Origin of the sequence: uncultured Kluyvera sp. (assembly GCF_902485085.1) — a bacterium.
Taxonomy (GTDB): domain Bacteria; phylum Pseudomonadota; class Gammaproteobacteria; order Enterobacterales; family Enterobacteriaceae; genus Kluyvera; species Kluyvera ascorbata.
Window position 1 is genome coordinate 1 of the sequence record NZ_CABTJS010000050.1, and the last position, 57,671, is coordinate 57,671.

Consider the following 57,671-nt stretch of genomic DNA (forward strand, 5'->3'; position numbering starts at 1 on the left):
CGAAGCGGCGATTTTGCCGCCAGAGCCCGGGGGTGCAGGGGGCGGCGGCGATTGGCCGCCCCTTGCGCGCTCCCTGCACCCGCGCAATTTATGCGGCTGGAACTTGAAGGGAGCGCAACAGAGTGCTCAACCCGAATGCATCTCCACTTATTGGATAACTGTCACCACGAGATTGCGTGTAAAGCAGCCCTGAAAAGGGGAGGGGGAAAGCCACACTAATCCCTATCAATCGCAAACGGCTGCCACGCCTGACGCACCGGCATCACCTCCACGCGGTTAATATTCATATGGTCCGGCAAGGTCGCGATATAGAACATCTGCTCGGCGATATCCAGCGCTGACAGCGGCGTGGTGCCACGGTATAGCGCGTCGGATGCCGCCTGGTCGCCCTTGGTGCGCACCAGCGTAAACTCGGTCTCGGCAATGCCCGGCGCAAGGTCGGTGACGCGCACGCCGGTGCCTAACAGATCGCAGCGCAGGTTATAGCTGAACTGCTTCACAAACGCCTTGCTGGCACCGTAAACGTGGCTGCCGGGATAGGGCCACTGCCCTGCAATCGACCCAATATTAATAATGCTCGCGCCTGCGCCGTGGCGAATCAGCGTTGGCAGCAGGGCGTGCGTCACGTTGACCAACCCGGTCACGTTGGTATCAATCATGGTATGCCAATCGGCCAGATCGACCTTTTGCGCCGGCTGTGGTGCCAGCGCCAGCCCGGCATTGTTGATAAGCGCGGTAACATCGGCAAAGTCTGGCGGCAGCGCGGCGACGGCTGTACTCACCGCCGCGCTGTCCCGTACGTCCAGCTCAATCACATGCACCGGCACCTGCGATGCCAGCTCGGCCTGTAGCGCCTGAAGACGCGCCAGCCGACGCCCGCTCAGTACCAACGCCCAGCCCGCGCGCGCAAACACATGCGCCGCCGCTTCCCCAAAGCCGGAGGTCGCCCCGGTAATAAACACCACGTTACGCTTTTGCATTGTGCTCTCCTGTGCAGGTTGTTCCGGTCACTATAAAAACCGCGGCGCGGCCTGCCGAGAGCCAGTCGGCGTATGACGATGTGACACCGTTGTCACAGCGCCGATACTACACTGGCTCTATCACTTTTTTTTCCGCCGACGACATGATGAATCACAGCCAACGGTATGCGAGGAACGACGAATGACAGAGTTGAACAACAAAGCGGTTCGCCAGCTGGACAGAGAGTATGTTTTTCATTCCTGGTCGATGCAGGGCAATCTGAGCCCGCTGGTGATTGCCGGCGCGAAAGGGTGTGAGCTATGGGATTACGACGGTAAAACCTATCTTGATTTCAGCAGCCAACTGGTGAACGTTAACCTCGGCTACCAGCACCCTCGCGTGCTGGCGGCGATGAAAGATCAGCTCGAGTCGCTGGTGACGATTGCCCCGGCCACCGCCAACCTGGCGCGCGGCGAAGCGGCAAAACGCATTATTGGGCTGGCGCCGGAAGGCTTTAGCAAGGTGTTCTTCACCAACGCCGGGGCCGATGCCAACGAAAACGCCATCCGCATGGCGCGTCTTTACACCGGGCGCGATAAAGTGCTGTCGGCGTACCGCTCCTACCACGGCAATACCGGCAGCGCCATTGCCGCCACCGGCGACTGGCGTCGTGTGCCGAACGAATATTCGCGCGGCCACGTGCACTTCTTTAACCCATACCTCTACCGCACGGAGTTTAACGCCACCTCTGAACAGGAAGAGTGCAGCCGTGCGCTGGCTCACCTGCGGCGGATGATCGAGTGCGAAGGTCCGTCTTCTATTGCCGCTATCCTGCTAGAGTCGATTCCTGGCACGGCGGGGATTCTGGTGCCGCCGGAAGGTTATATGAAGGGCGTACGTGCGCTGGCGGACGAATTCGGGATTATCCTGATCCTCGATGAAGTGATGGCCGGGTTTGGCCGTACCGGTAGCTGGTTTGCCTTCGAGCAGGATGGGATCGTGCCGGATCTGATCACCTTTGCCAAAGGGGTGAATGCGGGCTATGTTCCGGCCGGTGGGGTGATCATCAGCGACAAGATCGCCCACTATTTTGACGATCACTTCTTTGCCGGTGGGCTGACTTATTCCGGACATCCGCTGGCGATGGCGGCGATTATTGCCACTCTTGATGCGATGAAGGACGAAGGGATCGTGGAGAACGCGGCGCACATCGGCAACGGCGTGCTGCGTCAGGGGCTGGAGGCGCTGGCCGCGTCGTCACCGCTGATAGGTGAAGTGCGCGGGCGTGGCGTGTTCCAGGCGCTGGAGCTGGTGAGCGACCGGGCGAAGAAAACGCCGCTGGCGGCTGGGGATATGGCGGAGATTAAAGGCGCGTTAACCGAAGCGGGGCTGCTGAGCTTCGTGGTGGAAAACCGCATTCACGTGGTGCCGCCGTGCACCATCAGCGCCGAGCAGGTGCAGAAAGGGGTAGGGATTTTGCACAACGTGTTAGGCAATTTTGCCCATTTAGCCGTGTAGTTTTGTGCCGGGCTACCAACGTCGTAGCCCGGCCAAGCGAAGCGCCGCCGGGAATGGCACCGAACAGACCGTTAACTCGGGCTCCAGGTATACGGCGCCGCGATACCCAACGGCATACCCACACCCCACCACACCAGCAACAGAATGCTCCAGGCGATGAAGAAGGCAATAGAGTATGGCATCATCATCGAGACCAGCGTGCCCACACCCGCACCCTTCACGTAGCGCTGGCAGTAGATAACGATCAGCGGGAAGAAGACCATCAGCGGGGTGATGATGTTGGTGCAGGAGTCACCGATACGGAACGCCGCTTGCGTCAGTTCCGGGGAAATCCCCACCGCCATCAGCATGGGTACCATAATCGGTGACAGCAGCGCCCATTTCGCCGACGCGGAGCCAATCAGCAGGTTCACCACCGCCGTCAGCACAATCATACCGATAATCGTTGCCTGCCCCGGCAGTTCTAGCGCTTTCAGACCGTCGGCACCCATCAGCGCGAACAGCGTACCAATGTTGGAGTCGCTGAATGCTTTGATAAACATGGCGCAGAAGAAAGCCATCACCATGTACGAACCCATTTTGCTCATGGAATCGTTCATCGCGCCAATCACGTCTTTACCCGACTTAAAGGTGCCGGACACAAAGCCGTAGACGATACCCGGCAGAATAAAGATCAGGAAAATCAGCGGCACGATGGACTTCATAATCGGCGCGCTATACGAGGTGAGTGAACCGTCGGTGCCGCGCAGCATCGAACCTTCCGGCCAGGCCGCAGCGGCCAGCGCCGACAGACCTAACAGCATCACCAGCGACGCGCGGCGGAAAGCGCGGCTCTCCTGCGGCGTGACGTTAGACATATCTTCATCGTGTTTAAAATCGCCGTCGATGGCCATTTTGCTGACGCGCGGCTCAACGATACGCTCGGTGACCCACCAGCCGACCAGCGTAATCACGATAGAAGAGACAATACCGAAGAACAGGTTGCACAGGGTGTTAACGGTGTAGGTGCTGTCCAGCAGTTGGGCGGCGGCCTGAGTAAAGCCTTGCAGCAGCGCATCGTTACCGGTCGGAACCATGTTGGCGGCAAAACCACCGGAGACGCCGGAGAACGCGGCGGCAATCCCTACCAGCGGGTGACGGCCAGCGGACATAAAGATAATTGCCCCCAGCGGAATGACCAGCACGTAGCCCGCATCTGCCGCCACGTGGCTGAACATCGCCACAAAAATCAGCATTGGCGTCAGCAGTTTTTTCGGCGTTACGCGCAGCATCTTTTTCAGCGCCACGTTGATAAAGCCGGAGCTTTCTGCAACGCCCACGCCGAGCATCGCCACCAGCACGATCCCCAGCGGCGCAAAGCCGGTAAAGGTGGTGACCATATTGGTGAGCGTATTGGTCAGCGCTTCAGGAGAGAGCAGGTTATTCACCTTCACCGCTTCCTGCGTCATCGGGTTGATAACGTCGAAGGTCATCATCGACAGCACCGCCGACAGGCCCATCACAATCAATAAAAAGTAGAAAAAGATCATCGCCGGTTCAGGTAACCGGTTCCCTGCTTTTTCAATCGCGTTAAGAAAGCCCGTCATCAGGCGGCTTTCACCCACTTCATTCCGTGTCCGTGTTTGGGTATTCATTCGGTTCCTTAATTCAGACAATTGTTTCATTGTTTGTATGAATGTTTCAGTGGAATGATAGGGGGAATTGCCGTGAGGAACACTATTTTTATGGTGGATAAATCTGACTAAAGACGCAGTTTTTGATTTTTTATTTTATCAATAAGGTTATGGCTGGTAGTTGATTCGGTATTTTCGATGTCTGATCATATTTATGGCTGTTGATACAGCGTGACGATGCGTTGGTGGTCAACGGTGTACCACACAATGATGGCGGTGAGGTTAATGGTAGGGATGTGCAGCGTGATATTTTGGGCATCAATATGGGTCACCACGGCATCATGGAAATGGAGCAACTGGGGGTAGCGAGCTGAAAGCGCTTTGTACAGGCTCTCTTTTGCCGAAAAAGCCAGCGTCAGCGCCAGTGGGAAGGGGATAGGGGCCGCACGCAGGTTTGTTAGCTCAGCGCCACTCGCTACCTGCTCTGCGAGGGATTCGGCAAGCGAAACGTTCATCACTTCTTCAATATCGATCCCTACCGGACGATGCGAGACGATAGCAATCGCTGTTTGCCCGCAGTGGCTGATGCTGCCATATAGCCCTATTGGCCAAAGCGGCGCGCGATTTTCCCCTATGCCTGGTACAGATTTCTCGCCAACGGTACGCAGCGCATAAACGGCGGCAATGCGCCCCGCCAGATGTTCTGTTTGGCGTTTTTTACCGGAGCGTTCTAGCAAGGCGTGGTGTGGCAGCCACAGTAAGTCCTGTGGTGTGAAGGTCTCAGGCTGGAAGTCGATACGGTGAATAGCGTTGAAGGTGGTGTGGTTGGTAAACATAAAGCTCCTGAAAAACCCTCCCCCGGTAGGGAGAGGGTAGGCACAGATTATCAGAAGTGCGTATTGATGCTCATGTACCAGGTACGACCCGGTTCGTTGTAGGTGTAGGCACCCGCACCGGCCATATAGGCACCGGTTTTGGTGTCGCTCACGGTCTGGGCGTTACCTTCACGCCACAGGCGTTTGTCGAAGACGTTGTCCACGCCGCCGGTCAGGCTGACGTTTTTGTTGACGTCCCAGGTTGCGCTCAGGCCGACGATGCTGTACGGGCTGATTTCAGCGGCGGAGGTGCCGCTAACCGGTTTGCCCTGGTAGTCATATTTCTTCGGCTGCTGTTTTCCGTACCAGGTAAAGGTAGACTGCAGCGACACATCCTGACGAACCTGCCAGCTCAGGGTAGAATTCAGCGTGTACTCAGGAATAATAGACAGGCGCTCGCCGGTCTCTTTGTTTTTACTTTGTAGCATGTAGGTGATGTTGTTGGTCCAGCTCACCGTCTCACTTACTGGAACGTTCAGTGTCCCTTCCAGCCCTTCAACCACCGCTTTTGGGATGTTTTCCCATTGGTAGATGTCGGTGTAAGTAGTGGTCTTGCCGCTGGTAATGGAGGTGCGGCTCAACGGAGTGGTACCCGCTTCAATCTTGTTGCGATAATCGTTACGGAACCAGGTCACGCCCGCCAGCCAGCCGTCACGTTTGAACTCCAGACCAATTTCTTTGTTGATGCTGGTCTCGGCCTTCAGGTCATCGTTACCCATCATGTAACAGCCGATACCGGTAGCTGCGCCAGTGGCGTAACATCCCTGACCTTTGCTGTACAGGATGTAGTTCGGGTTGAGCTGGTACAGGCTTGGTGCTTTATAGGCGCGGGCAATACCCATTTTCAGCGTGAAGTCATCGCCTAAGCCCTGCGACAGGTTTAGTGATGGGCTCCAGTTATCGCCCACAACGCTGTGATGATCGAAGCGCAGCGCCGGTGTGAGCATGGTGCTGTCAGTTACTTCCATGTTGTTCTCAGCGAACAGCGAGAAGATCTCAGCCTGAGAATACGGGCTACGGTTGGTGCTGCTGTAACCTGGAATATTACCGCCCATAAAGGTCTGAGTATTGGAACTGGAGTCCTTCATCTTCTGCTGGTTCCATTCGGTACCCAGCGTCAGGTTCTGATTCACCACAAAATCGAACGGAATGCTGATTTCGCTGTGCAGCGTCACGTCGTTCAGATCGGTATCGTTAAACAGGTTGCTGTTGAACAATCCTTCCAGCCCACCGGCCAAGCCTTCGCCCAAACGAGAGTTACGGGTGTGTTCGTACTGTGCCCAGTTGCTGGTGGTGATGCCGTTATCCCAGCCGCCGTTCCAGGTCAGCGCATAGTTCTGGCGATACATACGGTTGGTCTCTTTACCGTAGTATTTTTTCACCAGGCCGTTGCTGGCGTTGTCGTTGTTGGTGTTCTGGGTGTCGCCTGCGTACAGGTTACCCTGGCGGCTGTAGCCCGCTTCAAACTCAAGCGACTGCATTGGGGCAAAGTCCCAACGGAGCTGGCCGTTGATATCTTTGTTTTCAACCCCTTCACGACCGGCTGGCATGGTATCCGCGTAAGCACCGGTACGCGTTGACTGGTGGCCATCGTTGATGTCCCAGGCATCGGCCTGGGTTTTATCCAGGTTGCCGAAGAGGCGGAAGCTGAACGCATCGCCCAACGGGCCGGTCAGGCTGAAGTTGGTACGCTTGGTGGAGCCTTCTTCTTTGTGCTCTGGGGCGTTGAAATAGGTGTTCCAGGAGCCGTGCCACTCGTTGCTGCTTTTCTTGGTGATGATGTTCACCACGCCGCCCGCCGCGCCGTTACCGTAACGGGCAGCCGCTGGGCCACGCAGGACTTCAATACGTTCAATCATTTCTGGCGGCACCCAGCCGGTATCACCGCGGGTATCACGTTCGCCACGCCAGCCCTGACGTACAGAGTTACGGCTGGTGACCGGCTTGCCGTCGATTAGAATCAGGGTGTTTTCCGGGCCCATACCGCGAATATCGATCTGGCGGTTGTTACCGCGCTGGCCGCTGGTGGAGTTACCGGTGAGGTTAACGCCCGGCATGGTACGGATGATTTCAGAAACGTCGCGAGCCGGTGGGCGCTTGCGAATTTCATCGGCGGTGATGGTGGAGACGCCCGGTGCCTGCAGGTTCTGCTCGGCAGCGGTAACGACCATGGTTTCACCGTCCACGTCTTTATTGCTGGTCGTCTCGGCGGCAAAAGCCGGAGATGCAACGCCATAAATACCCAGGTTGACCAGGAAGGCCAGGGATTTGATTTTATTATTCATTGTGTGTCCTGCTTTTCGTCGCCAACGTCCCGTCGTGATCCGTTCCCAAAAGGGGAGACGCGGCAAGGTTGTATGCCAGAAGCATGTGAAAGTGCGCGGCAATACGCTATTGCAAATGCAAATAGTTATCAATAATATTATCAATAAATTTTCATATGTAACAATAAATTCCACAATAAACATAGGGTTAACGTGGTGGGAATGTTAACAACAGGAAGTGACGCGTGGTGGGATGCGATAAAAGGTCCACAATATGAACGTGTTGGTGAAGATTATCGTGTCACATTTTGGTGGCGTGACCCCGCAGGCAGCGAGGATTCATCGCCCATTCGCCGGGTATGGATTTACATCACCGGCGTCACCGATCACCACCACAACTCTGCCCCGCAGACTCTTGAACGTATTCCCGATACCGACGTCTGGCACTGGACGACCACGTTGCCGCCTACCTGGCGCGGGAGCTACTGCTTCGCTCCCAGCGAGCGCGACGATGATTTCTCCCCTGACATTTTTACCGCCGCCGAGCCGGACCGGCAGAAGCTGCGCGAAGGCTGGCGCAAGCTGCTGCCGCGGGCCATTGCTGATCCGCTGAATCCACAAAGCTGGAAGGGCGGGCGCGGTCATGCGGTTTCGGCGCTCGAGATGCCGCAGGCTCCGGAACAGCCGGGGTGGTCAACGCCAGCGTCCACCTGGCGAGAACCGCAGTGCATTACCTGGCGCAGCGAACGATTGGGCAATCAGCGCCGGGTGTGGATCTTCACCACCGGAGCGGTGAACGAAACCGATCGACCTTTAGCGGTGCTGCTCGACGGCCAGTTCTGGGCCGAAAGCATGCCGGTGTGGCCAGCGCTGACTTCGCTCACCGAAGCGAAAAAGCTGCCTGCCGCGGTCTATCTGCTGATTGACGTGATTGATAACGCGCACCGCAGCGTTGAGCTGCCCTGCAACCCGGACTTCTGGCTGGCGGTACAGCAGGAATTGCTGCCGCAGGTGCAGACGCTTGCGCCGTTCAGCGAGCGCGCTGAACGGACGGTGGTGGCCGGGCAGAGCTTCGGCGGCCTCTCTGCGCTTTACGCCGGATTGCACTGGCCGGAACGCTTTGGCTGCATACTCAGTCAGTCGGGGTCGTACTGGTGGCCGCATCGCGGTGGTCGCCAGCGTGGCGAAATACAAGAGCAGCTCGAACGTGGGGAACTTAAACCGCAAGGGCTGCGCATCGTGCTGGAAGCGGGTATCCGCGAGCCGATTATTTTTCGCGCCAATCAGGCACTTTTGGCGCAACTGCAACACACACAGCAGCCGATTTTCTGGCGTCAGGTTGACGGCGGACATGATGCGCTTTGCTGGCGCGGCGGGCTGACCGCCGGGCTGATGACGCTCTGGAACCCCCAGGCGGCAACGCGCGATTAACGACAGGAGTTTGGTATGCAAGTCAGTAACCCCTTCGACGTGGCGCAAGGGCAGTTTTACCTTCTGCAAAATCCTCAACAGCAGTTCAGCCTCTGGCCCCAGCAGTGTTCACTGCCTGCGGGCTGGACGGTGGTGTGCGAGCCGCAGCCGCTTGAGGCGTGCAACGCCTGGCTCACCCATAACTGGACGACGCTTTATCCTGACCATTTCTCCATCACCGGAGGCCGCTCATGAGCCCGCGTTTACCGCTCATTGCCGCTCAGCCGGGGATCTGGATGGCGGAAGCCCTGTCGACGTTGCCTAACGCCTGGAGCGTGGCGCACTACGTTGAGCTGAACGGGAAGATTGACGGCGACCAGCTGGCGCGCGCTATCGTGATGGGCCTGAGTCAGGCCGACACGCTGCGTATGCGCTTTAGCGAAGACAACGGTGAAGTCTGGCAGTGGCTGGATGAGAGTATGGCGATTGCCGAACCGGCGTGCCACGACCTGCGCGGAGAGTCTGACCCGCAGCAGGCGGCGCTGGCCATGATGCAGCGCGACCTCGCGCAAAATAGCCGCGTCGACAGCGGCAATCCGCTCTATTGCCACCAGCTTTTCCGCGTTGGCGATAATCAGTGGTTCTGGTATCAGCGTTACCATCATCTGCTGGTGGACGGCTTCAGCTTCCCGGCGATTACCCGCCAGATAAGCCTGATTTACCAGGCGCTGGTCACAGGCGATACGCTGCCGGAACCGGCGTTCACGCCGTTTGCCGATGTGGTGGAAGAGTATCAGCGCTATCGGGACTGCGAGGCGTTCCAGCGGGATAAAGCCTTCTGGGCCGAACAGCGTAAAGCCTTGCCGTCTCCGGCCTCGCTCTCCTCTGCGCCGCTGCCGGGCCGCGCGCAAAGCACCGCTATCTGGCGGCTGAAGCTCACCGCCGACCGCCGAGCATTTACTCGCCTGGCCGCTTCCGCTCCACAGTGCCAGCCTGCCGATCTGGCGCTGGCGCTGGTCGCACTCTGGCTGGGCCGTCTATGCGGGCGCAGCGATTACGCTGCCGGGTTTATCTTTATGCGCCGCATGGGCTCGGTCGCGCTGACCGCCACCGGCCCGGTGCTTAACGTACTGCCGCTTGGCGTGACGCTGAACGGCCAGGAAACGTTGCCGGAGCTGGCAACTCGCCTTTCCGGGCAGTTGAAAAAGATGCGCCGCCATCAACGCTATGATGCGGAGCAGATTGTGCGCGATGCCGGAAAAGCCGCGGGCGATGAAGCACTATTTGGTCCGGTATTTAACGTCAAAATGTTTGATTATCGCCTCGGTTTCGCCGACGTTAGCGCAATAACCCATACGCTGGCGACCGGTCCGGTTAATGACCTTGAGCTGGCGCTGTTTCCGGACGAAGACGGTGGACTGTCGCTGGAAATACTGGCCAACCAGCAGCGCTATGATGAAGCGACGTTGCAGCAGCATATCGCCCGTTTAACGGCGCTTTTGCAGCAGTTTGCCGATAATCCAGCGCTAATGTGTGCCGATGCGGAATTGCTGTCGGAGGATGAATATCAGCGTCTGGCACAGATCAACGCCACCGAAAAATCCCTGCCGCGTGCTACGCTCAGTTCACTGGTAGCCGAGCAAGCTGCGAAAACGCCGGATGCCGTGGCGCTGGTGGATGCCAACTATCGCTTTACCTACCGCGAGATGCGCCAGCAGGCGATCGCACTGGCAAACGTCCTGCGCGAGCGCGGCGTCAAACCTGGCGATAGCGTCGCCGTGGCGCTACCTCGCTCGGTATTCCTGACGCTGGCGCTGCACGCTATTGTTGAGGCGGGGGCGGCATGGCTACCGCTGGATACCGGCTACCCGGACGACCGTCTGCAAATGATGCTGGAAGACGCGCGTCCAACCTTGCTGATAACCGCCCCAGACCAGCTGCACCGTTTCCCGAATATCGACAGTCTGTGCCTGAACGCACCGCTGGCGGCAGGAGACGATCGGCCGCTCGCGCTCGCGACGCCGGAACAGACGGCCTATATCATCTTTACCTCGGGGTCGACCGGCCGTCCGAAAGGGGTGATGGTCGGCCATGAAGCTATCGTTAACCGCCTGCTGTGGATGCAAGACCACTATCCGCTGACCGCCGATGATGTGGTGGCGCAAAAAACACCATGCAGTTTTGATGTGTCGGTGTGGGAATTCTGGTGGCCGTTTATCACCGGCGCGAGACTGGTGATGGCCGAGCCGGAAGCGCACCGCGACCCGCTGGCGATGCAGCGATTCTTCGCCGACTACGGCGTGACCACGACCCACTTCGTGCCGTCGATGCTGGCGGCATTTGTGGCCTCGCTGACGCCGGAAACGGTGGACAGCTGCTGCTCGCTACAGCGGGTGTTCTGCAGCGGTGAAGCGCTGCCGACTGCACTATGCCGCGAGTGGGAAGTTCTGACCCACGTACCGCTGCACAACCTCTATGGGCCAACGGAAGCGGCGGTGGACGTGAGCTGGTACCCGGCCTACGGTGAAGCGCTGGCGGCGGTGTCGGGCAACAGCGTGCCGATTGGTTTCCCGGTATGGAATACCGGCTTGCGTATCCTCGACGCCATGATGCGCCCGGTGCCGTTTGGCGTGGCGGGCGATCTCTACCTTACGGGTATTCAACTGGCGCAGGGGTATCTGGGAAGGCCGGATCTGACCGCCAGCCGCTTTATTGCCGACCCGTTTGCCCCCGGTGAACGGATGTACCGTACCGGCGACGTAGCGCGCTGGCTGAATAACGGCGCGGTGGAATACCTCGGTCGCAGCGACGATCAGCTCAAAATTCGCGGTCAGCGCATCGAGCTGGGTGAAATCGACCGGGTGATGCAGAGCCTGCCGGACGTGGAACAGGCTGTGACGCATGCTTGTGTTATCAATCAGGCGGCTGCCACCGGCGGCGATGCGCGCCAATTGGTAGGTTATGTGGTGTCGGTTTCCGGCCTGCCGCTCGATACCGAAGCCCTGCTGGCGCAGCTTCGCCAACAGCTACCGCCGCATATGGTGCCGGTGGTGCTGTTACAGCTGAGCGCGCTGCCGCTGAGCGCCAACGGCAAGCTGGATCGTAAAGCGCTGCCGTTACCGTCGCTGACGCAGAAAACCAGCGGCCGCGCGCCGCAAACGGCAACCGAGGTGCAGGTTGCCGCGGCGTTCAGCCAGTTGCTCGGCTGCGACATTCAGGACATCGACGCTGACTTCTTCGCGCTTGGCGGCCACTCGCTGCTCGCCATGCGCCTTGCTGCAACGCTGAGTCAGCAAACCGGGCGCAAGGTGACGCCGGGGCAGGTGATGGTGTCATCAACGGTTGGCCAATTGAGCGCGCTGCTGTACAACAGCGACGACGAACAGGCGCAGCGTCTGGGCTATGAGCCGTTGCTGCCGCTGCGCACCGGCGATGGACCGACGCTGTTCTGCTTCCATCCGGCATCCGGTTTTGCCTGGCAGTTCAGCGTGCTGTCGCGCTATCTGTCGCCGCGATGGTCAATTACCGGCATTCAGTCGCCGCGCCCGGAAGGGCCGATGCAAACCGCTGCGACGCTGGACGAGGTGTGCGAGCATCATCTGGCAACCTTGCTCGCCCAGCAGCCGCACGGGCCGTATTACCTGCTTGGCTACTCGCTTGGCGGTACGCTGGCGCAGGGCATTGCCGCCCGTTTACGTCAGCGCGGCGAAACGGTGGCGTTCCTTGGGCTACTCGATACCTGGCCGCCGGAAACGCAAAATTGGGCAGAAAAAGAGGCTAACGGTCTTGATCCTGCGGTATTGGCGGAGATTGACCGCGAACGTGAAGCGTTTCTCGCCGCCCAGCAGGGGCAAGGCTCGAGCGAATTGTTCAGTGCAATTGAAGGCAACTACGCCGACGCCGTGCGCCTGCTGACCACCGCGCACAGCGCGACGTTTGACGGTAAAGCGACGCTGTTCGTTGCCGAGAAAACCCGTCAGGCGGATCCGCAGACGGCCTGGGGGCCGTGGGTGGGTGAGCTGGAGGTTTATAGTCAGGATTGTGCGCACGTCGACATCATTACGCCTGCGGCGTTTGAGGCGATTGGGCCGGTGATTCGGGAGATATTGGGGTAGGTTCAGTGCTTCCCGGGGTCACTGACGTTCGCCCGGGCTACAATGCTTATGTAGCCGGGCGAGCGTCAGCGACCCCGGGGTAACTTACCTCCGTCCGAGCGGCACCACCAGCGGCGTATTCGCCACAGGGTCGTCAATAATCACGCAGCGCAGGCCGTAAATCGCCTCAATCAGCGCCGGTGTGACAATCTCTTTCGGCGCGCCTTCCGCCACAATCTTCCCATCTCGGAGCGCAATCAGGTGCGTCGCGTAACGGCACGCCTGGTTTAAATCGTGCAGCACCGCCGCCAGCGTATAGCCGCGCTCGTGGTTCAGCTCGCTTAATAGCTCCAGCAGGTCAATCTGATGGCTGATATCAAGCCAGGTCGTTGGCTCGTCGAGCAGCATAATCGACGTGTCCTGCGCCAGCACCATGGCTATCCACGCGCGCTGACGTTGGCCGCCGGAGAGCGTATCGACACTCTGGCTCGCCAGATTCATGATACCGGTGGCCTGCATCGCCCGCTGTACCGCGTCCTCATCTTCTTGCCGCCAGCGGGTAAACAGCGGCTGGTGCGGGTAGCGCCCACGGGCAACCAGCTCCTGCACCGAAATATCACCCGGCGTCGTGGCGTTTTGCGCCAGCAGGCCGATGCGACGCGCTACCTCTTTGCTGGCGTAGCGCTGAATCTCTTCGCCATCGAGATACACGTGGCCGTGAACCGGCGTCATCAGGCGGCTGAGCGTGCGCAGCAGGGTTGATTTCCCGCAGCCATTGGGGCCGATAATGGCGGTGAAATGACCGTCAGGGATGGTGACGTTCAGCGACTCGGCGATGGTTTTTTTACCGTAGGCGAGGGTTAACGCTTCGCCGCGCAGGCGAGCGACGGTGTCGGTCATTTTTTACGAGACTCCTGAATAAGCAGCACGATGAGGTAGATACCGCCAAGGCTAACGGTGACCACGCCCACCTGAAGCTGGTAAGGCAAGAACAGCTGCTGGGCGCAGTAATCGGCGGCAGCCAGCAGCAGCGCGCCGCAGAGCGCTGCCTGAGTTAACCCCCAGCGCGCGGTGCCGCTCAAGCGGCGGGCGATATGGGGGGCGACCAGTGCAATAAAGGAAATGGGCCCAGCGAGCGCGGTCGCGGCGGCGGTTAGCACCACGGCGACCAGCATCAGCAGCAGGCGGGAGTACTCAACGCGAACCCCCAGCGCACAGGCGCTGTCGTCGCCCATTTCTAACAGACGCAGGCGGCGCACTAAGAGCGCCGAACAGGCGAGGGCAACCACCATCATCGGTGCGGCGGGCCAGATTTTGGCCCACGTCATGCCGTTGAGTGAACCGGCAAACCACAGCCCGGCGGAGACGGCGGTTTCAAGCGACGCGCGCAGCAGCAGCCAGGTATTGAAGGCCATCAGCATCGCGCGGATGCCGATGCCGATAATAATCAGCCGGAAGGTTTCGATACCGTCGCGCCACGCCAGCGCCCAGACGATAAGCGAGGTAGCGATACCGCCCGCCATGGCGGCGAGGGTGATGGTGGTGAGGTTCTGGCCGAAGAAGACCAGCGCCACCAGAACGCCGCTCCATGCCCCGGTGTTAAAGCCCATTACGTCCGGGCTGCCCAGCGGGTTGCGCATCAGCGACTGGAAAATGGCACCGCTGACGCCGAGCGCCGCGCCAATCAATAACGCCATCAGCACGCGGGGAAGACGCCACTCGGTGACAACCAGCGTGATGGCGCGCGGCGCATCACCGAACAGCGCGGCGAAGATTTGTGAAAATTCCAGCGTGACCGCGCCGCTGCGCAGGCTCAGCAGCGTGAGCAGCATGCACGCGGCAACCAGCAGCAGACAGCTTGCCACCAGACGACGAGAAGGGGCGTTCATCGGCCACCTCCGTTCGATTTACGACGAACGAGGAAAATCAGCACCGGCGCGCCGATAAAGGCGCTGACCACCGATACGCGCAGTTCGCCGGGCACCAGCAGGCGGCCAATAATATCGGCAAACAGCAGCAACGAAGGGGTGGCAAGTAGGGTAACCGGGAGCGACCAGCGGTGATCCGAACCGACCAGCCAGCGGGAAATATGCGGCATCATCAGGCCAATAAAGGCGATTGGGCCCACCACCGAAGTCGCGCTGGCGCACAGGATGGTGATCACCAGCAGACCCATGATTTGCGTACGCGCGACTTTACTGCCGAGCGCGGTCGCGGTGTCGGCTCCGAGGCTCAGACTATTGAGCGAGCGGCTCATCATTAGCGCGACGGCACCGGCAACCAGCACCGGGGTCAGCACCGTTTTTAGCGTTTGCAGGGTGCGAATATCCAGTGAGCCGGCCTGCCAGAAGCGCAGCTGATCGTAGACATCCTGGTTGAGCAAGGCGATACCGCTGGAGAAACCTTCCAGTACGGCGGCGAGCGCCACGCCCGCCAGCGTCAGGCGCACCGGGCTTAGCTGGCCGCCGCCCTGGCTGCCGGTAAAGGCGACAATTAATGAGGCGACCAGCGCGCCGCAAAAGGCCATCGCTAGCTGTTCCTGCGGTGAGGTAATGCCGAGCAGCGCCGCACCCAACACGATAGCAAAGCTGGCTCCGGCGTTGACGCCCAGAATACCGGGGTCGGCGAGCGGGTTTCGGGTGAGGGTTTGCATCAGCGCGCCGGCAAGCCCCAGGGCACCACCGGCGAGCAGACCGGCCAGCGTTCGCGGCAGTCGGGCATCAAGCACGATGATGCAGTCGGCGCTCTGGCAGGTGCCGCTGAGCGCGTCGACGACGACGTGAACCGGGAGCGGTTTAGCACCAATCAATAAACTGAGCGTGGCGGCGAGAAACAGCAGTATCAACAATCCAGGCAGCGCAAGGGCGCGCAGCACCGGGGTGGAAAACGACATGGCGACATCCCTGATTTGATAATGATATTAATTATCGTTATCTATCTTATTCGCTTATGTTAGCATGAGCGCCCTCGGAAAGGGTAAGAAAAAACGTTCAAGGTTTTGTAATGAATCGACAATCCTGGCTGCTGAATCTGAGCCTGCTAAAAACGCATCCGGCCTTTCGCGCCGTCTTTATCGCTCGCTTTATCTCTATCCTCTCGCTTGGCCTGCTCGGCGTTGCGGTACCCGTTCAAATCCAGATGATGACCCACTCCACCTGGCTGGTGGGACTTTCGGTCACGCTGACCGGCGGGGCGATGTTCGTCGGGCTGATGGTCGGCGGCGTGCTGGCCGACCGCTACGAGCGCCGCAAGCTGATTCTGCTGGCGCGCGGTACCTGCGGCGTAGGGTTTATCGGCCTGTGGCTGAACGCGATGCTGCCGGAGCCGTCGCTGGTGGCGATTTATCTGCTGGGGTTATGGGATGGTTTCTTTGCTTCGCTCGGCGTGACGGCGCTGCTGGCGGCAACGCCTGCGCTGGTAGGGCGTGAAAACCTGATGCAGGCGGGAGCGATCACCATGCTGACGGTGCGCCTGGGCTCGGTGATTTCGCCGATGGTCGGCGGCCTGCTGCTGGCCTCAGGCGGGGTCTCCTGGAACTACCTGCTGGCGGCGTTGGGCACCTTTATTACCACGTTAACGCTACTGCGTTTACCGCAACTGCCACCGCCGCCGCAGCCGCGCGAACATCCGTTCACTTCATTGGTGGCCGGTTTTCACTTTCTGCTCGGCAGCCCGCTGATTGGCGGCATTGCGCTACTGGGTGGGCTGGTGACGATGGCCAGCGCCGTTCGCGTACTTTACCCCGCGCTGGCGCAGGGCTGGCAGATGTCGGCGGCATCGATTGGCCTGCTGTATGCGGCAATTCCGCTTGGGGCTGCCTTCGGTGCGCTCACCAGCGGACGATTGGCGCAGAGCGAGCGTCCGGGCTGGGTCATGCTGCTGGCGACGGTCGGCGCGTTTGTGGCGATTGGGCTGTTTGCCATGATGCCGCACTGGGCGCTGGGGATGGTGTGTCTGGCGCTGTTTGGCTGGCTGAGCGCCATCAGTTCGCTGCTGCAATACACGTTGATTCAGACCCAGACGCCGGAAGCGATGCTCGGGCGTATTAACGGGCTGTGGACGGCGCAGAACGTGACCGGCGATGCCATCGGCGCGGCGCTGCTCGGCGGGCTGGGGGCGATGCTGACGCCGGTAGCCTCGGCAAGCGTGAGCGGCTGGGGGCTGGCGATTGTTGGCGGGATTTTGCTGTTGGTGTTGGGCGAGCTGCGGCGGTTCCGGCGCGAGATCCCGGAGTCGGCGTAACCGCCTCGTCCGGGCTACACGTTTCAGTAGCCCGGCCAGGCGAAGCGTCGCCGGGACCGGGCTCGGTGCTTAACCAAACAACGCCGACAGCCGCGCTAACACCCGCGTCGCGCTGTAATAATCGAGGCGGAACGTCTCGGTGCCCAACGCATAAACGCGTTTCTCTTTCACCGCTGGCAGGTGCGCCAGCAGTGGGTTGGCGTAAATCGCGTCCACGTCTTTCTGGTCACCGGCGAACAGGAACAGGCTGTTGCCGTTCAGACCGGTTGCCAGATTTTCACCGCCAAGCTGGATGATGTCATGACGTTTCCCCTGGCTTTGGCTGGCGTGCAGGCCTTCCGGCAGGGTGGCGAGCGTAAAGCCGAGCTGGGAGAGGAATTGCCCCTGGGCTGACTCGCTGGTCCATAGGTTGGCGCTATGCGCGGCGACGGTATAAACCAGCGCGCTTACCGGCTGCGGCGGTAATTTCATCTGCTGTTTCACCGTTGCCAACTGCTTATCAAACTCGGCAATACGCGCGGCGGCCTGTTTTTCCTGCCCGGTCATGGTGCCGAGCTCGGTCAGTAACGCCTGCCAGCTTTTATCGTCGTAGTTGACGATAAGCGTCGGGGCGATGGTGGAGAGCTGATCGTAGAGCGCCAGCGCGGAGTCGCCGCCGGTGGCGCTGATAAGAATCAGGTCTGGCATCTGCGCGGCCACGGCTTCGGCGCTCGGTTCACCGATATAGAGACGGGAGACCTTGCGCGCTTTCGCCACATCGCCCCATTGACGCAGGAAGCCCTGGTCATCCGCTACGCGGTTATTCGGCGTGGTGGCGCCGCTGGCAATCACCGGCGCGTCAATCGCCAGCAGGGAACCGGTCAGGGTCACGCTGGTGGAAACAATGCGCGTCGGCTTCTGTTCCAGCGTATGCACGCCGCGGCTATCGGTAATCTGACGCGGCCACTCGGCGGCCTGAGTTGAGGATATTCCTAAAACACTGAAACCGGCGATGAGCGCCACGGTGCGCCATAAAGCGGAGAAGTTCACGGGTAAACGTCCTGATGGTTGTTGGTTAATGCTTCTCATTTTCAACTATTGTCGACGATAGATGCAAGTCCTCTTGCCGTTACCGGGAAGGGCAATATCAGGGGTACGAGGTGAGTATTAAGCACAAGATGCTGCTTCACGCTGTTGACATACGGGGCGTTAACTTTTAGGTTACTCAACCAAAATATAAATGATAATTATTCGTAATATCTTTATCGTTTTGGAGGATGATATGGAAACGTCACTTGCTGCGGATGAACAAGAACAACACCATCAGGCTGCTGTCTCGGCTGATAACTTTTTCTTTATGTCGCCGTACCGCAGTTTTACCACCTCAGGCTGCTTCCAGCGCTTTACCTGCCCGGCTGAAGGCGGCGATGCGCCAGATAGCGCGTTCCAGCAGGGTTTAGCCTCGGCATTTGCTGGGGCAAAAGCCGCCGGGATTGCCAATCCGGTGATGGTGGGTGCCATCCCGTTCGATACCACGCAGCCTTCCGCACTGTTTATTCCTGAACGCTGCGAGGCGTTTGTACGCACCGCAAAACAACACTCCTCTCGCTATCATGCTTCGCGTGAACCGCTGAGCGTAGTGGCGCGCCAGGAGATCCCTGAAAGCCCGGTGTTCCTCGATATGGTGGCGCGTGCGGCACAACTGACCGCCACGCCTCAGGTCAACAAAGTGGTGCTTTCCCGCCTGATTGATATTGAAGCCGAGCAGGCCCTCGACAGCGGCGCGCTGCTGGAGCGTCTGGTGGCGCAAAACCCGGCGAGCTTTAACTTCCACGTCCCGCTACCGGACGGCGGCGTACTGCTTGGCGCGAGCCCGGAACTGCTGCTGCGTAAAGAGGGGGCGATGTTCCATTCGCTGCCGCTGGCGGGCTCCGCGCGCCGTCAGCCGGACGATATGCTGGATCGTGAAGCGGGCAACCGCCTGCTGGCCTCGGAAAAAGATCGTCATGAGCACGAGCTGGTGACCCAGTCGATGAAAAAGACGCTGGCGCCACGTAGCCTACAGCTCACGCTGCCGAGCACGCCGCAGCTGATCACCACGCCAACCCTGTGGCATCTCGCCACACCAATTGAAGGCCAGGCCAAAGCGGAAGAAAACGCGCTGACGCTCGCCTGCCTGCTGCACCCAACGCCTGCGCTGAGCGGTTTCCCGCACGAAGCGGCGAAGCAGCTGATTGCTGAACTGGAGCCGTTCGAGCGCGATCTGTTCGGCGGTATTGTCGGCTGGTGTGACGCCGAAGGTAACGGCGAGTGGGTGGTGACTATCCGCTGCGCGCGCGTCAAAGCCAATAGCGTGCGCCTGTTTGCCGGAGCGGGCATTGTGCCTGCGTCATCGCCGGAGTCCGAGTGGCGTGAAACCGGCGTCAAACTTTCGACCATGCTGAATGTTTTCGGCCTGCATTAAGGAACCAGAATGACCGTGGAATTTACCCGCTGGCCGGACGCGCTGGCGGCGCGCTACCGCGAAAAAGGCTACTGGCAGGATCTGCCGCTGACCGAAATACTGACCCGCCACGCGGACAGCGACGCGATTGCGGTGATTGATGGCGACCATCAGATTAGCTATCGCCAGTTGAATCACTATGTTGATAACCTGGCGGCCTCGTTGCAGCACAAAGGCCTTAAGCGTGGCGAAACCGCGCTGGTGCAGTTGGGCAACATCGCCGAGTTTTACATTACGCTGTTTGCGCTGCTGAAAATCGGCGTTGCGCCGGTGAACGCGCTGTTCAGCCATCAGCGCAGCGAGCTGAACGCCTACGCTGAGCAGATAGCCCCGGCGGCGCTGATTGCCGACCGTTCCCATACGCTGTTTGGTGATGATAGTTTCCTCAACGCTTTTTGCGAACAGCATCGCTCACTGCGCATGGTGCTGCTGCGTAAAGGTGAAGGAGAACACGCGTTGGAGGCGGCGATTGCGCGCCCGGCGGCCGACTTTACCCCAACGCCGACCGCCGCTGACGAAGTGGCCTTTTTTCAGCTTTCCGGCGGCAGTACCGGCACGCCGAAGCTTATCCCCCGCACCCACAACGACTATTACTACAGCATTCGCCGCAGTAATGAGATTTGCCGCTTTGATGCGCAGACGCGCTATCTGTGCGCGATCCCGTCGGCGCATAACTACGCCATGAGTTCGCCTGGCGCGCTGGGCGTTTTCCTGGCGCAAGGTACGGTGGTGCTGGCGGCGGACCCGAGCGCGACGCTTTGCTTCCCGCTGATTGAAAAGCATCAGGTCAACGTGGCGGCGCTGGTGCCGCCTGCCGTCAGCCTGTGGTTGCAGGCGATTAACGAGTGGGGCAGCAACGCCCAGCTACGTTCGCTGAAGCTGTTACAGGTGGGCGGTGCGCGCCTTTCTGCGACGCTGGCGGCGCGTATTCCGGCGGAGATTGGCTGCCAGTTGCAGCAGGTCTTCGGCATGGCGGAAGGGCTGGTGAACTATACCCGTCTGGACGATTCAGAGGAGAAGATCCTCAATACCCAGGGCTACCCGATGTGCCCGGACGACGAAGTGTGGGTGGCGGATGCCGACGGTAACCCTCTGCCGCGCGGTGAGGTTGGTCGCCTGATGACACGTGGTCCGTATACCTTCCGCGGCTATTACAAAAGCCCGCAGCATAACGCCAGCGCCTTTGATGCCGACGGTTTTTACTGCTCGGGCGATCTTATCTCCATCGACGAGGACGGTTACATCACCGTCGAAGGGCGCGAGAAAGATCAGATTAACCGCGGCGGCGAGAAGATTGCCGCTGAAGAGATTGAGAACCTGCTGCTGCGTCATGACGCGGTGGTCTACGCGGCGCTGGTCAGCATGGAAGACAGCCTGCTCGGCGAGAAAAGCTGCGCGTATCTGGTGGTGAAATCGCCGTTGCGCGCCGTTGCCGTCCGCCGTTTCCTGCGCGAGCAGGGGGTGGCCGAATTTAAACTGCCTGACCGCGTCGAGTGCGTAGATGAACTGCCGCTGACCCACGTCGGTAAAGTCGATAAAAAACAATTACGTCAGTGGCTGGCGAGCCGCTCGCAGGGCTGAAGGAGAGAACAACATGGCGATTCCAAAATTACAGGGCTACGCGCTGCCAACCGCGCTGGATCTTCCCGAAAACAAGGTTAACTGGGCGTTTGAACCGTCGCGCGCCGCGCTGCTTATCCACGATATGCAGGAGTATTTCCTCAACTTCTGGGGCGACGATAGCGAAATGATGGAGACCGTGGTGGCGAATATTGCTGCGCTGCGCGACTTCTGCAAGAAAAATGGCATTCCGGTGTACTACACCGCGCAGCCGAAAGAGCAGAGCGATGAAGACCGCGCGCTGCTGAACGATATGTGGGGGCCGGGGCTGACCCGCTCGCCGGAGCAGCAGCGAGTGATTGCCGCGCTGGCACCTGATACTCAGGATACCGTGCTGGTGAAGTGGCGCTACAGCGCATTCCACCGTTCGCCGCTGGAGCAGATGCTGAAAGAGACCGGCCGTAATCAGCTGATTATCACCGGCGTGTATGCGCACATTGGCTGCATGACCACCGCCACCGATGCGTTTATGCGCGACATTAAACCGTTCTTTGTGGCGGACGCGCTGGCGGACTTTAGCCGCGATGAGCACCTGATGTCGCTGAAATACGTTGCCGGCCGTAGCGGCCGCGTGGTGATGACCGATGAGCTGCTGCCGTCTGTCCCAACCAGCAAAGAGGCACTGCGTGCGCTGGTGCTGCCGTTGCTGGATGAGTCCGACGAGCCGCTCGACGATGATAATCTGATTGATTACGGTCTCGATTCTGTGCGCATGATGGCGCTGGCCGCCCGCTGGCGTAAAGTGCACGGCGATATCGACTTCGTGATGCTGGCAAAAAATCCAAGCATCGACGCCTGGTGGGCGCTGCTCTCCCGCGAGGTGAAATAATGGCCGGGTTCGATTTTAACGGTCAGACCGTGTGGGTGACCGGGGCCGGGAAAGGTATCGGCCACGCTACCGCGCTGGCGTTTGTGGACGCGGGCGCGAAGGTGACGGGTTTCGACCTGGCGTTCAACGGCGAGCATTATCCGTTCGCCACCGAAGTGCTGAACGTGGCAGATGCTCAGCAGGTGGCGCAGGTGTGCGAGCGCCTGCTCGCCACCACCGAACGGCTGGATGTGCTGGTCAACGCAGCCGGGATTTTGCGCATGGGCGCCACGGACGCATTAAGCCTGGACGACTGGCAGCAGACCTTTGCGGTCAACGTCGGCGGCGCATTTAACCTTTTCCAGCAGACGATGGCACAGTTCCGTCGTCAGCAGGGCGGGGCGATAGTCACCGTGGCGTCAGATGCGGCGCATTCGCCGCGTATCGGCATGAGCGCGTATGGTGCGTCGAAGGCGGCGCTGAAAAGCCTGGCGCTGACCGTTGGGCTGGAGCTTTCCAGCGCGGGCGTGCGTTGTAATATCGTTTCGCCGGGCTCGACCGATACCGATATGCAGCGGGTGCTGTGGGTCAGCGACGATGCCGAACAGCAGCGTATTCGTGGTTTTGGCGAGCAGTTCAAGCTTGGCATTCCGCTTGGCAAAATCGCGCGTCCGCAGGAAATTGCCAATACCATCCTGTTCCTCGCCTCGAGCAGCGCCAGCCACATCACGTTGCAGGATATCGTGGTGGACGGCGGCTCAACGCTGGGAGCGTAGGATGATCTGGAAACGTCATTTAACCCTCGATGAACTGAACGCCACCAGTGATAACACCATGGTGGCGCATCTGGGGATTGTTTATACCCATATCGGCGACGACAGCCTGGAAGCGGTAATGCCGGTGGATAGCCGCACCCATCAGCCTTTTGGCCTGTTGCACGGTGGCGCGTCGGCGGCGCTGGCGGAGACGCTGGGCTCAATGGCGGGTTTTTTGATGACCCGTGAGGGACAGTGCGTGGTGGGTACCGAGCTTAACGCGTCGCACCATCGTCCGGTTTCTCAGGGACAGGTGCGAGCGGTGTGTCAGCCGTTGCATCTGGGGCGTCAGAGCCAGAGCTGGGAAATTGTCGTTTTTGACGAGCAGGGGCGGCGCTGCTGTACCTGCCGGTTAGGGACGGCGGTGCTCGGTTAGGGTTTCGGTAGCCGAATAAGGCGTAGGCCGGATAAGCGAAGCGCCATCCGGCATGGTGCGGTACATTGCCGGATGGCGCTTCGCTTATCCGGCCTACATACCTGCGTTCATCCCACTTTCACTTCCCACCTCTCATCCGTTTTTCTGACTTAAGTGATCCCGTTAACAATGTGATGTAAATGTCGGGTGCTGTTCCTGTTCATATTCGTTTCAAGGTTGTTAAATCAAGTGTGCTTGCATGGACACAAAATGTAACATCCTCTGCTACTGATACGGACAATAACTATGAACAATTCAGGGAAATACCTTATATGGGCGTTACTCTCCATTGTCGGAGCGTTTGCCCTGGGCTACATCGCCCTTAACCGTGGTGAACAGATCAACGCGCTGTGGATAGTCGTGGCGTCGGTCTGCGTTTATCTCATCGCCTATCGTTTTTACGGCCTCTATATTGCGAAAAAGGTGTTGCAGGTTGACCCGACGCGCATGACGCCTGCCGTGCGTCATAACGACGGCCTCGACTACGTGCCAACGGACAAAAAGGTGCTGTTTGGTCACCACTTTGCGGCAATTGCCGGGGCGGGCCCGCTGGTGGGGCCGGTGCTGGCGGCGCAAATGGGCTATCTGCCTGGTATGCTCTGGCTGTTAGCCGGGGTGGTGCTGGCCGGTGCGGTACAGGACTTTATGGTGCTGTTCGTCTCTACCCGTCGTGATGGCCGCTCGCTGGGCGAGTTGGTGAAAGAGGAGATGGGGCCGGTTGCTGGCGTAATTGCGCTGGTGGCGACCTTTATGATCATGGTGATCATTCTGGCCGTACTGGCGATGATCGTGGTGAAAGCGCTGACCCACAGCCCGTGGGGAACCTATACCGTTGCCTTTACCATTCCGCTGGCGCTGTTTATGGGGATTTACATTCGCTATCTGCGTCCGGGACGCATTGGCGAAGTGTCGGTTATTGGCCTGGTGCTGCTGGTGTTTGCCATTATTTCCGGCGGTTGGGTGGCGGCAAGCGAAACCTGGGCGCCGTGGTTTGACTATACCGGCGTACAGCTGACCTGGATGCTGGTGGGCTACGGCTTTGTGGCTTCTGTTCTGCCAGTATGGCTGCTGTTGGCACCGCGCGACTATCTTTCTACCTTCCTGAAAATCGGGACTATCGTCGGGCTGGCGATTGGTATTCTGATTATGCGCCCGACGCTGACCATGCCAGCGCTGACCAAATTTATTGATGGCACTGGCCCGGTCTGGACCGGCGACCTGTTCCCATTCCTGTTTATTACCATCGCCTGCGGCGCGGTTTCTGGCTTCCACGCGCTGATTGCCTCCGGCACTACGCCGAAGATGCTGGCGAACGAAAACCAGGCCTGCTTTATCGGCTACGGCGGTATGCTGATGGAATCCTTCGTCGCCATTATGGCGCTGGTTTCCGCCTGTATTATCGACCCGGGCGTGTACTTTGCGATGAATAGCCCAATGGCGATGCTGGCACCGGCCGGTACCGTCGACGTGGTAGCTTCTGCGGCGCAGGTGGTCAGTAGTTGGGGCTTCGCGGTGACGCCGGACCTGCTGCATCAGATTGCCAACGAAGTGGGTGAACAGTCGATTATCTCGCGAGCGGGCGGTGCGCCGACGCTGGCGGTGGGGATGGCCTATATCCTTCACGGGGCGCTGGGCGGCCTGATGGACGTGTCGTTCTGGTACCACTTCGCCATTCTGTTTGAGGCGCTGTTTATTCTGACGGCGGTGGATGCCGGTACCCGTGCGGCGCGCTTTATGCTGCAGGACTTGCTGGGTGTTATCAATCCAGGGCTTAAACGTACCGATTCTCTGCCGGCTAACCTGCTGGCGACGGCGCTTTGCGTGCTGGCCTGGGGCTACTTCCTGCATCAAGGGGTAGTTGACCCGCTGGGCGGCATCAACACGCTGTGGCCGCTGTTCGGGATTGCTAACCAGATGCTGGCAGGTATGGCGCTGATGCTCTGTGCGGAGGTACTGTTCAAAATGAAACGTCAGCGCTATGCGTGGGTTGCGCTGGTGCCAACGTCCTGGCTGCTGGTGTGTACGCTGGTGGCGGGCTGGCAGAAATCGTTCAGCGAAGATACCCGCGTGGGCTTCCTGGCGATTGCCAACAAGTTCCAGGCGATGATCGACAGCGGCAATATTCCGCCGCAGTACACCGAGTCGCAGCTGGCGCAGCTGGTGTTTAACAACCGTCTTGATGCCGGTCTGACCATTTTCTTTATGGTGGTGGTTGTGGTGCTGGCGCTGTTCTCACTCAAAACCGCGCTGGCGGCGCTGAAAGAGGACAAACCGACGGCCAAAGAGACCCCGTACGAGCCGATGCCGGCGGATGCGGAGAATCTGGTGGCGCAGGCGAGACGCGCGCATTAATGTCTTTACGTGCTAATTGATGATGTTGTAGCCCGGCCGAGCGCAGCGACGCCGGGTTTACCCAAAGGACAAAACGATGTTTGATACACTCTCGAAAGCCGGAAAATACCTCGGTCAGGCGGCCAAAATGATGATAGGCGTGCCGGACTACGATAACTACGTCGAACATATGCGCATCACGCATCCTGACCAGACGCCAATGACCTATGAGGAGTTTTTCCGCGACCGCCAGGACGCACGATACGGCGGAAAGGGCGGCGCGAAGTGCTGTTAATGTTTTATTTAGACATCTAAACGTCTCGATTGCCAAACGCGTTCGCCGTGTTATATTGATGTTAATTTTGGCATCACGAGCGGCAGGCGCAGAATGACGAATAAGCAACTCATCCCACAAAGCAAGTTACCTAACCTCGGTACCACCATTTTCACCCAGATGAGCGCGCTGGCGCAGCAGCACCAGGCGATTAACCTCTCACAGGGATTTCCCGATTTTGATGGCCCATCTTATCTTCAGGCGCGTCTGGCGCACCATGTTGCCGCAGGCGCGAACCAGTATGCGCCGATGACCGGCGCGCTGGCGCTGCGTGAAGCGATTGCCGAGAAAACGCTCGCGCTATACGGTCACTCGCCGGATGTGAATAGCGACATTACGGTCACCGCCGGGGCGACCGAAGCGCTGTACGCCGCGATTACGGCGCTGGTGCGTAACGGTGATGAGGTTATTTGTTTCGACCCAAGCTATGACAGCTATGCCCCCGCGGTCGAACTTTCCGGCGGCATCGTCAAGCGTATCGCGCTACAGCCTCCGCACTTCCGCGTCGACTGGCAGGAATTTGCCGACACGCTTAGCGATAACACCCGTCTGGTTATCCTTAACACCCCGCATAACCCTTCGGCAACCGTCTGGCAGGCGGCAGATTTCGAGGCGCTCTGGCAGGCGATTGCCGAGCGGGAAATCTACGTGCTCAGCGATGAAGTGTATGAACATATTTGCTTTAGCGAAGCCGGACACGCCAGCGTGCTGGCGCATCCGCAGCTTCGCGAGCGGGCGGTGGCGGTTTCATCGTTTGGTAAAACCTATCATATGACCGGCTGGAAGGTAGGGTACTGCGTCGCACCCGCGCCGATAAGTGCCGAGCTGCGTAAGGTGCATCAATATCTGACCTTTGCCGTTAATACCCCAGCACAGCTGGCGCTGGCGGATATGCTGCGCGCTGAACCTGAGCACTACCGGCAGTTGCCCGATTTTTATCGGGCGCGCCGTGACTTGTTTATTGATGCACTCAGCCAGAGCCGACTGAAGCTGCTGCCGTGCGAAGGAACCTATTTCCTGCTGGCCGATTACAGCGCGATTTCTGACCTTGATGATGTCAGTTTTTGCCAGTGGCTGACCACCGAAGTGGGCGTCGCGGCGATTCCGCTGTCGGTCTTCTGCGTGGCGCCGTTCCCGCATAAGCTGATTCGTCTGTGTTTTGCCAAACAGGAAGCGACGCTGCTGGCCGCCGCCGAGCGTCTGTGCAAGCTGTAGCTATTTAACCGTCCAGGCCTGTGAGTACTGGCGATTGCCAAACAGTTCACACAGGCCGTTAATCTGCTTCAGACGCAGAATTTCATCGGCATCCATGCCCAGTTCCTGACCGATTTTCTCATCTTCCCAGCCGAGCTGGCTCAGCTCGCGCACGATGTCGGACATCGCGCCTATCTGATGGCGACCGCGTGCACGGTTGTGGCGAATGGTAGCCGCCATCCGGGATGGCTGCGAGCGATCGCTCTTCTCTAGCTGTGTAACCGGTAGATAACCGTGAAAGCGTTTTTTCAGCGATGCTTTTGACTGCGAGAGTAGATGGCGGTGGAAACCATCAACAATTTCATAGGTGTGGTTATTTTTCTCAATTACCACAATAGGTTGAGTAAAACCGTCGGCTTCCAGTGATTTGGTCAGCAACCGTTTTTCCGGCGGTGCCATATTGTTGGGGTTGTAGTTATTCGGTGAAACCTGCTCTTCTTTCACCCACAATACGCAGTCAATTGGCTGGTCGCGAAATGGGCTCTCCTCATGCAATGCTTGTCGAAACTGGTTAATTGCTTCGATTTTTTCATCATCCGTTAAGGTCTTTAGATAGCCTTGCAGTTGGGCAATCAGTCTTTGTTGCATAGTAACCCCCATTGTTGACGCTTCTGTCCCATACGCGCGCGATATCGTTGATAGTGGCTGGCTTTTGTTGGGCTGAAAGAGAGCATCCGGCACCAGTAATCATTGTTTAATAAGACTTTGCAGATTCGTCGCCATGATGGAATGTCTTTAGCGCCGAGGTCCTTCTCCTGGCTATCCGGGATATCTTCCCATCCCTGTTTTTGATACCAGTGAAGATAGACGGCTATTTTGTTGCGATAGTGCTCGGCGGTGGCTTCCGGCATGCTGTACAGCAGGAAATGAGCGTAGCTACGCCAGCTGTAATTCTCCGGTTTTTCGATTTTGCGATGGCCGTAGAACTGATTATCCTGACCGGCATAAATACCACCGCTGTGCGCGCCGCTCACCCGCTGGCACATTGCGGCCCAGCGTTCAGGCTCCAGGACGTGATAGAGCCACAATCCCTGGCGCTGCTCCGGCCCAAAAGGCTCGCAGATACGCATGTAGCGCAGCGGCACACCCGCCTGATACATCAGGTCATAGAGCGGGTTGTAGGGCTGCTTACTTTTGGCAAACCAGGTCCAGATATCCGCCGTTTTCCAGTCATAGATCGGGTAGATGTACCAGGCATGATTGCCCGGCGCGACGGTAGTCCAGGGCTTATCATCGGCAAAACGGCGTTTGCGCTGCGAGGCGATGGTCAAAAAGCGGTTGTAAGATTCGTCGGCACGAATCCCTACCATCACGGCGGCCGGGCGCTGCTGTGAAAACCAATCGGCAAACTTCTGCACAAACAGTTCGAAAGACATGCCCTGTTCATAAAAAGGGAAAAAGTCGGGGTCGGTGATCGCATCTTCTGGCGGCTGGCGCACCCATTTGGCGCCTGGCTCCCAGCACTGCCACTCGGGATTAAATTGGGTCAGTGAGTTTTGGGTTGTCAGCGGTAGAGCGACCCAATAAAAGGTCTCAATGACGTCACTATAGCGCGCGCGTAATTTCTGACAGTGGGTGATGGTATAGGAAAATTGAGCTTCCCAATCTATAAACAGCACGCTGAATTTCTTGCCATTCTGGCGGGCCTGTTCTGCCGCTAAATGTAGCATTACCGTTGAATCTTTTCCGCCGGAAAAAGAAATACAAACGCGGGGTAAGTTATTCAACGTCCAGTTTATTCGTTCCCGACTAGCCTCCAATACGGAGAGAGGTAAGGGGAGTTTTGTGATTGACATAAATCAGCAATCCTTTATGGCGATGATGTCTAAAAAGATGCTGGTTATAGTACGCTATTATGAGGAGTAATAAATAAGATAATATATTTTCTATAAATATGTGTTGCATTTTAAATATCGGTTTCATGAATGAATTTGTGATGCTTAACTTTTTTCATAATGTCTGAAAAAACAGGTGAACTCAGCGATGCACGGCTATAAACCATGTATATGGTAAACGTAGGAAGTGGTGAAAGGCCTGATATTTCTTTTAGATTAAGCGTGTCTTTCAATAATTCGTACATAAGTTTTGGGACAAAACCTACCAAATCACTCTGACGGATTATACTGAAAATCGTCATCAGGGAGGATGAGGTAAAGGCGATATCTTTTTCAGCTAAGCCTGCGACATTGTGGGTCGTTCGAAATTCTTTGACCTGCTGTGCATGGGTTTGAAATAGTGCAAACCGTTCCTTTACAAGATCTTCTGGCGTTGCGGTATTATTCAAACGAGGGTGATCTTTACGGCATACCAGTACGACCGGACATTCCCAAAACGGTACGCTTACGAGCGCCCGATTGTGGCAAGCCTCCATGGTGAAGACCACGTCAGCTTTGCGATAGTTCATCATCTCTTCAATATTATCCGTTCCCGCTGCAGTATCATGGTAAACCACCTCAAGATTGGGCTCTTCAAGCAGGATGTTCATAAAGCGGATCAACTTTGGCGAGGCATGAAGCTGTGGACCGTAAACGACAAAACGTTTTTTGAGATTGCTTTTTTCCGTAATGTTAATCGTTTGTTCAATACTGTTCAGGTTTTCTACCAGATGGAGATGTAAATTTTCTGCCACGGTGGTGGGAGAAATACCTTTTCCTGAACGAACAAATAAGGGGTCATCTAACTGAATGCGTAGCCGCTGTAGCGACTGACTGACCGCAGATGGCGTGATAAATAATGTTTGCGCTGCTTTGCTGATGCTCAGATTTTGATAGATACATTCAAAAATAACGAGCAGATTGAGATCGAATCTCTTGAGATTATAGAGGTTGGCCATTGTTATTCCTTATGTTGAATGAAGCTCTCTTTTGCTCCATCCGTCACAATCCATGTGTTCGAAAAACTACAATGTGGTTAAACTATTTCTAAATATATATCATAAAACTCCGTTTATCCACTGCTAATGAAAGTAAGCTTATTATTCTGAATTTAAATATAATTAATGTAACAAATACTTTGTTTCAACATAATATGGTTTTTGTTATATTCAGTCCTCTATATAACGATATGCAAAATATTATTGTCCTCTATGTAAAATGTCTGGGTATTAAGTTGACGATTCGACAACCTACCCATTTCACCCACTTCGCCGCGACCTGTTCGAGGACACCTTTATCGCGCTAAAACGATGGTGGTAAAGAAGACTTTTTCATGGAAAAGCAATGTAAAATCAGTGGGTAATCTGCAATAAACGGCGTAGCCTATCACAGCCATAGAGAAGATCGACGGCAGGTTGATTGCCCTTTGTGGACCCGGGTGATGTAATCAAGACGCTGTTAACACCTTTGTTTAGGGTGATAGAGAGCGCAACAACATGCCAGCGCTGCTGGCGCTGAATTCACCTGCTGGGAATTCAGGTAACAGGGCCGCCGTGTTGCGGCCTTTTTACGTTTGAGGATGAGCGAATCGTGCGCACTCTCAACATGGGTTCACAAAGCTGTCTTGTTCCGGTTGTTAGATAACGCTTATTGATTTGATAATGTAAACGCATTGGTCGAATCAGGAAAAAGTCGTTAACTTAGACCTCAACGAAAACACGGAGGAAGTACTCGATGTCTTTAATTAATACTAAAATCAAGCCTTTCAAAAACCAGGCGTTCAAAAACGGTGAATTCGTAGAAGTTACTGAGAAAGATACCGAAGGTCGCTGGAGCGTCTTCTTCTTCTACCCGGCTGACTTCACCTTCGTATGCCCAACCGAACTGGGCGACGTAGCAGACCATTACGAAGAACTGCAGAAACTGGGCGTGGACGTGTACTCCGTATCTACCGATACCCACTTCACCCACAAAGCATGGCACAGCAGCTCTGACACCATCGCGAAAATCAAATACGCGATGATCGGTGACCCGACTGGCGCCCTGACCCGTAACTTCGACAACATGCGTGAAGATGAAGGCCTGGCTGACCGTGCCACCTTCGTTGTTGACCCACAGGGTATCATCCAGGCTATCGAAGTTACCGCTGAAGGTATCGGCCGTGACGCATCTGACCTGCTGCGTAAAATCAAAGCGGCTCAGTATGTTGCTTCCCACCCAGGCGAAGTTTGCCCGGCTAAATGGAAAGAAGGCGAAGCTACTCTGGCTCCATCTCTGGACCTGGTCGGCAAAATCTAAGTTGTCTGCTCGATGGCACGGCACTGGCCTACAGTATGTAGGCCGGATAAACGCAGTGCCATCCGGTATCCCACAGGCGCACTTCTGCGCCTGTTTTATTCCAGCATCATGATGCAAGTTGCTTACACGCAGCTCGTATCTGGCCGCTTGCATGATGATGTTTTAAGCCCAGGAGATAAAAATGCTCGACACCAACATGAAAACCCAGCTCAAGGCTTATCTTGAGAAGCTGACCAAACCTGTTGAGCTGATTGCCACGCTGGATGACAGCGCAAAATCGGCAGAGATCAAGGAACTGTTGGCTGAAATCGCTGAACTGTCAGACAAAGTCACCTTTAAAGAAGACAACACGCTCGCGGTACGTAAGCCATCGTTCCTGATTACTAATCCAGGTTCCCACCAGGGTCCACGCTTTGCAGGTTCCCCGCTGGGCCACGAGTTCACCTCGCTGGTGCTGGCGCTGCTGTGGACCGGCGGCCATCCGTCGAAAGAAGCGCAGTCTCTGCTGGAACAGATCCGCGATATCGACGGCGATTTTGAGTTTGAAACGTACTACTCGCTCTCTTGCCACAACTGCCCTGACGTGGTGCAGGCGCTGAACCTGATGGCGGTACTGAATCCGCGCATCAAGCATACGGCGATTGACGGCGGGACTTACCAGAACGAAATTACCGATCGTAACGTCATGGGCGTTCCGGCGGTGTTTATGAACGGTCAGGAATTTGGTCAGGGTCGCATGACGCTGGCGGAAATTGTTGCCAAAGTGGATACCGGCGCGGAAAAACGTGCAGCGGAAGAGCTGAACAAACGTGACGCTTATGATGTGCTGATCGTCGGCTCCGGCCCGTCCGGCGCTGCGGCAGCGGTTTACTCTGCGCGTAAAGGTATCCGTACCGGTCTGATGGGCGAGCGTTTTGGCGGCCAGGTGCTGGATACCGTCGATATTGAAAACTATATCTCGGTGCCAAAGACCGAAGGTCAGAAGCTGGCAGGCGCATTGAAGGCGCACGTGAGCGAGTACGACGTGGACGTGATTGACTCCCAGAGTGCGTCTAAACTGATTCCTGCCGCGGTTGAAGGCGGCCTGCATCAGATTGAAACTGCCTCTGGCGCGGTGCTGAAAGCACGCAGCATTATCATTGCGACCGGTGCCAAATGGCGTAACATGAACGTTCCGGGTGAAGATCAGTATCGCACCAAAGGTGTGACCTACTGCCCACACTGTGACGGCCCGCTGTTTAAAGGCAAACGCGTGGCGGTGATCGGCGGCGGTAACTCCGGCGTGGAAGCGGCTATCGATCTGGCCGGTGTTGTTGAACACGTGACTCTGCTTGAGTTTGCGCCAGAAATGAAGGCTGACCAGGTGCTGCAGGATAAAGTGCGCAGCCTGAAAAACGTCGACATTATTCTGAACGCGCAGACCACTGAAGTGAAAGGCGACGGCAGCAAGGTGACCGGACTGCAATATCGTGACCGTGTGACCGGCGATGAGCATCACGTTGCGCTGGCGGGTATTTTTGTCCAGATTGGTCTGCTGCCAAACACCAACTGGCTCGAAGGCACCATTGAGCGCAATCGCATGGGCGAAATCATTATTGATGCGAAATGCGAAACTAACCTGAAGGGCGTATTCGCCGCGGGCGACTGCACCACCGTGCCGTACAAACAGATTATTATCGCCACTGGCGAAGGTGCGAAGGCGTCACTGAGTTCATTTGACTACCTGATTCGTACCAAAACTGCATAAAAAAGAAGACAATGCCTGCAATGTCAAAGGCCACCGAAAGGTGGCCTTTTTTTATACGTTAGCTATTTCCCGGCGGTATTTCGCCTGGCCGGGCTACATTATCTGACGACTAAAACGGGGATGTGCGCGTGGCGGATAACGCTTGAGGCGTTAGAGCCAAGAAGGTGCGTGCTGATGGACGGGTTACGTGAACCAATGACGACCATATCGGCATTCAGCTCTTCCGCCAGCTCATTGACCGCATCGCGAACGCTACCGAGACGAACGTGAAGCTTAATGCGGGAAGGATCAATAGAGAAATGGCTCACCATCGTGGTCAAGCGGCTTTCGGCTTCTTTCTGCAAATGCTCTTCAAAGCGTCGTAGATCGGCGGCAAAACGGCTCATGGTGTAGCTTGCCGATGCGGGCAACACGTGCAGCAGATGGATAATCCCCTCCTGCTGAGCTAAAAATTCAGCGTGACGAACGGCTTTGTCACTTAACTCCATCTCAAAAACATCAACTGGCATAATGATTGTTTTGTACATATGGCTCCTCCTTGTCTTTGTGGAACTATCAGAACACATAATACGTTCTGAATATGTCATTTAGTTCGCAAAATAGTTTATCGAGGACAGGGGAGTTGTAAAGTTTCGTTAGGCGGGGCAAAACAGAAAGAGGATGCATAACATCCTCTTAATTGATTAACGCGGAAGGTTAGCGATGAAATTCGCCCGCCGCTTCCGGCTGATACAGTAGTTCAAGAACTTCCAGGTGGGTTGAAGTACCGCCCGGTAACTCCCAGTGAATCGCACTGCCTGCACGCAGGCCAAGCAGCGCTGCGCCAACGGGCGCCATCACCGAAAGCTGGGTGCTGCTGTCGGTCATCTGTGCCGGGAAGACCAGCGTGCGGACACGCTCTTCACCGGTCGTGAGATCGCGGAATCTGACCTGGCTATTCATACTCACTACATCATGCGGCATGTCCTCAGGGGCACACATCTGGGCACGATCCAGTTCGTCGTTTAGCGCGTTCGCCACCGGGGAATTTGCGTAAGCAGGTTGCTCAAGCAGGCGGTCGATACGCTCGGCATCGAACTCATTAATAATGATGGCAGGTCTGGTCATTATTTACTCCATGTCTATCGATTATCCAAAAGAAAACCCTCACCGCCAGCGGCAAGGGTTCATCTCATCCCATCATACTGATCCTGGCGTCAGGTTTGAAGTGATACAGCGCACATTCGAAGATGGCAATAATCTTCGTTGTGTGAATTTTATGCGAAATACCTCGCAATCTATAAATCTGGATTATTCTTTTTAGGCTGCACCTGGCAGCGTCCTTCCTGTACAGGAGATCGTATGAGTGGTTTCGATAAACTGACCCTGAAAGATGGTAGTTATCTCTGGTTTAAAGATTGGGGGAGTGGACAGCCAATTGTATTCAGCCACGGCTGGCCGCTGACGTCTGATGCGTTTGAGGATCAGATGCTGTATCTGGGGTCAAAGGGATATCGGGTTATCGCCCACGACAGACGAGGCCACGGACGCTCGGCGCAACCCTGGGATGGGCACAATATGGATCAGTATGCGGACGATCTGGCAGAGCTGACGGTTCACCTTAATCTGAAAGACGCGGTGCACGTTGGGCACTCGACCGGTGGCGGTGAAGTTGCGCGCTATATTGGTCGACACGGTACGCAGCGAGTGGCGAAGGCAGTGCTGATTGGCGCCGTAACGCCCATCATGGTTAAGACGGACTTTAACCCGAACGGCGTGCCGCTTGAGGTGTTCGATGGTATTCGTGACGGCGTGATTAACGATCGTGGCGCATTCTTCTACGAGCTGACGGCGGCGTTTTACGGCTATAACCGTCCTGGCGCGAAGGAGTCGAAAGCGGTGCGTGAAGGCTTTGTTGAGCAAGGACTTCAGGGCTCGATTAAGGCGCTATATGACTGTATCAAGGCCTTCTCGGAAACCGACTTGCGTGAGGACCTGCGCAGAATGACCATCCCGACGCTGGTGATTCACGGCGATGATGACCAGATTGTGCCGTTTGAAACCTGCGGCAAGGTGGCGGCTGAAATGTTGCCAAACGCGGAGCTGAAGGTGTATCGCGGCGGATCGCACGGGATCTGCACCACGCACAAACATCAGATCAATGAAGATCTGCTGTCGTTTATCGAGCAATAGTATGAATTGCCCCCGAGAACCGGGGGCATTACCGCATGTTTAGTAACCGATTTTATCCAGAACGAACTGTTTGCCACAGTTGCCGGGATGCGGCTGCGGGAGCAGCGAATCTGCCGTCAATGGGTTGTTGATGCTGGCAGATTTAATCGCAATCTGCATTTCGGTCAGATAAGCCGGATTGCCGTTGCACGTTAGTTTCACTGCCTTGACACTCTCTTTGCCGAAGGCGCGGGCGACCGCATCGTCAAAGCTTGCACGGGTGACGGTTTTGCCATAGTTGGCGGCAAGGAACTGGCCGAGCGCGCTTTGTTTCACTTCGCCGTTCAGGCGCACCATTGTGCCGAAATAGGCATCCGGATCAAAACCAAAGCAGACGCCGTGTTTTGCATACTCGTAGCGCTCAAGACAGGTGTTCCCACCGCTACCCGGCATCACCTGATTGAGCTTATTGGCGACTTCCAGCGATAAGCCGGTCTCTTCAGCGGCGCATTTGCGGCTGGCTTTTGCTTCCGGCATGTTTGGAATCGGGCGGGTTGCGCAGCCAAACCGCATCCAGCGATTGTTATCGACACCACGAGAGGCAATTGAGCCCGGCAGGCCAGGCCATAATCCATGTACGGTGAGGTAATCGGCCTTGTTTACGGCCTCTTTTTGTTGCTGGCATTCCAGCGGTTCGTTGCGATTCCTATCATGCTGGCTCTGGCAAAAACCGGTTTGCCAGGAGAGTGCCAGGACGTAACGGTCGAAGTCGCCATATTGTGTAGGCTCCAGCGGGGCAGCATGAAGGCTGCCAGCGCAGAGCAGCAGCGCGCATCCTGACACAATATTCTTCCTTAACATATTCCTGACTCCACGGTTTAATTCATTTAGTGACGTTATTACATAATAAAATAAGGCGCCTTCAGGCGCCTTATTTATTTAGCCAATAAATGATTACGCGGCGACGCCGGGCACCAGAATCTCGGTGGCGATGATGACCGCGATGAGACCAATGATAACCGGCAGCGATGTGCGCTTAACCACTTCAAACGGAGATATTTTCGCCATACCGGCTACCGCTACTACCACGCCGGAGACCGGAGAGATAGTACGGCCGAGGTTAGAGGCCTGCAGCATCGGAATAGAAAGATACGCGGGGTTGACGCCGGAGGATTGCGCCAGCTTTGGAATCATCTCAACAAAAGCATAGAACGGTGCGTTACCGGAACCGGTGGTCATTGCTGCCAGCATTGTCAGTATAACCAGTACCAACATCAGTATAATGCTGGCGGAACCGAACGAGGTTGCGATGGAAATCAGGCTGTTAATAAAGCCGATAGTGCTCAGACCCTGGGCAAATACGCCCGCCGCAACCAACAGCATCACCACGCCTGCGAATGCATCAGCCATGCCGCGATAGGCAACTTCGAGGCCTGCAAACACGTTTTGGGTATTAAAGCCGCGCAGGAATTCCAGCACCGCGGCCAGCAGCATGCAGATAACCAGGATGGCAATAATATGCAGCTCCGGGCCCCATTTACCGTCAAAAATCAGTACCCCGACAATTGGCGTAAACGGCAGGATGGCATAGAAGCGAGGTGCCGTGGTGGTAATTTCACTGACATCCAGCATTTCGTGAGAAATATTCTCTTTTTTATCCAGGTAGCGCTGCCAGAAGAAATGGGTAATCGCCATAGCAATAATGGCAATGATGGAAATAGGCAGTGTGGTTTTAAACGCAAAATCAATCAACGGCATTTCTGCGGCTTTTGCCGCCAGCACCACGTCACCGGAAGTAGGGGAGAGAATAATGGCGGCGGGTGACGCACAAATAGCGGCGGCTGCACCACGGCTGATACCTACGTTAACCATCACCGGGAATAGCGTGCCCATCAGTAATACGCCAAGCCCGGTCGCTGAAGAGACGGCCAGCGACATCAGACAGGCCACAAAATAGGCGGCAATCATCAGTATATAAGGCGAGTTAATAAATTTCAGCGGCTTGGAGGTTAACTTAACGACCATATCGTTAGCGCCGATATGCGTCATATAAGCGGCAAAACCGCAGAGCATCATGATCATCATGCCGAGGTCGCCGCCGCGGCTCATCAATAAGATCTTGATATATTCAATAATATCGGTTGCAGAGTAACCGGTGCTGGTTTCACTGCTAGGTAAAATCTTGTGGCCCATCAATGCGCTGGCAATCAGTAGCAGTAAACCACCGACGAAAAGGACCCCCGTTGCAGAGTAACCTTTGATGATGTAGCGAGCCACGCCCACAATAACCACAACACCAATCAGGAGTTCAAAGAACGTTAACATTATTAACACCTATCGCCCAGTTGTAAAAATTGACGCAGTGCTGCATCAAAAGTAAGGGGTGAAATGTGCCGAAAAAAACGACAAATTTAGCTGATGAAAATCAATAAAAAGAGTAATTAAAGAAAGCGAAATGATCATTTGGTCGGTGTACTCACAAAGTGGAACATTGTCACCACAGTGAGTATAGCGTGCTGGTGGAATACTATACAGCCAGAGGAAATGAAATGTCACCTTACCATTTGTAGGGATAAAAGCCTGATAGCATCAGTTGTTGCGAAGAGGGATAGCATTCTTTTACAGGCGATTGGTGATGAGATAAAGCTGCATAAAAAACGCGCAAAATAATCCGTCATTTAATTATTAAGTATTTATTCTCATATTCCGAAAATAATATGTTAAGCATTTAGCCGATTATTATCAGAAGGCACTTTTTATTTATGGTTTTCTCGAGTCTGGACGAGAATGCTTATCGTTGGCAGTCAGTATGCATTATAATTTAGCTTAGGCCGTTAGGTTGGCTTGACAGTTTGTTTAGGAAAATTCTAATTTATAATTCAGATGAAGAAAAAAACTAAGTCGCTGCGGCGGTTAAGATATCATTAAGCTTACGTTTGATAGAATGTTCTTAATTAATCATTTTTTGGCAAGATTATCGTGTTAAAACTAAATAGATTTTTCGCACTGTTAGTAGTGATGGTAGGGTTTTTCGGTACCACTCTTTCTGCCCATGCGTCTTTTACCGGGACGATTAAGGATGGCTATAACACGCTGAGCAATAACATTGTACAGACCTGGGATGAGCCGCAGAACTACGATCTGTATGTGCCGGCGATTACCTGGCATGCCCGTTTTGCCTACGATAAAGAGAAGACGGACAAATACAATGAACGTCCCTGGGGTGCTGGTTTTGGTATCTCGCGTTGGGATGATAAAGGTAACTGGCATGGCATCTATTTGATGGCATTTAAAGACTCCTTTAATAAGTGGGAGCCGATTGGCGGCTACGGTTGGGAAGCCACCTGGCGACCGCTGGCGGACGATAATTTCCACCTCGGGTTAGGTTACACGATTGGGGTGACTGCGCGCGATAACTGGAATTATATCCCGGTACCGGTTGCACTGCCGATGGCCTCTATCGGTTATGGGCCCGCCACGTTCCAGATGACCTACATTCCCGGAACCTATAACAACGGCAACGTCTACTTCGCGTGGCTCCGTTTCCAGTTCTAAAACTGGCCTGGAGCACAGCTTACGGTAATGTCAACCCGCAAATAAAAGTTAGCGACATTTATCACTTTTTAACGAAGTTAGGCTGGACAAAACCCACGACAATTGTTGTACTGTTAACTGACACAGATTAGTGTCGTTTTTTCATATAAAGGTAATTTTGATGTCTAAGATTAAAGGTAACGTTAAGTGGTTTAATGAGTCCAAAGGATTCGGTTTCATTACTCCGGAAGATGGCAGCAAAGACGTATTCGTACACTTCTCTGCAATCCAGACCAACGGTTTCAAAACTCTGGCTGAAGGTCAGCGTGTAGAGTTCGAAATCACTAACGGTGCCAAAGGCCCTTCTGCTGCTAACGTTACCGCTCTGTAAGCGAGAATAGCAGTCAGAATTCAAAACCCGCTTAATCGCGGGTTTTTTTTATCTTTTTTCTAGCGGCTAGAGCTGAAAAGCCAGAAGGCCAGAGCGGTCATCGCAAATGAGCCCAGCAGGTTGACCGTAATATTCAGCAGCGCCCAGCTAAACTTCCCTGCCTGCAGTAAGAAGACCACTTCCGACGAGAAGGTGGAGAAGGTCGTCAGCCCCCCGCAAAAGCCCGTGGTGATGAGCAGCTTCCAGACCGGGTCTACCTGTGGTAGACGATTAAACCAGGCAAGCCCGGCACCAATGATAAACGCCCCAATCAGGTTTGCTGTTAACGTGCCCAGAGGGATGGCGTGATGCATGGGATTGAGTTTCAGGCTCAGCAGCCAGCGAGCCACGCTCCCGGTACCTCCGCCAATAAAAACGGCCAACAAAAGTTGCATCGTGCGAGTTTCCTGCCATTTTCTATTAATGGGTTCAGTTTAACGCTGAATAGATGAATCTGGCTATATACTCATCAGCATTCATCATATTGATATATTAGTAGAACCTGAGGAGTGGGGATGCGGGTAGCTGCAGGACAGTTTGCTGTCACGCCGGAGTGGCAGGTCAATGCGCAACGCTGTGTGGCGCTGATGCGCTCGGCAGCGGAGGCGGGTACGTCTTTGTTGGTGTTGCCTGAAGCGCTGCTGGCGCGCAGTGATACTGACCCTGATATGTCCGTGAAGTCGGCACAGCCGCTTGATGGCGGTTTTATGCAGCTATTAAAAGCGCAAAGCCGTAATGATTCAGTAACAACGGTGTTGACGATTCATACTCCCTCCAGAGAAGGTCGTGCGAGAAACACGCTGGTGGTGCTGCGTGAAGGAGAGGTGATTGCCCACTATCATAAACTCCACCTCTACGACGCATTTTCTATTCAGGAGTCAAAGCGGGTGGATGCCGGTGATGTCCTCCCGCCGCTGATTGAGGTTGAAGGCTATAAGGTGGGTGTGCTGACCTGCTACGATCTTCGTTTTCCAGAGCTGGCGTTGACCCTCGCGCTACAGGGGGCGGATATTCTGGCGCTGCCCGCCGCCTGGGTTCGTGGGCCGTTAAAAGAGCACCATTGGTCAACGTTGCTTGCGGCTCGTGCGCTGGATACCACCTGTTATATCGTGGCAAGCGGTGAGTGCGGGACACGGAATATTGGTCAAAGTCGGATTATTGACCCGCTGGGCGTCACTCTGGCTGGCGCAACGGCCGAACCGCAGCTGATTGTTTCTGATATTCAGCGCGAGCATCTTTTGAACGTTCGCCATCAGCTTCCAGTACTGGTGAATCGACGGTTTGCGCTACCGCAATTAACGTGACGTTTTTTTAAACAATGCTTGATTCACCTTGTTACAGATTGCTATTGTGTGCGCGCGCCAGATGACCGTTAATAAACCACAGTGATGTGGCGCATTCTGCAGCCTGTTTTTGAGAAGAAGGTATCTATGGGTGAGATTAGTATTACCAAACTGCTGGTAGTGGCAGCACTGATTGTTCTGGTGTTTGGTACCAAAAAATTACGGACTCTGGGTGGGGATCTGGGTTCAGCCATCAAGGGCTTCAAGAAAGCCATGAATGATGATGAAACCACGGCGCAAAAAAGCGCAGATGAGACCCCGGCAGAAAAACTCTCTCATAAAGAGTAAGCAGGGCAGCGTTTCACGTGGCGTGCCGATTTGCGTGCGCCATGCGCGGGTGTGAGCATCCGCGGAAGGGGCTACAGCGTAAGCACGTTGTAGCCCTTTTTCATGGAAATAACATTGCTAATATTGTCTTATTGAAACAATTTATTTCTGGTTAAGGCATAAAAAAGCCGCTTTCAGCAGAGAGCGGCTTTTTTGTTTCTGGCTACGGGCTTATTTAACTTCCATGCCTTTAGCCTGGAGATCGGCGTGGTAGGACGAACGCACGAACGGACCACAGGCTGCATGGGTAAAGCCCATTGCCAGCGCTTCGGCTTTCATCTCTTCAAATTCGTCAGGGCTAACGTAGCGTTGTACCGGCAGGTGGTGACGACTTGGCTGCAGGTACTGACCCAGCGTCAGCATGGTGACACCGTGGCGGCGCAGATCGCGCATTACTTCAATAATTTCCGCGTTGGTTTCACCCAAACCAACCATCAAACCAGACTTGGTCGGGATCTCTGGGTGGGCTTCTTTGAAACGCTCAAGCAGTTTTAATGACCAGTTATAGTCGGCACCTGGGCGAACCTGGCGATAAATACGCGGCACGTTCTCCAGGTTATGGTTGAAAACATCCGGAGGGGTTGCGGTCAGGATCTCTAACGCGCGATCCATACGGCCGCGGAAGTCCGGCACCAGGGTTTCAATCTTAATGGTTGGGCTCTTCTCACGAATTGCTGTAATGCAATCAGCGAAGTGCTGAGCGCCACCGTCACGCAGATCGTCACGATCCACAGAGGTGATAACCACATAGCGCAGCGCCATATCGGCAATAGTCTGGGCCAGTTTTTGTGGTTCGTTAGCATCCGGGGCCACCGGGCGACCGTGGGCAACGTCGCAGAACGGGCAGCGACGGGTACAGATGGCGCCCAGAATCATAAAGGTAGCGGTGCCGTGGTTAAAGCACTCAGCCAGGTTAGGGCAGGACGCTTCTTCACAGACGGAGTGCAGGCCATTTTTACGCATGGCTGCTTTGATACCCTGGATACGGGAGGAGTCTGCCGGAAGTTTAATTTTCATCCATTCCGGTTTTCGCAGCAGCGCTTCGCGCTCTGTTGCCACGTTTTTAACCGGGATAAGGGCCATTTTATCGGCATCGCGGTACTTAACACCGCGTTCCATCACAATGGGTTTACTCATAGCGTACGTGTTCCAGTTCCGAGTATCGAGGGAAAGCGTTTCAATTCAAGGGAATGTTGTATTTATCAACTATTTTTGAATTTATAGCAGGCAGTATACCATTTAAATGGGGCATAAAGCAGCCTACCGTGCCGGCAAATTGTAAAATAGTTGTTGAATAATGCTTTTTTGCCGGCTAAGGAAGGATGAGGAGCTGGAGGCTCAAAACGCCTGGTGGATGACGTTGATAATGTTTTGCATTACCGGGTCGCGCAGGCTGAGTTTGTTGTAATGCAATGAAAAGTCGACGCGTTCCTGCTGGAGCGGTTCGAAATCCAGCGTCTTCAACGGCCAGCACTGTTTGAAGATATGATAAAAGCGCAGCGGCATGATGCCGATCAGGTTGCTTGAGGCAATCAGTGACGCGATGGTGAACAGGTTGTAACTGCTTACGCTAACCTGGCGATCGGGAAGCATATCGCGAATACGTTTGTACTGGTCATTTTGCCCCGCACCGTCCATCGTCAGCAGCGTGTGCTCGTACTGCATCAGCGTGTCCAGAGAAGGTTCTTCATCAACTGCCGGGTGCTCGTTGCGGCACACCAACACCAGTCTGTCGCTGAATAGCGAATGACGTCCCAGCGTGCGCGGATTGTTATGTTCGTGGTTATCGATGATGAGATCGGTCTGAAACTGGCTGAGCTGTGCGTTTGCATCCGTCACGGCAACGTTGCGCAGCAGAACCTGCGGGTAGGTCTTTTTCACAATTTGGTAGATGACCGGCATGACAATGGCGCCCACGGAGGCGGCGGTGCCGATGGTGATGACCCGCTGCTTGTCGTAGCTGCCGTTCAGGTCCAGCGCCCCAAGAATCGACTCCAGACCCTGGCTGATATATTCATGAAGATGGGTAGCATAGGCCGTTGGTGTGACACCTTGACCTTTACGAATAAAAAGGGGATCGGGGAAGAGGAGTCTAAGTTTCTGAATTGACTGACTTATCGCAGATGGGGTGAGATTCAGTATTTTCGCAGCATTTACGATGCCTTTATGCACATATACCGCTTCAAATATGGTCAATAAATTAAGATCTATATTACGTAGCGTACGGAAAATTTGTGGCGTGTCATTTTCGACATTAAGGTTGGTTTTATTTTCAGGCTTATCGTTATAATCCACACTGCTTACCCCGCATTCATTCACACCATGAATGATAGTTTATCGTAATAATAATATTATTATTCTGGACGCCACTCGATCGCAAGATAAAAACGAGATTTTTGCGTTATGAGTCAATGCATTAGTAAAGCTAATGCATTGATGTGATCTATGTTTATATGCGTTTTTTTGCGCAAAATTGCGATCTACGATGCATTTTATGGCGAGAACATTCAAAAAAAATAGAGAATCATTCCCTTATTGTAAAGGGCAGCAGAAAAATATAGTGAATGGCCCAACGGATTATTGGGCCAAAATATATAATATATTAAGCGTTGATATATTCGTGAGGTGGATTGTTTAGCAGCGCTAAAAAATGGGAGACTAATCGTGGGGATATATTTTCCGGCTTCGCATCGTTAACCCATTGTGAAACCTGGGCCATTTCCATTCCCGCGTAACCACAAGGGTTAATTCTCAGGAAGGGGGAAAGATCCATGGCAATATTGAGCGCAAGACCGTGGAATGAGCAGCCTTTACGAATGCGCAGCCCCAAGGAGCAGATTTTTTTCTCGCCGACGTAAACACCCGGTGCATCGGCGCGCGGATGTGCCTCAATGCCGACTTCTGCCAGCGTATTAACGACAGTCTGCTCCAGAAGCGTCACCAGCTCTCGTACGCCTAGTTTGCGGCGTTTGAGGTTTAACAGAACGTACATCACCTGTTGACCCGGCCCATGATAAGTCACCTGACCGCCCCGATCGCTCTGAATCACCGGAATATCTCCCGGAACCAACACGTGTTCGGCTTTGCCTGCCTGGCCTTGCGTGAACACAGGCTGATGTTCAACCAGCCAGATTTCATCCAGCGTGGATTCATCACGACTATCGGTAAAATCATGCATTGCCTGAGAAATGGGTTCGTAGGGTTGCAGGCCAAGTTGACGGATCAGGAGGGTATTTAAGTCCAAAACAGCGTCTCCGCAGAGAGGGGAAATGATGGTTGCAGAGTATATCACAGGGAGAAGGGGGGAGGCGTTACCCGGCTGTGCCGGGTAACGGTGATGCGATTACAGCACCATACGGACGATTTCGATATTGCCCAGCTCTTCGTACAGCGTCTCTACCTGCTCAATGTGAGTGGCATTGATGGTAATGGACACCGAGTGGTAATTGCCTTTGCTGCTCGGTTTTATCTGCGGAGAGTAGTCACCTGGCGCATGGCGCTGTACCACTTCAACCACCAGGTCAACCAGCTCAGGTTTCGCCAGACCCATTACTTTGTAAGTAAATGGTGTAGGGAATTCAAGCAGTTCGTTCAGTTTGGTTTTCATGTCAGCTCCAGTGTTGAAAAAGAACAACTCCCGCCAAATGTGCGGGAGTTGTTTTTACTATGCATAGTATATGGGGATGGAAATCACACTTTCAAGTGGGTGATTTTTAACCAAACCAGTGGTGGAACATTAATTTAATGTAATCAATGATCTTACCGAAGAAGTTGCCTTCGGGAATTTCCTGCAGAACCACCAGAGGACGCTGATCGATGGTTTTGCCATCCAACTGGAAGTTAATAGTCCCCACAACCTGATTTTTCTGCAGTGGCGCATGCAGCTCGCTGGTGGTCAGCACGTAGCTGGCCTTCAGGTCTTTCATGCGGCCACGTGGAATGGTCAGATAAACGTCTTTATCGACGCCCAGGGAGGCGCGATCGGTGTCACCAAACCAGGCTGGCTCAGAAGCAAACTCTTTACCCGCTTTAATTGGGTTCACGGTTTCGAAGAAACGGAAGCCCCAGGTCAGCAGTTTTTTACTTTCGGTTTCACGGCCTTTGTAGGTACGACCGCCCATCACGGCAGAGACCAGACGCATCTGACCTTCAGTTGCTGAAGCGACCAGGTTGTAGCCTGCTTTATCGGTGTGGCCGGTTTTGATGCCGTCCACGTTCAGGCTGTTATCCCACAGCAGACCGTTACGGTTGAGCTGACGGATACCGTTAAAGGTGAACTCTTTTTCTTTATAGATAGTGTATTCGTTCGGTACGTCACGGATCAGCGCCTGGCCAATCATCGCCATGTCGCGTGCGGAACTGTACTGACCATCAGCATCCAGGCCGTGAACGGTCTGGAAGTGCGTGTTCTGCAGGCCCAGCGCGGTGACGTAGCTGTTCATCAAGCCAACGAAAGCATCCTGGCTACCGGCCACGTAGTCGGCCATTGCGACGCACGCATCGTTACCGGACTGCAGGTTAATACCACGGATAAGCTGAGATACAGGAACCTGCATGCCAGGCTTCAGGAACATCAGGGAAGAGCCTTTGAATACCGGGTTGCCGGTCGCCCAGGCATCGTTGCCGATGGTGACTAAATCTGACTCTTTAAATTTACCTGCTTTCATTGCCTGGCCGATGACGTAGCTGGTCATCATTTTGGTCAGGCTCGCCGGGTCGCGACGGCTGTCAGCATTCTGCTCAGCCAGAACTTTACCGGAGTTGTAATCAATAAGAATGTAGGATTCCGCGTCAATCTGCGGAACGCCTGGGATCATGGTTTTGATGTTCAGGTCATCGGCGTGGGCAGCGGAAGACAGTGCTGCGACGGAGAGCGCCGGAATGAGTAAGCGAGCGAAAAAAGAGGTCTTCATGGTCAAAACAACGACATCCGTGATGGAGTTAAAAAGTGCCTTACTATAGCAAATGCCCCACAGACAGGCATCCGACATCGTATATGAGTTTGTTAACGACTTTTACATATACGAAGATTCGGATACCTCTGAGCGTTCTAGTTGGCGTGAGTAATAAACGATTGCAGCTGCGCTTCGCTCTGCAAACGCTGTTGTATTGTGCTGGCCGCGCTTTTGCTGCCGAACGGGCCGAGCTGAATACGCCAGACCGCGCCGTTTTGCGTGACGCGGCCCGGGACGGAAAACTGCTGACTTAAGCGCTGTTGATACTGCTGTGCACGCGTCTGATCGCTAACGGCACCCACCTGAACGACGTAATCGCCGGTGGCCGCGGATGCGGTTGAGGCGGCGGCCGGGGCGGCAACGGCTGCGGCCGCTGGGGCGCTAACCGGAGCGGTGCTTGCTGGCGCGCTCACCGGTGCTGCCGTCGCGGCAGGGGCTGGTGTTGGAGCCGGCTCTTCCAGCACGCCGCTATTTAATGGCGTTGGCGCGCCAAGGAAGCCGCCGCTTTTCACCGGTGCGCCTTCGCCGTTGTCGGCGGAGGTCAGGGTATCGTTGCTGATCGCGCGAACGTCACCCTGTGGCGCGCTGGCCTGCGGGGCGGAAGAGGCGCTGCCCATCCCGCCACTCAGGTCCGGGCGGCTCGGCAGGGCGTAGGTCTGTTTCGCCACGGTGGTACAGGCCATGCCTGGACCGGAAAGTGAACCATCCTGAGCCACAATAATCGGGTCGATACGGACCTTGGTATTGTTGGAGGTGTTCAGACGGTCCGCTGCTGCGCGAGAAAGAGAGATTACACGATCGTTGCCATAAGGGCCGCGATCGTTAATGCGTACCACGATCATTCGACCGTTGGCCAGGTTGGTGATACGCGCGTAGCTTGGGATAGGCAACGTCGGGTGTGCCGCCGTCAACTGCGTCGGGTCAAAAGCTTCACCGGAAGCGGTCAGGTTGCTGCCCGGTTCGGCATCATAAATGGCGGCGAGACCGGCCTGGCTGAAGTTTGATGGGTCCTGAACGATTTTGTATTTCTTACCGTCACGTTCATAGTCCTGATTTGCGGTTGCATTCAGGGTCTCAAAGTGCGGATCGGCCCCGCTGATTTCTACCGACGGGCCGTTACATACCGCAGGTTGTGGTGCAGAGACGGTTTTTTGCTGAACATCATCGCTCGAACAAGCCGCCAGCAGCCCTGCCGCTATGCAGATCCCAAGCCATTGCTTACGCATTGAGCACCCCTTAGACGCTTTTTGACAACATTTTTCTGTGGGTGTGTATCGACATGACGATACCAAACCCGGCCATTAGTACGATTAGGGCCGAGCCCCCGTAGCTGACCAGCGGTAGCGGTACGCCAACCACCGGTAAGATGCCACTTACCATACCAATATTTACGAAGACATAAACGAATAAAATCAACATTAAACCGCCGGCCATCACGCGGCCGAAGGACGTTTGCGCCTGAGCGGCAATCCACAGTCCGCGCATAATCAGCAGGACGTAGAGCGCCAGAAGGATAAGAATGCCGATAAGACCCAGCTCTTCTGAAAGCACCGCGAAGATAAAGTCGGTGTGGCGTTCCGGTAGAAACTCGAGCTGCGACTGGGTACCGTGCAGCCAGCCTTTCCCGCGCAGGCCACCGGAGCCAATGGCGATTTTAGATTGAATAATGTGGTAACCCGCGCCCAGCGGGTCTGATTCTGGGTCCATGAGCATCATGACGCGCTGACGTTGATAGTCGTGCATCAGGAAGAACCACAATATCGGGATAAAGGCAGCGACCAGCAGAACGGCAATCAGAATTAAACGCCAGCTTAAGCCTGCCAGGAACAGTACGAACAGGCCAGAGAGTGCGATCAGAATCGAGGTCCCGAGGTCAGGCTGCGCGGCAACCAACAGGGTTGGCAGGAAAATCAGTACCAGTGCAATCCCAGTGTTTTTCAACGTCGGTGGGCAGACATCGCGGTTGATAAAACGCGCCACCATCAGTGGTACCGCGATTTTGGCAATTTCTGACGGCTGGAAGCGGACGACACCCAGATCCAGCCAGCGCTGCGCGCCTTTAGAGATTGCGCCAAAGGCGTCCACCGCCACGAGCAGGATAATACAGAAGATATAGAGCCACGGAGCCCAGCCTTCGTATACGCGCGGCGGGATTTGCGCCATCACGATCATGATGACGATGCCCATCGCAATCTGGCCGATTTTTCGCTCCATCATACCCATATCCTGGCCGCTGGCGCTCCAGATAACCAGAGCACTGTAGGTCAGCAGCGCCAGCAGAATGAGCAGCATGGCGGGATCGAGGTGGATTTTATCCCAAATGGATTTTTTGTTCGGATTATCCGTCATGTTTATTGGTCCTCCGATGCGGCGGCCGCTGGGTTCTCAGCCGGTAAATCGGTGTTGTTATCGCCCAACATAATGTGGTCGAGAATTTGACGCATAATGGTACCAACTGCCGGACCCGCACCGCCGTTTTCTAAAATAATAGCGACCGCCACCTGCGGGTCGTTATACGGTGCGAACGCGGTCATTAATTTATGGTCACGTAAACGCTCTGCAATACGATGGGCGTTGTACGTTTCGTTTGCCTTCAGGCCGAAGACCTGCGCGGTACCTGACTTGGCGGCAATTTTGTACGGTGCGCTGGCGAAATATTTATGCGCGGTACCGTTGCCACGGTTGGCAACGCCAAACATCCCGTCTTTGGCAATTTCCCAGTAGCCGGAGTGAATATCGCCAATAGGAGGCTCCGGCGGCTGTATCCATGGGACTTTTTTACCATTTTCTACCGTGCTGGACAGCAGATGAGGCGTTTTGGTAATGCCGTCGTTAATCAGGATCATCAGCGCTTTACTCATCTGGATAGGCGTCGCCGTCCAGTAACCCTGACCGATCCCCACCGGAATGGTATCGCCCTGATACCACGGTTTTTTAAAGCGTTTCAGCTTCCATTCGCGCGTCGGCATGTTACCGGAACGCTCTTCCGCAAGGTCGATGCCGGTGTAATCACCGTAACCAAACTTGCTCATCCACTCGGACAGACGGTCAATACCCATATCATAGGCGACCTGATAGAAGAAGGTATCCGCGGACTCCTCCAACGCTTTGGTGACGTTCAGGTGGCCGTGGCCCCATTTTTTCCAGTCGCGATAGCGTTTTTCTGAGCCCGGAAGCTGCCACCACCCTGGGTCAAACAGGCTGGTATTGCGGTTAATCACGCCTGCGCTCATGGCGGAGACGGCCACATACGGTTTCACCGTTGAAGCTGGTGGGTAAACCCCCTGCGTCGCACGGTTAACCAGCGGTGTGTTCGGATCGTTTAACAGGCCGCTGTAGTCTTTACTGGAAATGCCATCAACGAACAGGTTTGGATCGTAGCTTGGCATAGAGACCAGCGCCAGAATGCTGCCGTTGCGTGGGTCTGTGACTACGACGGCGGCGCGGCTACCGGCGAGCAGCGTTTCGATATACTGCTGGAGCTTCAGATCAAGCGTCAGGTAGATATCGTGCCCGGCCTGCGGCGGGACTTCTTTGAGCTGGCGGATCACGCGGCCACGGTTGTTAACCTCAACTTCTTCATAGCCGGTCTGCCCGTGCAGCATGTCTTCGTAATAACGTTCGATACCGAGTTTGCCGATATCGTGGGTCGCCGCATAGTTGGCGAGCTTGCCGTCTTTATCCAGGCGGTCAACGTCTTTATCGTTAATTTTGGAGACGTAGCCGATGACGTGGGTCAGGGCGGAACCATACGGATAGAAGCGGCGCTTGTAGCCCTTAACCTCAACGCCCGGGAAACGGTACTGGTTGACGGCAAAGCGCGCCACCTGCACTTCGGTGAGGTTAGTTTTCAGCGGAATGGAGGTAAAGCGGTGCGAACGTGCGCGCTCTTTTTTAAAGGCGGCAATATCATCATCGGAAAGGTCAACGACGCTGCGCAGGCCATCAATGGTCTCCTGCACGCTGTCGACTTTTTCCGGCATGATTTCCAGCTGGTAGATAGTGCGGTTAAGCGCCAGCGGCGTCCCGTTGCGATCGTAAATAATGCCGCGGCTTGGTGCGATAGGCACCAGCTTGATGCGGTTTTCGTTAGAACGCGTCTGGTAGTCGGTAAAACGAACGATCTGCAAATTGTAGAGGTTGGCAATCAGCACGCCGGTAAGCAGCAAAATTCCCAAAAAAGCGACCACCGCCCGGCGCACAAAAAGCGCGGACTCTGCCGTATAGTCGCGAAAAGAATTCTGTAGTTTCATTCGCTGCTTAATCTACCTAGGTCTCATTATTCGCGGTGGTAAGGGTGGTTGGTGGTAATACTCCACGCCCGGTACAAACTTTCGGCAACCAGCACGCGCACAAGCGGGTGTGGGAGCGTCAGCGTGGAGAGCGACCAACTTTGCTCTGCTGCGGCTTTGCATGCCGGGGAAAGGCCTTCAGGGCCGCCGATAAGCAGGCTGACGTCACGACCGTCACCTTTCCAGCGTTCCAGCTCGCGGGCAAGCTGTGGCGTATCCCAGGGTTTGCCTGGAATATCCAGCGTGACGATGCGGTTTTTTCCTGCGGCGGCGAGCATTAACTCGCCCTCTTTATCCAGAATACGTTTGATGTCCGCGTTTTTACCGCGCTTGCCGGCAGGAATTTCCACCAGTTCGAACGGCATATCTTTCGGAAAACGACGAAGGTATTCGGTAAACCCGGTTTGTACCCAATCCGGCATTTTGGTGCCGACGGCGACCAACTGCAGCTTCACAACTTAACCCCAGAGTTTTTCCAGTTCATACAGGCGACGGCTGTCTTCCTGCATGACGTGGACAATGACATCGCCTAAATCAACAACAATCCAGTCACCGGTATTTTCGCCTTCAACGCCCATCGGCAGCAAACCGGCGGCGCGGGATTCCTGGACCACATGATCGGCAATGGACATTACATGGCGGCTAGAGGTGCCAGTACAGATAACCATGCAATCAGTGATGCTGGATTTACCTTTAACATCAATGGAGATGATGTCCTGACCTTTCAAATCATCAATTTTGTCGACAACAAAATCCTGGAGTGCTTTACCCTGCAAGTGTTCCCCCTGGGGTGTGAAGATAAACAATATTAAACAGCCTGACAGTATACCCGAACTGAAAACATTATCGGGACAAAAAATCACCGAACGGGCGTTCTGGCGGGCTATCATCCCATCCCTTTACGCCGATTGCATCGCCATTTTTGTAAAACAATTTCTGTCCACAAGTGCAGGAGGGGGATGATTCTGGCTGCGGAGAATAACAGCCTGGCAATTGGTGTCAATGGGTGGACGGACGTCTGGTGAAGAAATCCGTTTTATTCCGCTTCAGGTAGCCAGATTGCTCTACTATTGAGCACCCGGAGGGTGACGAATTCCGCTGAAAAATCAATAACGCTCCACGCGCCGTGGTCGATGCGGAAATGCCACATTCCGGCCATCGGCATGCCGAGCAACAGCGCTGTCAGCAGGCTAAGTACGCCCTGGTGACTGACGATAAGTAGATGCTCATCCTGGTAGTGAGCGAGTTCGGCGGTAAATGCCGAGATGCGACGAGAAAAATCGGGAAAGCTTTCGCCGTTGGTCGGCGCGGCGTGCTGCCAGTCGGCGCACCAGGCGGCGTAGTTTTCTTTATCTTCAACCTGAAGGTCGCGGTGATGACGCATCTCCCAGTCGCCGAAAAACATTTCGTTAAGCAGCGGGTGTGGCGTGACGGGAATGTGACGATCGCCTAACAGTAGACGCGCCGTATGCTGGGTGCGCTCCAGTTCGCTGCACAGAACGCGGTCGAAGGGAACGTGATGCAGCATCTCACCGAGACGTTCAGCCTGCTTCATGCCTTTAGTGGTTAGCGGAGTAGGGGCATGGCCGCTGTATAGACCTGCTACGTTGGCTTCGGTTTCACCGTGGCGTACCAGCCAGATTTTCATCGTGCTTCCCCTTTAGCCTGGCGTTAGGCACCGTGGTGATAGAGTCCCTGATTCATGATGTAAGAGAGTACGGCCTCCGGCATCATCTCCTCGCAGGACTCGCCGCGCTCTAAGCGTTCGCGAATCAAGGTGGCGGAGACGTCAAACCACGGCGTTTCCGCGAGGTAAATTTTCCCGGCTGGCTGATTATGCAGGTCTTCGATATTGCTGGTGAGGTGGCGGTCGAGCCACTGCTGGTGTTCTTCCTGCTTCATGGTCAACGGATAGCCAGGTCGACGAGTCACCAGTAGGTGAGCGTTGTCGAGGATCGTTTCGTAACGCTCCCAGCTTGGGAAGGTAAGCAGTGAGTCCTGGCCGATGATAAAGGCGAGTGGTTGCTCTGGACCTTGCTCCTGTCGCCATTCCAGCAGCGTATCAGCCGTCCAGGACGGCGTATCACGGCGCAGTTCGCGTTCGTCGAGAACGAACAGCGGTTTGTCGGCAATGGCCAGTTCGACCATAAACTTGCGCTGTTCGCTGGTGGCTTCCGGCTGCGGGCGGTGCGGCGGCACGTTGTTGGGCATAATAATGACCCGAGACAGACCAATCAGGTTGGCCAGAATCTCTACCGGCTTAAGGTGACCGTAGTGAATGGGATCGAAGGTCCCGCCAAAAAGCGCCTGTAGTTTTGCCATATCATCCATCGATAAAAACGTCGGCCAGTGCTTTATGACAAAGCAGTAGCGACAAACTTTCCAGTTCAGCCCAGACCGACTGACCGTAATCTTGCTTAAGCGTAAGCTCCGCGTGGCTTAACAGCGTGACGGCTTGACGAAGCTGCGGCGCGCTAAGACGGTTGAGCGCATCGCCCACCATGCCACGACGGTTTTGCCAGACCCGATGCTTATCAAACAGCGAACGCAGCGGCGTGTGTACACTCTGACGTTTCAAGGTTACCAGCAACAGCAGTTCACGTTGTACGGTACGCAGCAGAATAACCGGCTCGCTGCCTTCTAATCGTAGCTGCTGCAGGATATGCAACGCGCGTTTGCTTTTACCGGCTAACAGGGCGTCGACCCAGTGGAAGGGGGTAAAGTGCGCGGCATCGTTAACGGCCTGTTCTACGCGAGGCAGCGTCAGCTTACCGTCCGGCCATAGCAGTGACAGTCGTTCCAGTGCCTGCGACAGCGCCAGCAGGTTACCTTCATAGCAGTAACACAGCAGTTGGCTGGCAGGTTCATCAAGCTGAAGGTTGTTCTGTTTTGCGCGGTTGGCAAGCCAGCGCGGCAGGTTCGCCGGTTCCGGCGTCTGACAGCTAATCTGTACGGCACGGGTGGCCAGCGCGGTAAGCCAGGCGGCGTTTTCCTGCGCTTTGGTCAGCTTGTTGCCGCGAACGATCAGCAGAAGATCGTCATGCAGCAGGCCGACCAGCGTAGCGAGCTGCTCGTTAATGGCAGCATTAGGGCCGTTTTCAGGCAGCAGCAGCAGCAGCGTCTGACGGCTGGCAAACAGGCTCATCGCCTGGCACAGGGAAAAGAGCTCATGCCAGTCGGTACTGGCATCAAGCGTAAAGGTATGATGCTCAATAAAGCCTTCGCTTACGGCGGCGTGCCGTATAGCGTCCTGGCTTTCCTGAAGGAAAAGGGGGTCATTACCGAGCAGGAGGTACGCCGCGCGCAGCCCTTCGGAGAGCTGCGCGCGGAGTTGTTCTGGGTACAACCGAATCATCAGTTACCCAGAGTAGTGGAGACACGAGCGCCAGCGGCAGGTTTGTCTGCCTGATTCGCCGCGCTCTCTTTGACATCAGCAACGTGTACGCTTGGCAGCTTACGAATGAGCTGCTCCGCTGCTCTTTGGTACATCTCTTGTACGATCATGTCCTGTTCGTTGTCTTTTGCCAGCGCTTTTTGCGGGTTGTCAAAGAATGAACGGAACACTTTGGTGTTGATCGGGAAAATATCCTGACCTGGGATCAGCACCGTAGCGTTGACCGTCATCACCATCTGGTACTCAGCAGTTTGACCATTCTGGAAGACGGAAGCGGTATCCTTCTGGATGCTGGATGAGCCAAGACGCAGAGACGGCACGTCCTGACGCGTCGTGCTCTGATCAAGCACGGTAATACCACTCGCTCTCAGCTGCTCGCGGACCGCGCGGCTCAGAGGGCCGTTAGGATCGCTGGACTGAAGAATCAATGTTTTCATATCGTCCGGTACCTGCGTAGTACTACGCAGATGCCAGCCGCATCCGGCGGTGACCAGCACCGCCAAAGATAACAACAATGTTGTCAGGTATCGCACGCTTCCTCCCGCGCTTAGCCAACGACCAGGTTAAGCAGCTTGCCCGGTACGTAAATCACTTTACGTACGGTTACGCCCTCAAGGTATTTTGCAACCAGGTGTTCCTGGCCTGCACGTTCACGCACTTGTTCTTCGGTCGCATCCACCGCAACGGTGATTTTACCGCGAACTTTACCGTTGACCTGAACGACGACCAGCGTGGTGTTTTCGACCATCGCTTTTTCGTCGGCTACCGGCCACGGTGCGTTATCGATATCGCCTTCACCGCCCAGTTCTTGCCACAACGTGAAGCAAACGTGAGGGGTGAACGGGTTGAGCATACGCACGACGGCCAGCATCGCTTCCTGAATCAGAGCGCGGTCCTGTTCGCCTTCCTGCGGTGCTTTCGCCAGTTTGTTCATCAGCTCCATAATCGCCGCGATGGCGGTGTTGAAGGTCTGACGACGACCGATATCATCGGTAACTTTAGCAATAGTTTTATGAACGTCACGGCGCAGAGCCTGTTGATCTTCGCTCAATGCATCAGTATTCAAGGCTGCAACCGGGCCACGTGCGGTGTGTTCGTAAACCAGTTTCCAGACGCGTTTCAGGAAGCGGTTAGCCCCTTCTACGCCGGATTCCTGCCATTCCAGGGTCATATCCGCTGGGGAAGCAAACATCATGAACAGACGCACGGTGTCCGCGCCGTAGCGCTCAACCATGACCTGTGGGTCGATACCGTTGTTTTTGGACTTGGACATTTTGCTCATGCCGGTATACACCAGCTCATGGCCTGCCGCGTCCTTCGCTTTTACGATACGACCTTTTTCGTCACGCTCAACGATAGCGTCAACCGGGGAAACCCAGTTACGTTCGCCGTTGACGCCCACGTAGTAGAAGGCATCTGCCAGCACCATGCCTTGACACAGCAGCTGCTTAGCCGGCTCATCAGAGTTCACCAGGCCTGCATCGCGCATCAGTTTGTGGAAGAAGCGGAAGTAGAGCAGGTGCATGATGGCGTGTTCGATACCACCGATGTAGATATCAACCGGCAGCCAGTAGTTTGCCGCTTTAGAATCCAGCATGCCTTCCTGATACTGCGGGCAGGTGTAACGCGCGTAGTACCATGATGATTCCATAAAGGTATCGAAGGTGTCGGTTTCACGCAGCGCAGGCATACCGTTAACGGTGGTTTTTGCCCACTCTGGATCGGCTTTGATCGGGCTAGTAATGCCGTCCATGACGACATCTTCCGGCAGAATAACTGGCAGCTGATCTTCTGGAGTTGGCAGCACGGTGCCGTCTTCCAACGTTACCATTGGGATTGGTGCACCCCAGTAGCGCTGACGGGATACGCCCCAGTCGCGCAGACGGTAGTTAACTTTACGTTCGCCAACGCCCATTGCAGCCAGTTTGTCAGCAATCGCATTGAAGCCGTCTTCGTAGCTCAGACCGTCGAACTCGCCGGAGTTGAACAGGGTGCCTTTTTCAGTCAGCGCCTGCTCGGAGAGATCGGGCTGGCTGCCGTCGGCTGCAAGGATAACCGGCTTAATGTTCAGACCGTATTTGCTGGCAAATTCATAGTCGCGCTGATCGTGACCAGGAACGGCCATTACTGCGCCAGTACCGTACTCCATCAGCACGAAGTTTGCAGCCCAGACCGGAATGGCTTCGCCAGTCAGTGGGTGAATTGCTTTAAAGCCGGTGTCGACGCCTTTTTTCTCCATGGTCGCCATGTCGGCTTCAGCCACTTTGGTGTTGCGGCATTCATCGATAAAAGCAGCCAGGGCTGGGTTGTTCGCAGCAGCCTGCTGTGCCAGCGGGTGGCCCGCAGCAACGGCCAGGTAGGTGCAACCCATAAAGGTATCTGGACGAGTGGTGTAAACGGTCAGCTTGTCGGCGTAGTCGTTAACGTCAAAGGAGATCTCAACCCCTTCGGAACGGCCAATCCAGTTACGCTGCATCGTTTTCACGGTGTCAGGCCAGTGATCCAGATTGTCCAGATCGCTCAGCAGTTCGTCGGCGTAAGCGGTGATTTTGATAAACCACTGCGGGATCTCTTTACGCTCAACTTTGGTATCGCAGCGCCAGCAGCAGCCGTCGATAACCTGTTCGTTCGCCAGTACGGTCTGGTCATTCGGGCACCAGTTCACCGCAGAGGTCTTCTTGTACACCAGCCCTTTTTTGTACAGCTCGGTGAAGAACTTCTGCTCCCAGCGATAGTATTCCGGGGTGCAGGTGGCCAGCTCGCGGCTCCAGTCATAGCCAAAGCCCAGCATTTTGAGCTGGTTTTTCATGTACGCGATGTTGTCGTAGGTCCATGGCGCTGGCGCGGTGTTGTTTTTTACCGCGGCGCCTTCAGCTGGCAGGCCGAACGCATCCCAGCCGATTGGCTGCAGAACGTTTTTGCCCAGCATGCGCTGATAGCGAGCAATCACATCACCGATGGTGTAGTTACGGACGTGGCCCATGTGTAGTCGACCAGAAGGATAGGGTAGCATCGACAGGCAGTAATACTTCTCTTTGCTCTCGTCTTCAGTAACTTCAAATGTGCGCTTCTCATCCCAGTGAAGCTGGACTTTCGATTCTATCTCTTCCGGGCGGTATTGCTCTTGCATGGCAGCCAGTGATCCTATTTTCAATACAGCTACAAATGTAGCCAATAGACGTGGTATTTCAGATCCGCATAGCATAGCCCAAACGTTCACGTCAAAACAGCCTTTCGCACATTATGGCGGCGAAAAGCTCTGGGTGACTTTTATCAACTCTGTGGCAAAGCTGGCAAAGCATAAAGTAAATAACGGCTATTATTAGAAGAGGTTAACTGGCTGGGAGAGGAAACAATGAACAAGGTTGCTCAAATTTACCGTGAATTGGTTGGTTCGCTAACTGAACGTCTGCGCAATGGTGAACGTGACATCGATGCCCTGGTCGCACAGGCGCGGGCGAAGGTCGCACAAACCAGCGAGTTAACGCGCACTGAAATTGATGAACTGCTGCGCGCCGTGCGTCGTGACCTCGAAGAGTTTGCGATGAGCTACAGCGAAAGCCAGGAAGAGGATTCCGACAGCGTGTTTTTGCGGGTAATTAAGGAGAGTCTCTGGCAGGAGCTGGTGGATATTACCGATAAAACGCAGCTGGAGTGGCGTGAGGTTTTCCAGGACTTGAACCATCACGGGGTGTATCACAGCGGGGAAGTGGTGGGGCTGGGCAATCTGGTGTGTGAGAAGTGTCACTACCATCTGGCGGTGTATACGCCGGACGTGCTGCCGCGCTGCCCGAAGTGCGGGCATGACCAGTTCCAGCGTCGGCCGTTCGAGCCGTAATTGGCATTCCCGGCGGCGCTTCGCCGGCCTACAAGCGAAGCGCCGCCGGGGCAGGTTCAACGGTAAAACGCTAACCGCTCCGCCAACAGGTCAACAAACGCCTCACGGTCAACATCTACCATGACCGTCGCATTCGGTTTGTTCCCCGTCAGGAAGTAATAATCCACCACGGTCATCCCTTGGGTATATTTCCCCTGGGTCTCTACGCCGACCCAGCGCTCAACGGTGGTGAAAATCTCCGGCTTCAGCAGCCAGGCGATGGTGCACGGGTCATGCAGCGGCGCACCGACAAAGCCCCATTTTTCGTCTTTGTGGTATTCCATAAAGAAGTCGAGCAGCTCGGCAACAATGGTTGAAACCGGGTTGCCAATGGCGCGAAAACGCTCGGTATCGGCGGCGTGGATCTGCGCTTTATGGGTCACATCAAGTCCAGCCATGACAACCGGAATACCC

General features: G+C 55.4%; 53 protein-coding genes (1 of these 53 running past the window's edge). 21 read left to right on the plus strand and 32 right to left on the minus strand.

Annotated features, from left to right (window positions below):
• Positions 1 to 215 precede the first annotated feature (215 nt).
• Positions 216 to 980 (minus strand): SDR family NAD(P)-dependent oxidoreductase, encoded by a 765-nt coding sequence (locus RDN66_RS06280; protein ID WP_035897225.1) that lies wholly within the window; start codon positions 978 to 980, stop codon positions 216 to 218.
• 181 nt (positions 981 to 1,161) lie between these two features.
• Between RDN66_RS06280 and RDN66_RS06285 the strand changes: the two genes are divergently transcribed.
• Positions 1,162 to 2,478 (plus strand): aspartate aminotransferase family protein, encoded by a 1,317-nt coding sequence (locus RDN66_RS06285; RefSeq protein ID WP_035897228.1) that lies wholly within the window; start codon positions 1,162 to 1,164, stop codon positions 2,476 to 2,478.
• A gap of 71 nt (positions 2,479 to 2,549) precedes the next feature.
• On the opposite strand, the gene RDN66_RS06290 is transcribed toward RDN66_RS06285, so the two are convergent.
• The 3 genes from RDN66_RS06290 to RDN66_RS06300 form a co-directional block, all read right to left on the minus strand.
• Positions 2,550 to 4,112 carry an AbgT family transporter gene (locus RDN66_RS06290; protein WP_227675105.1) on the minus strand — a complete coding sequence of 521 codons (1,563 nt, stop codon included), beginning with the start codon at positions 4,110 to 4,112 and terminating at the stop codon, positions 2,550 to 2,552.
• Between the two features lie 191 nt (positions 4,113 to 4,303).
• Positions 4,304 to 4,927, minus strand: coding sequence for an enterobactin synthase subunit EntD (gene entD / locus RDN66_RS06295; RefSeq protein WP_202216261.1), 624 nt, complete (start codon positions 4,925 to 4,927; stop codon positions 4,304 to 4,306).
• 50 nt (positions 4,928 to 4,977) lie between these two features.
• Entirely contained in the window at positions 4,978 to 7,251 is a 2,274-nt protein-coding gene (locus tag RDN66_RS06300) for a TonB-dependent siderophore receptor (RefSeq protein ID WP_202216260.1), read from the minus strand.
• Between the two features lie 201 nt (positions 7,252 to 7,452).
• On the opposite strand from RDN66_RS06300, the gene fes reads away from it, so the two are divergent.
• Genes fes through entF form a run of 3 tightly spaced genes read left to right on the plus strand, consistent with a single transcriptional unit; the run spans position 7,453 to position 12,755 of the window.
• Entirely contained in the window at positions 7,453 to 8,661 is a 1,209-nt protein-coding gene (fes, locus tag RDN66_RS06305; protein WP_202216259.1) for an enterochelin esterase, read from the plus strand.
• A 15-nt stretch (positions 8,662 to 8,676) separates the two neighbouring features.
• Positions 8,677 to 8,895, plus strand: coding sequence for an MbtH family NRPS accessory protein (locus tag RDN66_RS06310; protein ID WP_123650085.1), 219 nt, complete (start codon positions 8,677 to 8,679; stop codon positions 8,893 to 8,895).
• Positions 8,892 to 12,755 (plus strand): enterobactin non-ribosomal peptide synthetase EntF, encoded by a 3,864-nt coding sequence (entF, locus tag RDN66_RS06315; RefSeq protein WP_308537705.1) that lies wholly within the window; start codon positions 8,892 to 8,894, stop codon positions 12,753 to 12,755. Before RDN66_RS06310 ends, entF begins: the two co-directional genes overlap by 4 nt.
• Positions 12,756 to 12,839: 84 nt before the next feature.
• On the opposite strand, the gene fepC is transcribed toward entF, so the two are convergent.
• From fepC to fepD, 3 genes are read right to left on the minus strand one after another with little or no spacing between them, the layout of a single operon-like run.
• Entirely contained in the window at positions 12,840 to 13,634 is a 795-nt protein-coding gene (fepC, locus tag RDN66_RS06320; protein WP_202216257.1) for an iron-enterobactin ABC transporter ATP-binding protein, read from the minus strand.
• Positions 13,631 to 14,623, minus strand: coding sequence for an iron-enterobactin ABC transporter permease (gene fepG, locus RDN66_RS06325; protein ID WP_035895897.1), 993 nt, complete (start codon positions 14,621 to 14,623; stop codon positions 13,631 to 13,633). Before fepG ends, fepC begins: the two co-directional genes overlap by 4 nt.
• Positions 14,620 to 15,627, minus strand: coding sequence for a Fe(3+)-siderophore ABC transporter permease (fepD, locus tag RDN66_RS06330; RefSeq protein WP_202216255.1), 1,008 nt, complete (start codon positions 15,625 to 15,627; stop codon positions 14,620 to 14,622). The genes fepG and fepD overlap by 4 nt, the downstream gene beginning before the upstream one ends.
• 110 nt (positions 15,628 to 15,737) lie before the next feature.
• Here fepD and entS point away from each other — a divergent pair, with 110 nt between their 5' ends.
• A complete protein-coding gene (gene entS / locus RDN66_RS06335; RefSeq protein WP_374043993.1) occupies positions 15,738 to 16,976 on the plus strand; it encodes an enterobactin transporter EntS in 1,239 nt (412 codons plus the stop codon).
• A gap of 69 nt (positions 16,977 to 17,045) precedes the next feature.
• Here the strand turns inward: entS and fepB are convergent, their stop codons facing one another.
• Positions 17,046 to 18,044 carry a Fe2+-enterobactin ABC transporter substrate-binding protein gene (gene fepB, locus RDN66_RS06340; protein WP_202216253.1) on the minus strand — a complete coding sequence of 333 codons (999 nt, stop codon included), beginning with the start codon at positions 18,042 to 18,044 and terminating at the stop codon, positions 17,046 to 17,048.
• Positions 18,045 to 18,237: 193 nt separating this feature from the next.
• On the opposite strand from fepB, the gene entC reads away from it, so the two are divergent.
• The 8 genes from entC (at position 18,238) to RDN66_RS06380 (ending at position 26,996) form a co-directional block, all read left to right on the plus strand.
• The gene (gene entC, locus RDN66_RS06345; RefSeq protein ID WP_123650091.1) at positions 18,238 to 19,419 is read left to right on the plus strand and encodes an isochorismate synthase EntC; all 1,182 of its coding nucleotides are present in this window, start codon (positions 18,238 to 18,240) and stop codon (positions 19,417 to 19,419) included.
• Positions 19,420 to 19,428: 9 nt separating this feature from the next.
• A complete protein-coding gene (gene entE / locus RDN66_RS06350) occupies positions 19,429 to 21,039 on the plus strand; it encodes a (2,3-dihydroxybenzoyl)adenylate synthase EntE (protein ID WP_202216252.1) in 1,611 nt (536 codons plus the stop codon).
• Positions 21,040 to 21,052: 13 nt separating this feature from the next.
• A complete protein-coding gene (locus RDN66_RS06355; protein ID WP_035895890.1) occupies positions 21,053 to 21,907 on the plus strand; it encodes an isochorismatase in 855 nt (284 codons plus the stop codon).
• On the plus strand, positions 21,907 to 22,662 hold the full coding sequence (gene entA / locus RDN66_RS06360; RefSeq protein WP_202216251.1) for a 2,3-dihydro-2,3-dihydroxybenzoate dehydrogenase EntA: 756 nt from the start codon (positions 21,907 to 21,909) through the stop codon (positions 22,660 to 22,662). Before RDN66_RS06355 ends, entA begins: the two co-directional genes overlap by 1 nt.
• Before the next feature lies 1 nt (position 22,663).
• Positions 22,664 to 23,077: a proofreading thioesterase EntH gene (entH, locus tag RDN66_RS06365; protein ID WP_035895886.1), complete on the plus strand. Its 414-nt coding sequence runs from the start codon at positions 22,664 to 22,666 to the stop codon at positions 23,075 to 23,077.
• Between the two features lie 285 nt (positions 23,078 to 23,362).
• Complete coding sequence (cstA, locus tag RDN66_RS06370) at positions 23,363 to 25,468, plus strand: pyruvate/proton symporter CstA (protein WP_308537706.1); 2,106 nt, start codon at positions 23,363 to 23,365, stop codon at positions 25,466 to 25,468.
• A gap of 76 nt (positions 25,469 to 25,544) precedes the next feature.
• Complete coding sequence (locus tag RDN66_RS06375; protein WP_035895883.1) at positions 25,545 to 25,742, plus strand: YbdD/YjiX family protein; 198 nt, start codon at positions 25,545 to 25,547, stop codon at positions 25,740 to 25,742.
• A 93-nt stretch (positions 25,743 to 25,835) separates the two neighbouring features.
• Complete coding sequence (locus RDN66_RS06380) at positions 25,836 to 26,996, plus strand: pyridoxal phosphate-dependent aminotransferase (protein WP_202216250.1); 1,161 nt, start codon at positions 25,836 to 25,838, stop codon at positions 26,994 to 26,996.
• Here the strand turns inward: RDN66_RS06380 and RDN66_RS06385 are convergent, their stop codons facing one another.
• From RDN66_RS06385 to RDN66_RS06395, 3 genes are all read right to left on the minus strand, one after another.
• Entirely contained in the window at positions 26,997 to 27,623 is a 627-nt protein-coding gene (locus tag RDN66_RS06385) for a ParB/RepB/Spo0J family partition protein (RefSeq protein WP_202216249.1), read from the minus strand.
• A complete protein-coding gene (locus RDN66_RS06390) occupies positions 27,608 to 28,831 on the minus strand; it encodes a phosphoadenosine phosphosulfate reductase (RefSeq protein ID WP_202216248.1) in 1,224 nt (407 codons plus the stop codon). The genes RDN66_RS06385 and RDN66_RS06390 overlap by 16 nt, the downstream gene beginning before the upstream one ends.
• 110 nt (positions 28,832 to 28,941) lie before the next feature.
• A complete protein-coding gene (locus tag RDN66_RS06395; RefSeq protein WP_202216247.1) occupies positions 28,942 to 29,868 on the minus strand; it encodes a LysR substrate-binding domain-containing protein in 927 nt (308 codons plus the stop codon).
• Between the two features lie 775 nt (positions 29,869 to 30,643).
• On the opposite strand from RDN66_RS06395, the gene ahpC reads away from it, so the two are divergent.
• The gene (gene ahpC, locus RDN66_RS06400; protein WP_035895873.1) at positions 30,644 to 31,207 is read left to right on the plus strand and encodes an alkyl hydroperoxide reductase subunit C; all 564 of its coding nucleotides are present in this window, start codon (positions 30,644 to 30,646) and stop codon (positions 31,205 to 31,207) included.
• 181 nt (positions 31,208 to 31,388) lie between these two features.
• Positions 31,389 to 32,954 carry an alkyl hydroperoxide reductase subunit F gene (gene ahpF / locus RDN66_RS06405; protein ID WP_308537709.1) on the plus strand — a complete coding sequence of 522 codons (1,566 nt, stop codon included), beginning with the start codon at positions 31,389 to 31,391 and terminating at the stop codon, positions 32,952 to 32,954.
• Positions 32,955 to 33,052: 98 nt separating this feature from the next.
• On the opposite strand, the gene uspG is transcribed toward ahpF, so the two are convergent.
• Both uspG and rnk read right to left on the minus strand, forming a co-directional pair.
• Entirely contained in the window at positions 33,053 to 33,481 is a 429-nt protein-coding gene (gene uspG / locus RDN66_RS06410) for a universal stress protein UspG (protein ID WP_115074585.1), read from the minus strand.
• A gap of 169 nt (positions 33,482 to 33,650) precedes the next feature.
• Complete coding sequence (gene rnk / locus RDN66_RS06415) at positions 33,651 to 34,061, minus strand: nucleoside diphosphate kinase regulator (RefSeq protein WP_035894344.1); 411 nt, start codon at positions 34,059 to 34,061, stop codon at positions 33,651 to 33,653.
• Between the two features lie 234 nt (positions 34,062 to 34,295).
• Here rnk and RDN66_RS06420 point away from each other — a divergent pair, with 234 nt between their 5' ends.
• A complete protein-coding gene (locus RDN66_RS06420; protein WP_202216245.1) occupies positions 34,296 to 35,126 on the plus strand; it encodes an alpha/beta fold hydrolase in 831 nt (276 codons plus the stop codon).
• Positions 35,127 to 35,165: 39 nt separating this feature from the next.
• Here RDN66_RS06420 and rna read toward each other — a convergent pair whose 3' ends face one another.
• Positions 35,166 to 35,966 carry a ribonuclease I gene (gene rna / locus RDN66_RS06425; RefSeq protein ID WP_035894341.1) on the minus strand — a complete coding sequence of 267 codons (801 nt, stop codon included), beginning with the start codon at positions 35,964 to 35,966 and terminating at the stop codon, positions 35,166 to 35,168.
• Between the two features lie 93 nt (positions 35,967 to 36,059).
• Positions 36,060 to 37,430, minus strand: a complete 1,371-nt coding sequence (gene dcuC / locus RDN66_RS06430) for an anaerobic C4-dicarboxylate transporter DcuC (RefSeq protein ID WP_123650103.1) — start codon at positions 37,428 to 37,430, stop codon at positions 36,060 to 36,062.
• A gap of 654 nt (positions 37,431 to 38,084) precedes the next feature.
• Here dcuC and pagP point away from each other — a divergent pair.
• Both pagP and cspE read left to right on the plus strand, forming a co-directional pair.
• Positions 38,085 to 38,660 carry a lipid IV(A) palmitoyltransferase PagP gene (gene pagP, locus RDN66_RS06435; protein ID WP_374043994.1) on the plus strand — a complete coding sequence of 192 codons (576 nt, stop codon included), beginning with the start codon at positions 38,085 to 38,087 and terminating at the stop codon, positions 38,658 to 38,660.
• A gap of 160 nt (positions 38,661 to 38,820) precedes the next feature.
• Positions 38,821 to 39,030, plus strand: coding sequence for a transcription antiterminator/RNA stability regulator CspE (gene cspE / locus RDN66_RS06440; RefSeq protein WP_000034826.1), 210 nt, complete (start codon positions 38,821 to 38,823; stop codon positions 39,028 to 39,030).
• A 59-nt stretch (positions 39,031 to 39,089) separates the two neighbouring features.
• Here the strand turns inward: cspE and crcB are convergent, their stop codons facing one another.
• A complete protein-coding gene (gene crcB, locus RDN66_RS06445; protein WP_035894338.1) occupies positions 39,090 to 39,464 on the minus strand; it encodes a fluoride efflux transporter CrcB in 375 nt (124 codons plus the stop codon).
• Between the two features lie 120 nt (positions 39,465 to 39,584).
• On the opposite strand from crcB, the gene RDN66_RS06450 reads away from it, so the two are divergent.
• Both RDN66_RS06450 and tatE read left to right on the plus strand, forming a co-directional pair.
• On the plus strand, positions 39,585 to 40,373 hold the full coding sequence (locus tag RDN66_RS06450; protein WP_035894337.1) for a deaminated glutathione amidase: 789 nt from the start codon (positions 39,585 to 39,587) through the stop codon (positions 40,371 to 40,373).
• Positions 40,374 to 40,499: 126 nt separating this feature from the next.
• The gene (tatE, locus tag RDN66_RS06455; RefSeq protein WP_035894336.1) at positions 40,500 to 40,700 is read left to right on the plus strand and encodes a twin-arginine translocase subunit TatE; all 201 of its coding nucleotides are present in this window, start codon (positions 40,500 to 40,502) and stop codon (positions 40,698 to 40,700) included.
• A gap of 210 nt (positions 40,701 to 40,910) precedes the next feature.
• Here tatE and lipA read toward each other — a convergent pair whose 3' ends face one another.
• The 15 genes from lipA to leuS all read right to left on the minus strand — a co-directional run bounded on the left by lipA (position 40,911) and on the right by leuS (position 56,510).
• On the minus strand, positions 40,911 to 41,876 hold the full coding sequence (gene lipA, locus RDN66_RS06460; protein ID WP_035894335.1) for a lipoyl synthase: 966 nt from the start codon (positions 41,874 to 41,876) through the stop codon (positions 40,911 to 40,913).
• Between the two features lie 201 nt (positions 41,877 to 42,077).
• Positions 42,078 to 43,034 (minus strand): YbeF family transcriptional regulator, encoded by a 957-nt coding sequence (locus tag RDN66_RS06465; RefSeq protein WP_035894347.1) that lies wholly within the window; start codon positions 43,032 to 43,034, stop codon positions 42,078 to 42,080.
• A gap of 307 nt (positions 43,035 to 43,341) precedes the next feature.
• Positions 43,342 to 43,983: a lipoyl(octanoyl) transferase LipB gene (lipB, locus tag RDN66_RS06470; RefSeq protein WP_035894334.1), complete on the minus strand. Its 642-nt coding sequence runs from the start codon at positions 43,981 to 43,983 to the stop codon at positions 43,342 to 43,344.
• Positions 43,984 to 44,082: 99 nt separating this feature from the next.
• Positions 44,083 to 44,346 carry a DUF493 family protein YbeD gene (gene ybeD, locus RDN66_RS06475; RefSeq protein ID WP_035894333.1) on the minus strand — a complete coding sequence of 88 codons (264 nt, stop codon included), beginning with the start codon at positions 44,344 to 44,346 and terminating at the stop codon, positions 44,083 to 44,085.
• Between the two features lie 106 nt (positions 44,347 to 44,452).
• Positions 44,453 to 45,652 (minus strand): D-alanyl-D-alanine carboxypeptidase DacA, encoded by a 1,200-nt coding sequence (dacA, locus tag RDN66_RS06480; protein WP_123650106.1) that lies wholly within the window; start codon positions 45,650 to 45,652, stop codon positions 44,453 to 44,455.
• Between the two features lie 137 nt (positions 45,653 to 45,789).
• A complete protein-coding gene (rlpA, locus tag RDN66_RS06485; RefSeq protein WP_035894331.1) occupies positions 45,790 to 46,920 on the minus strand; it encodes an endolytic peptidoglycan transglycosylase RlpA in 1,131 nt (376 codons plus the stop codon).
• 10 nt (positions 46,921 to 46,930) lie between these two features.
• On the minus strand, positions 46,931 to 48,043 hold the full coding sequence (mrdB, locus tag RDN66_RS06490; RefSeq protein WP_202216243.1) for a peptidoglycan glycosyltransferase MrdB: 1,113 nt from the start codon (positions 48,041 to 48,043) through the stop codon (positions 46,931 to 46,933).
• Positions 48,044 to 48,045: 2 nt separating this feature from the next.
• Positions 48,046 to 49,947: a peptidoglycan DD-transpeptidase MrdA gene (mrdA, locus tag RDN66_RS06495; RefSeq protein ID WP_035894328.1), complete on the minus strand. Its 1,902-nt coding sequence runs from the start codon at positions 49,945 to 49,947 to the stop codon at positions 48,046 to 48,048.
• A 26-nt stretch (positions 49,948 to 49,973) separates the two neighbouring features.
• Positions 49,974 to 50,441 carry a 23S rRNA (pseudouridine(1915)-N(3))-methyltransferase RlmH gene (gene rlmH, locus RDN66_RS06500; RefSeq protein ID WP_035894327.1) on the minus strand — a complete coding sequence of 156 codons (468 nt, stop codon included), beginning with the start codon at positions 50,439 to 50,441 and terminating at the stop codon, positions 49,974 to 49,976.
• 3 nt (positions 50,442 to 50,444) lie between these two features.
• Positions 50,445 to 50,762, minus strand: a complete 318-nt coding sequence (rsfS, locus tag RDN66_RS06505; protein ID WP_035894326.1) for a ribosome silencing factor — start codon at positions 50,760 to 50,762, stop codon at positions 50,445 to 50,447.
• 260 nt (positions 50,763 to 51,022) lie between these two features.
• The gene (locus tag RDN66_RS06510) at positions 51,023 to 51,634 is read right to left on the minus strand and encodes an adenosylcobalamin/alpha-ribazole phosphatase (RefSeq protein WP_202216241.1); all 612 of its coding nucleotides are present in this window, start codon (positions 51,632 to 51,634) and stop codon (positions 51,023 to 51,025) included.
• Between the two features lie 23 nt (positions 51,635 to 51,657).
• Positions 51,658 to 52,317, minus strand: coding sequence for a nicotinate-nucleotide adenylyltransferase (nadD, locus tag RDN66_RS06515; protein ID WP_147281546.1), 660 nt, complete (start codon positions 52,315 to 52,317; stop codon positions 51,658 to 51,660).
• Positions 52,310 to 53,341 carry a DNA polymerase III subunit delta gene (gene holA, locus RDN66_RS06520; protein ID WP_202216240.1) on the minus strand — a complete coding sequence of 344 codons (1,032 nt, stop codon included), beginning with the start codon at positions 53,339 to 53,341 and terminating at the stop codon, positions 52,310 to 52,312. The genes nadD and holA overlap by 8 nt, the downstream gene beginning before the upstream one ends.
• Positions 53,341 to 53,913 (minus strand): LPS assembly lipoprotein LptE, encoded by a 573-nt coding sequence (gene lptE / locus RDN66_RS06525; RefSeq protein WP_202216239.1) that lies wholly within the window; start codon positions 53,911 to 53,913, stop codon positions 53,341 to 53,343. The genes holA and lptE overlap by 1 nt, the downstream gene beginning before the upstream one ends.
• Before the next feature lie 14 nt (positions 53,914 to 53,927).
• Positions 53,928 to 56,510, minus strand: a complete 2,583-nt coding sequence (gene leuS / locus RDN66_RS06530; protein ID WP_115074590.1) for a leucine--tRNA ligase — start codon at positions 56,508 to 56,510, stop codon at positions 53,928 to 53,930.
• A gap of 225 nt (positions 56,511 to 56,735) precedes the next feature.
• Here leuS and RDN66_RS06535 point away from each other — a divergent pair, with 225 nt between their 5' ends.
• Positions 56,736 to 57,218, plus strand: coding sequence for a zinc ribbon-containing protein (locus RDN66_RS06535; RefSeq protein WP_035894318.1), 483 nt, complete (start codon positions 56,736 to 56,738; stop codon positions 57,216 to 57,218).
• Positions 57,219 to 57,274: 56 nt separating this feature from the next.
• Here RDN66_RS06535 and rihA read toward each other — a convergent pair whose 3' ends face one another.
• Positions 57,275 to 57,671, minus strand: the 3' end of a protein-coding gene (rihA, locus tag RDN66_RS06540) for a pyrimidine-specific ribonucleoside hydrolase RihA (RefSeq protein ID WP_202216238.1). The gene runs 539 nt beyond the window's last position; the window shows 397 of its 936 coding nt (coding positions 540-936); its start codon lies beyond the right edge, outside the window; the stop codon is at positions 57,275 to 57,277.

Bases quoted from the DNA above. Each gene is read 5' to 3' on its own strand.
- RDN66_RS06280 (WP_035897225.1), bottom strand. From the start codon at position 980: ATGCAAAAGCGTAACGTGGTGTTTATTACCGGGGCGACCTCCGGCTTT.
- RDN66_RS06285 (WP_035897228.1), top strand. From the start codon at position 1,162: ATGACAGAGTTGAACAACAAAGCGGTTCGCCAGCTGGACAGAGAGTAT.
- RDN66_RS06290 (WP_227675105.1), bottom strand. From the start codon at position 4,112: ATGAATACCCAAACACGGACACGGAATGAAGTGGGTGAAAGCCGCCTG.
- entD (WP_202216261.1), bottom strand. From the start codon at position 4,927: ATGTTTACCAACCACACCACCTTCAACGCTATTCACCGTATCGACTTC.
- RDN66_RS06300 (WP_202216260.1), bottom strand. From the start codon at position 7,251: ATGAATAATAAAATCAAATCCCTGGCCTTCCTGGTCAACCTGGGTATT.
- fes (WP_202216259.1), top strand. From the start codon at position 7,453: ATGTTAACAACAGGAAGTGACGCGTGGTGGGATGCGATAAAAGGTCCA.
- RDN66_RS06310 (WP_123650085.1), top strand. From the start codon at position 8,677: ATGCAAGTCAGTAACCCCTTCGACGTGGCGCAAGGGCAGTTTTACCTT.
- entF (WP_308537705.1), top strand. From the start codon at position 8,892: ATGAGCCCGCGTTTACCGCTCATTGCCGCTCAGCCGGGGATCTGGATG.
- fepC (WP_202216257.1), bottom strand. From the start codon at position 13,634: ATGACCGACACCGTCGCTCGCCTGCGCGGCGAAGCGTTAACCCTCGCC.
- fepG (WP_035895897.1), bottom strand. From the start codon at position 14,623: ATGAACGCCCCTTCTCGTCGTCTGGTGGCAAGCTGTCTGCTGCTGGTT.
- fepD (WP_202216255.1), bottom strand. From the start codon at position 15,627: ATGTCGTTTTCCACCCCGGTGCTGCGCGCCCTTGCGCTGCCTGGATTG.
- entS (WP_374043993.1), top strand. From the start codon at position 15,738: ATGAATCGACAATCCTGGCTGCTGAATCTGAGCCTGCTAAAAACGCAT.
- fepB (WP_202216253.1), bottom strand. From the start codon at position 18,044: ATGAGAAGCATTAACCAACAACCATCAGGACGTTTACCCGTGAACTTC.
- entC (WP_123650091.1), top strand. From the start codon at position 18,238: ATGGAAACGTCACTTGCTGCGGATGAACAAGAACAACACCATCAGGCT.
- entE (WP_202216252.1), top strand. From the start codon at position 19,429: ATGACCGTGGAATTTACCCGCTGGCCGGACGCGCTGGCGGCGCGCTAC.
- RDN66_RS06355 (WP_035895890.1), top strand. From the start codon at position 21,053: ATGGCGATTCCAAAATTACAGGGCTACGCGCTGCCAACCGCGCTGGAT.
- entA (WP_202216251.1), top strand. From the start codon at position 21,907: ATGGCCGGGTTCGATTTTAACGGTCAGACCGTGTGGGTGACCGGGGCC.
- entH (WP_035895886.1), top strand. From the start codon at position 22,664: ATGATCTGGAAACGTCATTTAACCCTCGATGAACTGAACGCCACCAGT.
- cstA (WP_308537706.1), top strand. From the start codon at position 23,363: ATGAACAATTCAGGGAAATACCTTATATGGGCGTTACTCTCCATTGTC.
- RDN66_RS06375 (WP_035895883.1), top strand. From the start codon at position 25,545: ATGTTTGATACACTCTCGAAAGCCGGAAAATACCTCGGTCAGGCGGCC.
- RDN66_RS06380 (WP_202216250.1), top strand. From the start codon at position 25,836: ATGACGAATAAGCAACTCATCCCACAAAGCAAGTTACCTAACCTCGGT.
- RDN66_RS06385 (WP_202216249.1), bottom strand. From the start codon at position 27,623: ATGCAACAAAGACTGATTGCCCAACTGCAAGGCTATCTAAAGACCTTA.
- RDN66_RS06390 (WP_202216248.1), bottom strand. From the start codon at position 28,831: ATGTCAATCACAAAACTCCCCTTACCTCTCTCCGTATTGGAGGCTAGT.
- RDN66_RS06395 (WP_202216247.1), bottom strand. From the start codon at position 29,868: ATGGCCAACCTCTATAATCTCAAGAGATTCGATCTCAATCTGCTCGTT.
- ahpC (WP_035895873.1), top strand. From the start codon at position 30,644: ATGTCTTTAATTAATACTAAAATCAAGCCTTTCAAAAACCAGGCGTTC.
- ahpF (WP_308537709.1), top strand. From the start codon at position 31,389: ATGCTCGACACCAACATGAAAACCCAGCTCAAGGCTTATCTTGAGAAG.
- uspG (WP_115074585.1), bottom strand. From the start codon at position 33,481: ATGTACAAAACAATCATTATGCCAGTTGATGTTTTTGAGATGGAGTTA.
- rnk (WP_035894344.1), bottom strand. From the start codon at position 34,061: ATGACCAGACCTGCCATCATTATTAATGAGTTCGATGCCGAGCGTATC.
- RDN66_RS06420 (WP_202216245.1), top strand. From the start codon at position 34,296: ATGAGTGGTTTCGATAAACTGACCCTGAAAGATGGTAGTTATCTCTGG.
- rna (WP_035894341.1), bottom strand. From the start codon at position 35,966: ATGTTAAGGAAGAATATTGTGTCAGGATGCGCGCTGCTGCTCTGCGCT.
- dcuC (WP_123650103.1), bottom strand. From the start codon at position 37,430: ATGTTAACGTTCTTTGAACTCCTGATTGGTGTTGTGGTTATTGTGGGC.
- cspE (WP_000034826.1), top strand. From the start codon at position 38,821: ATGTCTAAGATTAAAGGTAACGTTAAGTGGTTTAATGAGTCCAAAGGA.
- crcB (WP_035894338.1), bottom strand. From the start codon at position 39,464: ATGCAACTTTTGTTGGCCGTTTTTATTGGCGGAGGTACCGGGAGCGTG.
- RDN66_RS06450 (WP_035894337.1), top strand. From the start codon at position 39,585: ATGCGGGTAGCTGCAGGACAGTTTGCTGTCACGCCGGAGTGGCAGGTC.
- tatE (WP_035894336.1), top strand. From the start codon at position 40,500: ATGGGTGAGATTAGTATTACCAAACTGCTGGTAGTGGCAGCACTGATT.
- lipA (WP_035894335.1), bottom strand. From the start codon at position 41,876: ATGAGTAAACCCATTGTGATGGAACGCGGTGTTAAGTACCGCGATGCC.
- ybeD (WP_035894333.1), bottom strand. From the start codon at position 44,346: ATGAAAACCAAACTGAACGAACTGCTTGAATTCCCTACACCATTTACT.
- dacA (WP_123650106.1), bottom strand. From the start codon at position 45,652: ATGAAGACCTCTTTTTTCGCTCGCTTACTCATTCCGGCGCTCTCCGTC.
- rlpA (WP_035894331.1), bottom strand. From the start codon at position 46,920: ATGCGTAAGCAATGGCTTGGGATCTGCATAGCGGCAGGGCTGCTGGCG.
- mrdB (WP_202216243.1), bottom strand. From the start codon at position 48,043: ATGACGGATAATCCGAACAAAAAATCCATTTGGGATAAAATCCACCTC.
- mrdA (WP_035894328.1), bottom strand. From the start codon at position 49,947: ATGAAACTACAGAATTCTTTTCGCGACTATACGGCAGAGTCCGCGCTT.
- RDN66_RS06510 (WP_202216241.1), bottom strand. From the start codon at position 51,634: ATGAAAATCTGGCTGGTACGCCACGGTGAAACCGAAGCCAACGTAGCA.
- nadD (WP_147281546.1), bottom strand. From the start codon at position 52,317: ATGGATGATATGGCAAAACTACAGGCGCTTTTTGGCGGGACCTTCGAT.
- holA (WP_202216240.1), bottom strand. From the start codon at position 53,341: ATGATTCGGTTGTACCCAGAACAACTCCGCGCGCAGCTCTCCGAAGGG.
- leuS (WP_115074590.1), bottom strand. From the start codon at position 56,510: ATGCAAGAGCAATACCGCCCGGAAGAGATAGAATCGAAAGTCCAGCTT.
- RDN66_RS06535 (WP_035894318.1), top strand. From the start codon at position 56,736: ATGAACAAGGTTGCTCAAATTTACCGTGAATTGGTTGGTTCGCTAACT.